Consider the following 57,671-nt stretch of genomic DNA (forward strand, 5'->3'; position numbering starts at 1 on the left):
TTAACAAACTTGCCGAACGACTGGAACAGCTCACCGATTAGCGGCAAACGGGACAAGAAACTCTCTTTGCCCAGATCATCAAACTGCGAGCTGCTCATGTTGGTAACCATGGCATGAAGGATATCTCCGGCGTCACCAGTATCCTTCGCCCTGACATCTGCCAGTACCCGATCAGAAAATGTGGTGATACTTTGTAACGCCTCTTTCCCGAACACCAAGGTAGAGACTGTATCAAACGGATTAAGCTGCTCGGCCAAATCAGCAGCCTGCTGCTGTTCCGTGCCACTTAACCGCAATTCGATTGCACTGGATAATTCTTGAGTCATAACATTCCTTAGTGACTATAGTTAGGGAAATAGTGCCAAAGTTGCTCGAAATGGCGACTAAAAGCCTGAACATGACGGCTATCATCAGTCAGTGTGATATCTTCGGAGTTATACTTCGAAGCACTACGCGTCCAGTTAAAACTGCCGTTAATCAAACGTTCTTCGTCAAACAAGGCAAATTTATGATGCATATGGTAGCTGGTATTATCGAGTTTTATCTCGATACCCTGACGGGCAAGATAGTCGATATCACTGCCAACATCGTTAATTTTGTCGTTATCAGTAATGATCCGTACCTTAACACCACGCTTATGGGTCGCTAAGATAGCCTCAGTCAGGTCATCATCGGCGATAGTAAATACACAGATATCAACCGATTTCGCAGCCCGTTTTAACTGATGGCGAATACCATTCACACAGCTATTGCCCGGTGAGAACCAAGACTCAGCCAACACCTCGCCATCACCACCGCGCGCCTTGTCCAGCTGCTTGATCACCTGCTCTAGCCACTTCAGCGCCTGCTGGGCATCACCAGACTCACGAATGATTTGCTGCACCAAGCTAAAGCTCTGGTTACGCAAATACGATAAGTCATCCGCCTTAAGTTCGGCCGTTGCCAGCTTATCGGCCAACGCACGGCGCTCCGTGTTATCTAGCTTGTAGTCTTCAAAACTCTCAATCAGCAGAGTCTGGATATCAAACTTCGTCACCGTTGGCCTCCTTGTTCGAACGATTCGATGAATGTTGCTCTTGCAGTAGCGACTGTGCCACTTTGGTGACACTCTGGTTCAACGCCACCATCTGCTGCACCATCTGTCCGGCGCGATCATCCGAGTCACCCATCTGCTGGCGGCGGTGGTAACCATCTTTAATACTCTGCCAGCGTTGTTGCTGCTCGTCGGTCATATCCCCACGAAGTTCCGCCAGCTTAAGCAGGTTCTCTTCTGTTCCGGCGGTTAACGTCTGGGCTTCACCCTGATAGTGATCCTGAAGCAGGGTTTGAAGTTCTTCATCGGTCATCACCGGCGAGATCTTTTCACCCAGCTTGTTCATGTTCCGGTAAGAACCCTGAAGCTTGAACGGTGGTTCTACCCGGTATTCATCCGCCATCGCAGCAGAAGCAATGTACTGCTGATTCACTTTCAGTACAGTTTGCTGCACTTTCAGTAGCTTATCGAGAGTGGCAACTATCTCGTTAGCCTCGGTCGACGAGTACGGATGGCTAAGATCACTCAGGGCAATGTTTTCCCCTCTCGCCATCTCGATCATGCTGTACAGATCATTCAAATCTCTTGTCGCCAGCGGCGCCAGTATCGAGTTTGAAGTCAGCGAGTTCTCAATAAAGGACAGCTCGAAGGCCGCTTTCTGATCAGAGAGCATGTCACCCAAGTTGTAGATATCGGCACGGTTAGCCAGCATATCAGGGATTTTGAAGACATCACCCGATTCGGTATACGGGTTACCGGCCATCACAACCGCAAACTTCTTGCCGCGCATATCGTAGGTTTTGGTTTCGCCTTTCCAGCTACCTTCTACGCGTCGTGTACCGTCACACAGCGAAATAAACTTCTGCAGGAACTCTGGGTTGGTGTGCTGAATATCATCGAGATACAGCAAAACATTGTTACCCATCTCGAATGCCAAGTTGATCTTCTCGACCTCACGAGCCGCATTCTGATCCGGCGCATCCTGAGGATCGAGCGAAGTGACCTCATGGCCAATTGAAGGGCCATTGATCTTCATAAATACCAGCCCGAGTTTATGGGCAACGTACTCGATCAGCGTTGTTTTACCGTAACCCGGTGGCGAGATCAGCAATAGCATCCCCATTAAATCGGTTCGCTTGTTGTCTCCCATTGCCCCCATCTGTTTTGCCAGGTTGTCGCCAATTAGCGGCAAGTAACTGTCACTGATCAGCTTGTTGCGGACAAATGACGTCAGAGGACGTGGCTTGAACTCGCCCAGACGAATAGTGTGCTTGGCCTGTTCCAGCAAGGCTGCACGCTGCTTCAGGTAGGCATCATATTGCGGAATGGTGTGGCTATCATGATGCTGACAGCGCTGAAGGAACTCATCCAAGGTAATCGTCAGTGTGCCTTCTTGCACTCGCTGATGCTCACCCAGCAAGTCAGTGACGTTGAGCTGCAATGAGAAATCGACCGGACTTAACATTACACGGCTATTATCGCGAATTGTTGCTAACGCCGCCGCCTCGGTGACAAATGCCTGCCCTTGGTTCTGGTGCTCACTATAGGCAGTTAACCACTGCAGATGATCGGCAAATTCCGATACATCGGATGATGATTCAGGTAACCAGCCCAAACTCCGGCGAAATGCCAGGTAGACATCACACAGCTCAATGGCATCACGGCTTACGTCAACCTGCAGCGAATCTTGCCCCAGCAGACGGGTGGCATAATCGGCACTGCGCTGAAGATAGCACGGCATATATTGCGGCAATTCTTTAATCAGTGCCTCTTTGAGGGCATCGAAAGCAGTCACTGATGAAAGGTGCTGTTTCATCAACAAGGCATTACGGGCCTGCTTGCGCCACTGCTCAATATCTTCGGCAGTCGTCTCCACCAGCCAGAGCAATGCATTGGCTCTTGAGGCCTGATCAAAACGCAGTAATCCTGCCTGCTCATAGCATGGCAGCACAGCCTGCAAAATCTTCTCGGCGTCATGGTCATGTACACCTTTGACGTAACCTTCACGGTAACGAGGCGCGGCATAGCTCTGGATAAGCTTGAGCAAGGTGTTGTCTTTGAGCGCCTTAAGCAGCTCTTCTACCGTCAGGTTTTCTTGCTGTTGCTGTGCTGACTTGAGTACGCTGTAGGCAAGATATTCTGCACGGTAGACATTGTCGGTCTCTGAAGCCACATCCAGTTTGGCCATCGACTGTAGATCCAGAAACTCCTGGTTGGTAACCGGTTCATAGTAGTCAGTACCAGAGATATGCAAGCTCAACGCGCTATCGTGTTCAACCAAACTAAGATCCAGTGCCTGTTGGTTGACGCTAAATCGATGCTTGCCAAGGCGCAGTACTTTCCCGCCCTGCTCGAAAATGTCCTGGTTATCGCGAAGTGAGCGAAGCGCCTGATCCTGTGCCGCCTTGAGGCGACTATCAATCGTATCGGCTTTAACACTATCACCAAGATCTCGAATAGACTGGGACAACTGGTGCAGCTTCTGAACCATGTTGTCTGTTGCAAAGAAGCTATTAAGTGCCGCGACATCTTCAAACCGGGCCACCCGCTTTTCGATGCTTTTGAACGTGACATCCGCCGCCTGATCCAGGTTCTGTACCCGGCGCTGCTGCGCAGTGATCAGCTGTTGCTTGTGGCCTTCCAGTGTTGACTGAATTTCATCGCGTTTAGCGTAGATTTCAGCCAAAAACTCATCAAAATCAGCAAATCGTGATTCCAGTTTTTCCAGCTGGCCAATCAGTTTCGCCAGCTGCTCATCGCACTGCTCTGGAGTTTGTGCCTGCTCCATTGCACTGTTGACGGACTGAGCCAACAGCTTGAACTGAGAGCTGAACTCGGCTTTCGCCTCGCCACCACGCAGCGCCTGATGTTTTTGCTTGAGGCGGGCCGACGTTGCATTCAGCTTAGCAGTCACTTCCGTTGTCAGGTCGAGGATCCGGGTAGACTGCGTCGGATCGTCGGTTTCGATATCAGCAACCTCTTCCGTTACCAATGCCAGATTATTGCGGACGCGATCGACACGCTCCTGCAATGCTGCCAGCTCAGTGGTTTTCTCGGAAGTTAACAGCTGATCATCAATTGAAGCGATATCTTGCTTATACGGAAGGTAGGCTTTTTCATCTTGTAGCAGATCCAGCAATACCTTGTTGAGATCCTGCCTGTGATGATCAAGCTGCTCCTGTAGCTCAACCACCTGATCTTCTGGCATATAACGGTGTTCCCGCAGTGCCATCACATTGCCCACTTCCGCCTTAAGCTGAGCGAGCAAGTCCAGCAGAGTATTGGCTTCATCGCGGGGCGCCAGTTTCAGGCTACCCACCAGCTCAGTCACTATTTCCTGCTGCCGGGCCATTGCGGTTTCAGCATGCTGCTGGAGCTGGCGGACTTTAGCAAACTCATCAATGATCAGATCAGCCGTCGCCATTAGCTGACTGACAGCATCCCCCAGCCCAATGGCCGTGGCATTGCTTAGCCAGTCATAGGTATCCAGAGTTGTCTGACAGGTTTTAAGCAGCGCTTCATAGGCTGTTTGGCTTACTTCTTCGCTTTGCGCCAGCTGACAGATAGACAGCAGCGACGAAAGCGCCCGGACTAACTCGGCGTTACCCAGGTTGACCAGGAACGGGTCTGCCCCTTCCCTGTTTGTCTGAGTGTAGTTTTCAATGTCGGTGAACGGCGTCTGCCAGATCCGCAGCGGGTGGATAGTCGAAGCCTCGGCATTCTCGGATACCCGGAACATCAGCATGCGACCATCGGGATACACACTATAACCATGGCTGTGCATCGGCGCGGAAAATGCCTTCTCAATCAGGTTATAGGTGTAGATAACGTAGGAGCCTTTCTCGACATCAAAGAAGAAATAGAGAATATCTTCGCCATTCGGCGAGGTGACCTGCTTGAAGAAATGCAGTTCTTGCCATGATTCCTCGAAGCTCTTGCTCTCACCGTTAGCCAGTACATAACCGTGAGAATATAAAATACCGTGATTTTCCGGCAGAGCCTTGGCACTGACACCGATGGCATCCGCCCTGACAACTTGCAGGTTCAGCGAGTTATAAATGAAATAGCGATACTCTTTTTCCCGATTCGGCAGCATTTTCAGCAAGATCAAATCGCCGAGTTCAGCATAGGCGATTTCGGCATCGGCGATGGTCTGATAGGCATCATCAACCGGTTCGTCGTAGATCCCCTGTCCTTCTTCGGTATTATTTTCGACCTTGATGGTCAGGTCGCCGCCAACACATTCGACAAACAGGCGATCTTTAATCGACACATGCGGGTGTTCGCCGCTGATGTGATCGTCGCGGGTTGTCATCACCCATTCAAAGTCATGCTGCTGGGCTGAAGCGAGTGCTCGCTGACCCTGAGCATCGAGATATCGCACCGAGTCCTTGCCGATTTCAAACCGGAACACTTTACGATCTTCCGCCCGCATCCCGATTTGGAACGCCAGATACAGAATATTTTCCTGACGGGAGATTTGCGACAGGCGAGCATCTTTGTAGTAGGTAAAGAGCTCGGTAAATTCGTGGCTGAACTGGGGATCGCTGAGGAATGAATCTTCCAACCCTACCGGGTCCATTCGGAATGTGCCGTCATTTTCAGACAGGGTATACAGGCCGAAGACATCATTCAGTGCAGGCGCTGTTTTGAGCCCCATGAATACCTGATAGCCGAACAGCAACTGGCCGTTTACCTGGGCCATATCGACCGGAATACTTCGGCTATCGGTCTGAACATTGGCTTTGCCGGTTAGCGAGAACTCACTGCCGCCAAAAGTTTCCTGACGCTTTTGGTTAAATGTCTGCGCCAGAGATTTTAATGCATCACCTTGTTGGGAGAGCCGGGATTTAAGAACCTCATAGGCCCCAGCCTCGCCAACTGCTTTATCAATTGCACTATCAGTCGTTGTTTCTGTCACTTTACTCAATCCTTGAACCCCCTCAGGCCTCAAGCCTCAAGCCTCAAGCCTCAAGCCTCAAGTCCTAGGGGGTTGCCTGTCAGTTAACTATCAAGCGAGCTATCTGTTTTAGCTGATAACTTTTCTTTCAGGGTCGATAGCAAGTCAGCCGGGCTGTTGGCCGAATTCAGCAGATTCGCAATGGCGATATTGCTGATATCGTTAGATTTGAGTTCAGTGTTTTCAAGAATATCTTTCAGATCCTGCGGCAGGCTGCGATTACCGTTCATGTACTCGCTGACTAGCGGCGACAAGACCTCAGACTCGCTGAAGCGATTATCCAGTGCAGCCGAATCGATCACCGTACGGCGAATCTGCTCCATACCTTCACCGCCGAACAGCTTAATATCCGCTGCTGCCAATGCCTGAGCCAGCGCTTTCGCACTTTCAGACGACACTTCCTGCTGGGCAGTAATGCGGGCAATTTCCAGATCTTTCTGCTGCTGAAGCTGCATCACCCACTTGTCGTGCTCACGCGTCTGGTCGTCATATTGACGAGCCGCCTCGAAGCGCGCGGTCTGGGCTTCGGCTTCTGCCAAACCTTTCGCACGCAGTGCTTCTGCTTCCGCCTCACCGGCAGATTGCAGTGCAAAGGCTTCGGCTTCACCTGTTTCCTTAATCGCTATAGCGCGTTCACGTTCAACTTCAACCTCAGCCATACCTGTGGCACTGATCTGCTCTTTCTCAGCCTGCGCCATACGCTCTTTCGCAGCCGCTTCACGATCCTGCTTAACAAATTCCGCTTCTGCCTGCTTGGTCTGTACGGCATACTCGGCTTCGGCAATGCGTGTCTTCACAGCCAGCTCATTTTCGGCATCACGGGTACGGATCTTAATTTCCGCTTCGTTTTCAATTAATAACTTGTCGGCTTGTTCTTTGGCTGCTTCTTTCTCGGCTTTCGCCGCCACCAGCAATTCAAGCTGCTTGGCTTCCGCTTCTGCCTCGGCTTCAACCATACGGACTTTCTTCTGACGATTAACCTGCTCGGTTGCACGCAAGTTCTCGGTCTCTTCTTCCTCACGGGCAATCTTACGCTCGATTTCAACACGCTGGGAACGGGTTTCCGCGACCGACTTCAAGGCTTCTTCGACGGTTGTTTCTTTGTCCATCTCTTTCTGCGCCACTTCGGTTGCAGTACGAACTTTTTCCGTTTCCACTGCGCGGCTCAACTCTTCTTGCTGAATGGCTACCTGACGCTGGTTGGCAATACGAGTCATCTCGACTTCCATCTCGACCGACTCTCTCCTCTTCGAGACTTCTTCTTCGGTCTCTAGCTGAGCCAGGCGAGTAATACGCTCGTACTCCTGACGCTTTTCTTCCGCCAGTGCCTGCTCTTGTGCCTTGATAATATCGACCTCACGCTGGGTGCGGGCAATACTTTCTTTTTCCTGCTTGTCGAGTTGCAGACGGTTAGCTTCTGCTTCGACATTTTTCTTCTTGATCGAGGTTTGCTCATCCTGACGGATCGCATTGGTTTCAGTGTTTTTCACCGAAGTAATCGAGGAGATCTTGCGGATCCCTTCAACATCCAAAATGTTGTTAGGATCGTGTGCTTCCAGCGCAGTTTGATCGACCTTGTCGATAACCACATCGTAAATCTTGAAGCCATCCATCTCGCTGCCGATCACCGTTACTACGGCATCACGGAACGCACGGCGGTTCGTCAGCAGTTCTTCGAATCCAAATTGCTTAACAGCTGTCTTCAATGCTTCGGAGAATTTCGGCTGGAAGTGTTCTTTCAGGCGCTCCGGGTTTGATGCACCGATGGTGGTAAATAGCTTGGCGACACGAATAATGTCATCTTCTTCGTGGTTAACACCAATATAGAAATCGACTTTTAAGTCAGCACGAATGTTGTCTTTACAATGCAGGCCTTCGTATTCTTCACCTTCCTGATCTTTGCGACCGCTGCGGACCACCGAAATCTTCTTACGGGTGATGTCCATATATTCCGCACGGTTAACGACCGGCCAGACGAACGTACCAGTCAGAGAGGCACGGGTACGATCAACGCCGTTGATGATCAGAGCTTCACCTTCGTTACGAACTTTACGATAGCGTGAGGTCAGGAATAGCAAGATCACCAATACAATTCCAATACCAGCAAGAATAAACATCATGCTTGGAGACAAAACCATCGGACAACTCCTTTGTAAACTTAATAAATAATATAAGCCGCTAGCCTGTTATTCAGGCTAACGGTGTAATGGGTAGGCTAGAAGCAAATAAAGGCAAGAAACTAAATCTTGGCGACCAGATATTTTTCCAGGCTCGGGTGTTTCGAGATGATGACGACTTCATCGCCGTAGTGAATATCACCCTCTCCCTCAATATAGGCATCTAACTGAATTTCATTTCCATCCTGGCGGATCACAACCTCACCATGCTCTGCAGAGATCTGGTTGCTGCGGACACTGGCTCTCATCCCTTCATAGTTAATTTTGGCGAATGCATTTTTGGCATTGAACACCGGCCCTAGAGGCTTAAGAGCAAACGCAGAGATATGAAGAGAAAGGTAATAGATAACAAAAAGTGCCGGCACAGTCACTGCGTAGAAAACAGCGCCAGAAAGCAGGCCAAACAGATATTGATTGAGGTAATACGTCAGCACCACCGCGAAGAAGCTACTGACTGTCAGTGCCACAGGTAGCGGAACCTGAGAAACAATCGGCGGCAGCATTAACTTGGCTGACCAGCCCGAATCCAAATCCACGCCATCTGCATCGCCGAGGCTGCCGTCAGACAAATCAAAGATCAGGTCGATGAGCATCAATCCGAAAAAGAGGCAGAAAGGAACAGAGAAGACAACTACGGGGTAGGACAACAGGGCATTAATGAACGCAGACATTAATAGACAAACCTCAACAGATACAGCCCAACTATCAAGACATAATATGCAACTCTCCATTCCCCAACAAGATGATTATGGCTGTGACAGGCATTTTTGCGGTTTAGCTCACAGCTCGCAAAGTTAAGTAAAAACAATAACTACCAATCGAAAAGTGATGAATATTTCACCACTCATTCTATAACGTTGACCATCTCCTACAGCCAAAGACTAAAACGCATAAAATTCACCCAGTCACAATAAGTACAAAAAACCACCAAACGATCACACTGCGGAAATATCGACCAATTTATTGACTCCAATTATTCTATTCATCTGAATTTGGAGGTAGAATCCAGCCCTTCTTTCTGAACAGCACTTTGATAATGATAGATTTCACCGTATTGCCGGTATACCTGACGGCAGTAGTCGCCCTATTACTTATGCCCGGACCGGATATGTTACTGATCGCCAGCTCTAGCCTGAGCTATGGCAAAAAAGTCGGCGTATTTGCAAGCCTCGGCAATGCCACCTCTGGTGTCGTTCTTACCGTTCTTGCCGCAATGGGCGTCTCGGCACTGATCGCCATGAACCCTATTGCCCTTCAGGCTCTTCGCCTGCTAGGTGGTGCCTACCTGCTTAAAATGGGCTGGGACTGCATGCGTACCAACCCGGCAGATGCCCCGGATGTCGAACATACTTCAGGCCTGGCGAAAACCCTTTACCGCCGTGCCGTGATCAGCAACCTGCTAAACCCAAAAGCTCTGATCTTCTTTGTCCTTTTCCTACCACAGTTTGTCTCGGGCCAGGTTTCGGCTTCCTCGGGCGAACAGATGCTGGTACTTGGACTGCTACTGAACGTGCTCGGTCTGCTGTTTAACCTGTTCCTGGTCACTATGGTCGGCAGCCTGGGACAGCCTTTGCTGAAAAACGAAAAATTCAGAACCAACCAGCACAAATTTATGGGGCTGGTGTTCTTTGTTCTGGCTATCTGGCTATTGGCGTCACAGTTACCGACAGCCTAACCAGAACCTGCTCTGACCTATATACAAAACACCTCGGCCAGATATCTGGTCGAGGTGTTTTTTTATCTATCTTTAGATATAAACAAGCACTGAGCTACATCTTGGGTGCCGTCCAACTGCATAGTCCCAACTGAACCTCATCAAAGCGAGCTACAAAACTCGAATCGAGCGGGCTGCATGCGTAATAACCGACGCTAACAGGCAACGAGGCGGGTGGCGGGGGATCCACCTGCCCCATTTCCTGAGTCGTTTCCCCCAGCAAATGAAGATGAAACACCCGCATCTGACTGTAGTGCTCGCCGTCAAACGAGGATTCAATCAGAAAGTCCGGTCCCCGACGGCTGAGCCTGAACCAGACTTCAGTGGTCGAGGCAATATCCGTTCCCGACCAGTCTGAATATCCAAAGTTGGTCACAACACTACTGAGCCTCGCCAGATGCGGATTTTCATGCTCGATCGATGCCTTAAACCAATTGTCCTTATTGAGGTAGATAACGAGCCCGGCCTGATCCTGCCGGGCTTTATAGTCAAAACGAACCCTTACTGACAGGGTGAAGTTTTCGTCAATGCTGGCCAGCAGCGCCGGGGCATTTTCGTTCTGAAAACCATAATAACTACGTTGCCAGAAGTCCGTTTCTGGCTCGGTGACGATTGTTAACTCGCCACCGTCCACCAAAAATTGTTTTGGCTGGTTAAGCCAAGTCATTGCTTCAGCATTCATTACCTAATCCCTGTCAACAATGCTCGTTGTTATTATCGGTTGATCAGCAGTACTCGGGTTTCATACGGTTGCAGAGCAAAGCAGTGTGTCGGTTTTTGCTCGGTAACACCGGCATAGTTGGACAACACGTACTCACCCTTTTCAAGCTCCAGGGCTTTGGGCAGGAAGCATTCAACCACTTCGCCATAATAGTTATTGATACAAACCAGTACCTGAGACTCGGATTCCCGCTTGTAGCAGAAGATGCTGTCGTGCTCCGGCATCATATCGGTGTAGTCACCGGTCGTAATAACGTCGATTTCCTTACGCAGCTCAATCAGGCGACGATAGAAATGGAATACCGAGTTGTCATCGACTACCGCTTTTTCTGCATTGATTTCAGGATAGTTAGCAGCCACTTCCAGCCAAGGTTGCCCCTTTGAGAAACCAGCATATTGACTGTCGTTCCACTGCATTGGCGTACGAGAATTATCACGAGACTTTTGGGCCAGAATAGCCAGCATATCCTGCTCGGTTACGCCATGTTCGTTCACCATGATGTCGTACATATTGGTGCTTTCGACATCACGATACTGTTCTATTGATGTATAGCCCGGGTTGGTCATGCCAATTTCTTCACCCTGATATACATATGGTGTGCCCTGCATCATATGGACAGACGCCGCCAGCATTTTTGCCGACTCGACACGGTATTGCTGATCATCACCGAGGCGGCTGACAACACGCGGCTGGTCGTGGTTACACCAGAACAGTGCTCCCCAGCCTTTGCCATTGAGGCCTTGCTGCCAGTGGTTAAAAATCTCTTTTAGCTGCAGGAAGTCAAACGGTGCCTTGGTCCATTTCTCGCCATTCGAGTAATCGACTTTGAGGTGGTGGAAGTTAAAGACCATCGACAGCTCTTTACTGTCCAGCGAAGAGTATTGCTGGCAATGCTCCAAAGTCGTGGATGACATTTCGCCAACGGTGACCGAACCGTATTTCTGGAACACGGCCTCGCTGATCTCCTGCAGGTATTCATGCACCCGAGGACCATCAGTGTAGAAACGGCGACCGTCGCCCAGACAGTCATTCGGAAAATCTTGTTGCTTGGAAATTAGGTTGATAACATCCAGGCGGAAACCATCAACACCCTTTTCGGCCCAGAAGCTAATCACATCTTTCACTTCCTGGCGCACTTTCGGGTTTTCCCAGTTCAGGTCAGCCTGCTCTTTGGCAAACAGGTGGAGGTAGTACTGGCCCGTTGCTTCATCAAGCTCCCAAGCATTACCGCCGAACTTGGACTGCCAGTTGGTTGGCGCTCCGCCATCAACCGGATCTTTCCAGATGTAGTAATCACGATAAGGGCTGTTCTTATCTCCCAGTGCCGACTGGAACCATGCATGCTCGGTCGAGGTATGGTTGACCACGATATCCATTACGATACGGATCCCACGCTGATGGGCTTGCTCTAGCAGCTGGTCGAAATCGGCCATGGTGCCAAAGTCAGAGTTGATGTTGTAATAATCGGAAATGTCGTAGCCGTTATCGATCATTGGCGAGCTGTAAACCGGCGTCAACCAAATCGCGTCGACACCCAATGTTTTCAGATAATCGAGCTTTGAGATAATCCCTTGAATATCACCCGTACCCTGACTTCCGCTGTCGCAAAAGCTCTTAGGATAGATTTGGTAAATAGTCGCCGTACGCCACCATTCAAATTGCTCTTTCATCGTGTCTAGCCTGAATGTTGAATTGAAGTTTGATGTGGCTGCCGATGAATACCGGCAGCCAGTTTTTATCGCTGTATTTTGTAGGTTTATCTACTTATTAAGCAGTTTGAGGAGATTGTTCGATTTCGCCTTTCGCCTGTGCACGCTTGTACATAATCAGAGTAAGAGCGATTGGTACAATAACTGCAACCAGCATGGCGACTAGGTATACCATCCAGTACTGAGGCTGGATTGACAAGATACCCGGCAGACCACCCACACCGATACCGTTCGCCATTACACCGGCGCTACCACAGATTGCAGCGGCAATCGCAGAACCAATCATGGCGCTAAGCATCGGGAACTTGTACTTAAGGTTAATACCGTACATCGCAGGCTCAGTAACACCCAGGTAGGCAGAGATTGCAGCCGGTACAGAGATTTCACGCTCGTTGTGTTTTTTGCTAATCCAGATGATACCCATAACAGCCGATGCCTGAGCAATGTTAGACAGTGCAATCAGAGGCCAGATTGGCGTACCGCCCATGTCTTGCATTAGCTGAAGGTCAATCGCATTGGTTGTGTGGTGAACACCGGTGATTACCAGCGGTGCGTACAGGAAGCCAAAGACCATGGCACCCAGAATCGCAAAGTCACCTGTCATTGCCACTTTCGCCGCGTAACCAACTGCATCACCCAGCATACGACCGAACGGACCGATGAATGCGTGAGCAAGGATCACTGACACAATGATAGAGACAAACGGTACAATAACCAGGTACAGGTACGCCGGAATAATCCGCTTGAGGTTGGTTTCAATAAACGCTAATGCGATACCTGCCAACATTGCCGGGATCACCTGAGCCTGATAGCCGACCTTTTCAATGACGAACAGGCCAAAGTCCCAACTTTCGGGTACTTGCTGTCCGATAAGATAGGCGTTCATCAGCTGCGGTGATACCAGAGTCACACCCAGTACGATACCCAGAATCGGTGTACCACCCAGTTTCTTCACTGTCGACCAACACACGCCAACCGGCAGGAAGAAGAAAATCGCTTCGCCAATCAGCCACAGGAAGGAGTGCACTGTCGCCCAGAATTGGCTAATTTCGGTCAGAGTCTGACCGTCAAACATCCGGATGTCGCCGATGACATTACGGAAACCGAGGATCAAACCACCGGTGATAATTGCTGGCAGCAACGGAACAAAAATTTCGGCAAGGTGTGAAATTCCTCGCTCCAGCAAACTCATATTCTGGCGGGCTGCCACTTTTGCCTCTTCCTTGCTGGCGCCGGCACTGCCCGTCATCTCAGTTAAAACTTTATATACCTCGTCTACTTCGGTACCGATCACTACCTGAAATTGACCCGCATTGGTGAAACACCCTTTCACCATTGGGATTTCTTCAATTTCTTTGACGTTAGCCTTGTCAGTATCGCTAAGAACAAAACGCAGTCGGGTCAGACAGTGACTAACGCTAGCAATGTTGTCACTGCCACCGATTAACTCCACCAGACGCTCGATTTGCTGTCGATTAATCTTACTCATGCCGATGTCCATGTTTATATTTGATAGGGAATGTCGTTATTGTTATCCCGCAATGGGAATGTTCCCACCGCTCGAGATAATAATGGCAAAGCCAACCCAAAAAGAAAATGGGAACATTCCCACAACGTGAATCAGTTCACACATTCAGGTTACTTATTAAACGCGCCCCACCTATAACACGATTGTAGGATAAGCGGGATCGTTTAGCTTTTCATCCTGGCTACAGGCTTGCCTCTTGGGTTAAATGGGTAATGGTTTGCTGCCCGGAAAGCTGCTTGATCAATAAGTTGGCCGATGCATAGCCGGCCTTAAAATAGCCCGGATCAATGCTGAAAGTATTGGGAAAAATAAATGAGAGGAGATCGGTGGCACCAACACCGGAGACTTGAATATCACTGCGACCCAGTTCCTGAAGCCGCTTGGCAACGCCCATGGCCAAGGTGTCACTGGCACAAACTATCGCCTGGGTCTCAGGCCCTATGACATCATCGGTCAGTTGATAGGCACTTTCATGGCTAAGCTGTCCGGTCTGGAAACATGGGACTATATCTGCCTCCTTACAACAGGCCTTATAGGCGTTCAAGCGCATCAGGCCGGTGGTCTTATCGCTCGGGTCGACCCCCATGTAGCTAATGTGCTGCTTGCCCTGCTGTATGAAGTGGTTCATGGCCAACTCGATGATGCCATGATTGTCGTAGCCGACCGACGAGATCCTATCGGTATCCACAGCAATAACGACGGCTTTGTGCTTGAGCGCCTCTATTGCCGACAAATCGCAATCGGAGAAACCAAACACTATCACCCCGTCGACATTACGCTTTTGCAAAACAGCAAGATGCTCGTTGGTTTTCTCGGCACTGAACTGGCTTTCCATGATCACGGCATCGTAGCCAGCCTGATAGATCACTTCCAGGATCCCGCTTACCGCTTTATTTTCCGACGGAGAGTCCAGACGCGAGAGAATGATCCCGACCACCTTGGCGCTGCCTCCCCGCATAGCCTGTGCAGACTTGGACGGTACATAGCCAGAATCCCGGATCACCTGCTCAACCTTTTCACGGGTTTCCGGTTTTACCTTTGGATCATTGGTGAGAACACGGGATACGGTTGATTTTCCGACCCCAGCCAATTTGGCAATATCAAGAATAGTGAGCTTCTGAGTCATAATTAATACAAGCTAATACAATCCCCTCTATTGTCACCGTCATACTTAGGATTTCAATCATTTTCGGCAGCATTATCTCAAAATCCTTCCGGATACCGGCAAATATTCCCTGCCAATTATCAAATCGCGAAAAAATGACAAAGTAGTGATTAATGACAAATACTTACAGTAAGCGGACATTCACTAAAACAAAATCGGATAAATTGCTCACTGTGATGGTATTTACTTGAATTCTTTATATTCCGTCCCCATATCTATTATGGAACTAAACATTAAAAGCTATAAATTGCTAAAAGTCGTGTTGGCCTGTTCTTTTGCTCCCCACTCTTTAATATGCCTACACGAGTAAAAGCATAAGGATGATTATGATTACTCACGTTGGCATTATCGATCAGGATCCCGTAAGACTGATAACCCCTTTACTCGACCACGGCATTCCCGCCGATAAGATGATTTTTATCGGCACCCTGGACCAGCAGGAACAATATAACCGACTGGCTTCGATTCTTGCGCCTCGAAATATTCAAGCCGAATTCTTTACCATCCCAGATTCCATCAACATCACCTGCATCCGCCGCCGCCTTAACGAACTAGCCGCCGAGCTAAAACAGCAACAGTCTGAAATTTGGTTTAACGCCAGCTGCGGACTTCGCCACCGCCTGTTATCGGCCTATGAAGTATTTCGTACCTACCACTGGCCAATCTATGTGATTGAACCTTTCAGTGACGAGATGTGCTGGCTATATCCAAATGACCGCGAGCAACAGCAGGTCGAAGACCGGATTCAGCTTACCGATTACCTGACCATTTTTGGTGCCCGTTGTGAACTGCCTGAGACCATGGTTCCAGAGGCGCTGAACGATCAACTGTGGGAACTGGGTCAACGCTGGGCCAGCTCAGCGCTGGAACTTGGACCAGGGCTTGCCACCCTTAACTACCTTGCGACCACCTGCCGTAAAGAACAGAAACTCGATGTCGCGCTAAGCGAAAAACAGCAAGGCTACAAAGAGCTTGGGATGCTGCTCTCCGATCTGGAAGATACGGGGCTTGCCACCTACAACAATGGCATCCTGACGTTCAAACACGAGGAAGCACGCCGCTTTGCCAATGGTGAGTGGCTGGAGAATCTGGTTCACAGCACCGTACGTGCTATCCAGAACGAGTTGCCGACCATTCAGGACCACTCTCTGGGTGTGCAGGTATACCGTAAGATTGGCGAACGCGAAGTCCGAAATGAGCTGGATGTGGCTACCGTGGTCAATAACAAGCTTCATATCATCGAGTGTAAGACCAAAGGGATGCGCGACGACGGCGATGACACGCTCTACAAGCTGGAATCTCTGCGTGACCTGCTTGGCGGCCTGCAGGCGCGTGCGATGCTGGTCAGCTTCCGTCCGCTGCGCCACCATGACCTGGTACGCGCCCAGGATCTGGGGCTGGCAATTATCGGTCCGGATCAGCTTGGTGATCTGCAAACCCACCTGCACAACTGGCTCAGAGATGCTGGTGGTCAAAGTCATAACGTGGCCTAAGCAACAACCCTTAGAACATGAGTAACGGGTACTTAGTGACCCGTTACTCTTCCCCCTTCGTAAATTTAATTCAAGCTACTTACCCTCAAGCGACTAAAAACTCCACCTAACCTGCCAGAACAATTGGGTGTTCGCTGTTTGCCCGAACAGGCTATCACTGCTGCCGTCAAAACGCTGGATCACAGTCAGCATCTGCCAGTCATCGGCCAATGAGTAGGTATTGCTTGCGCCGACGAAAAACGAGCCGTCATCGTAGTAGGTCCCCGAGAAAGTCAGCCTGCTCAGCGGCGAAATATCAAAACTGGCATCAGCATACCCGCTGAGCTTGGTAAAGCTCAGAGTTCGGGCCGTGAGCGGTAAGTTGAGAAACGCCAAGGCATTTCGCGGCTCCTGCGGATCAGAAATATGTAAAAGCGCTGCGCGCGTCATCCAATTATGTTTCCCGCCAAAGCTGTAATCGACCTCGATACTGGCAACAGAAGTGGATGTCAGGTTTTCCCCCCGCCATTCATCTCGAACCGGATCGAACCAACCAACTTCACCGCGAAACCCAGCCCCTTTGATGTCTCCGGCAAAACCTGCCCCAACCACATAGTCCAACCCCGATTTACCCACCAGCAGCTGCATATCCCATCCCTGCCGATTGAAAAAATAACGTCCGGCATAACTGTGCAACTCACTGTCCCGGCTCGGGCTGTAAACCAGATCAACCGAGCTGGCGAACCCCAGCTTGTGACTAACCATCACCGCATCGCTGCCGGAACGCTCTTCGTAATCAAAATCATAAATCGAATATGAGTTAAAAATATCGTTGGGATTCCACAGCGTTGCCATTCCCCAGTTAATCCGAAAACGACCGGTTTGCAGTTGCCAGTCCTGATGCTGCCAGGTGAGATAAAGTCGATCAAACTGCGTAGTACCGACCACGCCGCTCTTGTCGATCCAATTCGTCGTCAAGTCCATATAACCCGGATCCAAACCCACCAGCTGACCGAATCCCGGTATTTCTGCACTATCACCGAACAGCAGGCGATTACGCATCCCGACATTAAAACGCACATCCGGGTTAAAACGGTATTCAAAGTTAAACCGCTGGTGAATGAGATGATCGAGTCCGTTACTTTGGTCGTCGGGCAATACCGCCGTGGCCATGTATTTAACATAACCGTTTAAGCCCCAGTCCTGCTCCGGTTCCAGTCCCGGTATCCCTCCCGGCACTTGTGCCATCACCGAGATACTGGCGACGCTAGCAAGTATGCAAAGACTCTTCACTGGCGTCGATCCTCTTTAAGCTCCCCGTCTTCAAAAACAATCACCCGGCGTGCCCGTTTGATCACCCGAGGATCATGGGTCGAGAATATAAACGTCGTGCCTTCTTTCTCGTTTAGCTGCTGCATAATATCAAGCAGCTCAGCAGTACTCTGCGCATCGAGATTTGCTGTCGGTTCATCGGCCATCACAAAGCGTGGCCGTGGGGCTAATGCCCTTGCCACGGCTACACGTTGTTGCTGGCCACCGGACAACTTGGCAGGTATCTTGTGTTGCTGCTCAGCAAGGCCAACCTGCTCCAGTAGCTCTTCCGCTCGCTGACGGCACGCTTTTTCACTGTGTCCCTGCAACTGCATCACGAACTCGACATTTTCCAATGCAGTCAGGACCGGCAACAGACTGTAGTCCTGAAAAATAAAACCAATATGATCCCGTCGAAAGGCAATCAGCTCTTTCTCTTTCAGCTTGCAGATGTCACAGTCGTCTATCCGTACCTCGCCCGAGGTCGGGTTATCGATGCCACCCAACATGTTAAGCAAGGTCGTCTTGCCTGAGCCCGACGGCCCCATCACAGCAACAAATTCTCCCTGCTCGATGGACAAATCCAGGCTCTTTACGGCCTGTACCGGAAAGTCCGAATCAGGGTTATAGGTCTTACAAAGCTGGTTAGTCTGAATCGTCATGATCAATGTTTCTCCGCCATTGCATCAACAGGACGCTGTTTTAGAATCTGCCGCGCCGGATAAAGAGCGGCTAACAGGCTCGCCGCGACGACAGTAATGAAAATCATCTGGTAATCCGCCAGCGAGACTTGTGGATACAACGTGGTATCGACTCCGAACGCACCAAGGCCTTCGGCCACCTTTCCGAGCGGCACACCGGTATGCTGCAGCAACTGCATTAATCCGAGACTGCCTGCTATTCCCAACAGGGCTCCGCTAATACCCAGCCAGGTCGTTTCCAGCATGATCAACAAAAAGATATTGTGCTTTTGCATTCCGACCGCCATCAGCACCCCAAATTCCCGGGTACGCTCAAATACTGACATCAGCATGATGTTAATGATGCCGAAACTCAGGGCGAGAACGAAGATGCCCAACATGATTGCATTGCTGGTCCCCATCTGATTAATGATCGATGCCAGCATCGGCTGTACCTGCTTCCAGTCACGAACGGTATTTTGCGCTGATGTTTGCTTCTGCAATTCATCTCGCAGCGCAAATGCCGCCTGCTCATCATCCAGCAATACCGCAATTTCATGGCTGCCCTCGATACCAGCCAATGCGGTTAAATCACTACGCCTGACAAAGACATTGCCTTCATCGAATCCCGACGAGGGGGTTTTAAATATCCCGCGAACACGAAAAGCCGCACCGGTTACATCACCGCTGGCATTGGTAAATGTCAGCACGACCTTGGAACCAATACGCAGACGCAGTCGCTCGGCAGTTTTGATTGATACCAATACAGGATTGCGACCTTCAGACGACAACCACTCTCCTTGGCGAATATTGGCTGCCAATGGCGTTACCAAGGTTTCAGACGCCACATCGATACCATTGATCCTGACTCCTCGGGCGCTGCGTGCCGAGGCGACCATACCGTCAGCCACAAACCGGGCAGACAAGGCTTTGACCTGCGGCAACTGTTCAATCTTTGCGATAAGCTGGCGAGAGTCTGTAATAATTGAGTTGATATCCGGATTAGTAAGATAGCGGCTATTGTGAATCTGGATATGGCTGGTCTGCCAGGCGATGGCATTATCTATCATGCTGCCATACATGCCGGTCATGAACCCCATCATACTCACTACCCCCATCAGGCCGAAAACCATGGCGCTGAGCATGATGCCGGTACGTAATTTATTGCGCCAAAGGTTGCGCCAGGCCAATTTAACCAGCATGTCCACCTCCTTTTAGCGCACTGACCAAATCCAACCGATAGACACGCCACATCGGATAGAGCATACAGAGCAGCAACAGGCCCAATACTATGGTGATCTGATTGACGAACAACCAGGGCTCCAGCAACACCGGCAGCACAGGATCCCAGCCCATTTCCAGGATCATCTCTGCCGTCTCGCCTGTAAGTACTATCGGGTTATAGTAAAACCAGATCAAAAACGGCGCTGCGATCACCAAACCGATCACCACACCCAGCAAAGCAATAAATAAGGATTCAATGCCAATGAGTGCAATCAGCCGCTTTCGCAGCAATCCGGTCGCCAACATGACACCAAACTCTCGCTGACGCTCAAGCGTCATCATCAACAAGGTGGCAAACAAACCAAAACCCACCACCCCATAAAGTAGATACATCATGATAATGCCACCCGCCTTATCCATCAGGATTTGCTGGGCCATTTCGGGGGATAAATCTTGCCAGTCCCGCACATTGGCCTGTCCGGCATAGTCTTCCGCTAGTTCGGCAACGGTCTGAGGCAGTTCCGACAAGTAACGAGTATGCAGTACCCATGCAGTGATCTGCTGCTCAGTGCTATATAACGTCTTGGCGAGAGCCAACGGCATATACACCAGTTGGTTATCAAGCTGCGGCATCGGAAAATCCAGTATCCCCTTGACCGGATACAAGCCAGCTGCAGTCTGACCCCGGTATCCCTGTCCATAGAGAATGATCTCATCGCCTACCTGTAATTCCAGAAAACGGGCCAGTCCTTCGCCTATCAGCACCTGCTTATCATCGGTCGACAGAAACGCCCCTTCGCTGAGCTTTCCGGCAATATTCGAATAATCATCTTCAAGCTCGGGGAGTACCCCCATCACCATGACACCTTTGGACTTATCACCGGCAGCCGCCAAGGCAAAAGACTCTATTCTCGGCAAAATACGTTCGATATTCGGGTGGTTCTTTGCCGCTGCAATGAACTGGCCATTGGCTGGCAACAAATCATCAATGCTCTGGCTGTCTGAAAATTCCGGGTGCTGGATCTGGATCAATCCGGTATAGAAACGGGCAGCATTTTCAATGTTATTGGCATAGCTTCCCTCTTGCAGGCAGCGCATAAACAACGACAAAGCGAGCGCCAATGCCAGTGCCGATGCCGTCAGCACCGTTCGTCGCTTCTGCCGCCATAGATTACGCCACGCTAACTTCACTAACATACCGCCTCCTGGTTTGCGTTAGTCGCGCAGCGCTTTCATCTGACTTAGCGAGAAGAAGCTGTCTTTGACGACAAAGTTAAATTGCGCCTGATGAGTAATAATTTGAGTTTTATTTCCCGGTTTATCGGCTGGCAGCATTTCCATCCTGGATGCTAGCTGGCGCCCTCCGAGCATTTTCACATCATAGGTTTTCATGGTATTGACCAGCTCATCGAACTCATCGAAGAACTCAACCTTGCGCTGCAAGTAGGTAGATTGCGAGATCCACAATCGCACCTTGTTCCACACCACGGGCGCATTCGGCTTGGCAATAGCATCGATAACCCAGGTCTGGTCGCCATCAAACACTTCCTTGCCGACCATCTGGTGCCGGTAGTCCACCACAATGGAAGACTGGTTGATTAAATCATCATTGGTAAAATCCGATCCCATCCAGGACTGACTCAGCATTGATGGTGCAATTTTGACAACTCGCTCGATGCTAGGGATCCAGTTCCACATTTCCCGATGGCGCTTGAGCGAGGCACTGCCTTTGTCTTTGGCAGGTGCTGTTACCAGCACCAGCGACAGATCCATGCCCTTGCTCCAGGTTTTCATACTCATGGTGCGGGTCCAGGTCGGGCGAATGATCTTCATGGTCGCTTCGGTATAGCTTGAATCACCCCGCATTTGCAGATCAGATTTTCTGACGATTTCTGTTGCCGTCTCGGCTAACAAGGCTGATGAAAACAGGCTAACCATCATTGCGATAAAACAGGGAACAACACGCATCACTTATTCCTTAGCAAATTGTCTGTAACTCGCCTTACTGCTTAAACAGGCGCGTTTATTTAAACCAGGCTGCCAATGTCGCCTGATCGATGAGCTTTAATGAATCCACCGGCGCACCGAGAATACGCTCAACAGATTGCTGGGCTGCCTCAACTTTACTGATTGCCTTCTGCAGTGGCTGCTCATACTGCTCTTGATGCAACAGCAAATCAGTTACCGCTTCAGAAAAGGCATACAAGAGTGAAACCACCAGCTCGGCCACATCTTCTGGTGACTGGGTATCGAATACACCTTCATCTATACCTTGCTGGATAATTACGGCATAGTCGGCAACCAATAGCTTCGCGCTTCCCGCCATCAACTTATGTTTGAGGGTCAGGTTCTCATCCATGTTGATGATCCTGGCAAAGCTGAGCAGCCCGTCTTTTTGTTCAATCTTCCACTGGTTGGTCATTTCCAGCAGCTGATTCCACTTACTGATCGCATCGAGATCCGGTGACGTTACAAGATCGCCTACCAAAGCTTGATACTGCAGTTGCATGTCATCAACCAAGGCCTCCAGCACCGCCTGCTTGGAATCAAAGTAATGATAGAAAGCACCTTTTGATACACCGACAGCGTTAATCAGATCATTCACTGACGTACTCTCATACCCCTTGCTATAAAACAAGCTTTGCGCCGCAGCAATAAATTCGCTGCGCCTCTCGTCTGCCGCTTTTACCACTCTTGCCATAAGGCTCTTCTCAACACATTCTCAATGATATTTACAACCGACCGACCGTCGGTATGTGTATAAAATATATGCAGGTGGTTTTAGTTATGCAAGAAACATCGTTGTTATTTGACCGGTTTATAGTTGAACTGTGAGCTCAAATGCCAGGTGGCAAAGAAAAACAGCAATACGAGAGATAGCAGCCTTCTGAATTAGAGAAGTACTCTGTTAGCCAAAATGATGGTGACACTTTCAATGCGAAGACAAGAGTTGGAGGCATAAAAAAACCGACGCTTGAGCATCGGTTTAATGTGTTTAGTGGTAAACAAACTCGCTGGAATTTAATTCGAGAGCAAGGCGGAAGCGCGCAGTTGATAACTATCAATGAGCACTTCCAACACAGCTATCGTATTAAATAGCCAGTGATAGCTATTACTCGGCCAGCATGCGACGAGCGGCTTCAACTACCACTTTGATAGAACGCGCTTCTGTTTCTTTCAACGTCGCGTGATCTGGGATTTCTTTCTGAGTACGGTTGATGATAACACCAGCTACACAACCAGCACGTAGACCTGAGCTTGCACACATTGTTAGCAGTGTTGCTGACTCCATTTCGAAGTTCAGAACACCCATTTGCTGCCACTCATCCATTGAGCCCTGGAAACGGCGTACAACACGGCCTGAGAATGTGTCGTAACGCTCCTGACCTGGGTAGAACGTATCTGAAGATGCTGTTACACCTGTATGTACTGTTGCGCCGTCTGCATCACATGCTGCTTTCATTGCAGTTGCTACGTCAAAGTCTGCTACCGCTGGGAACTCCATTGGAGCGAAGTGAAGGCTTGCACCGTCCAGACGAACTGAACCAGTTGATACGATCATGTCACCAACATTGATGTGCGGCTGGATTGCACCAGTTGTACCTACACGCAGGAAGGTACGAACACCTAGCTGAGCCAGCTCTTCTACTGCGATAGAAGTCGATGGGCCACCGATACCTGTTGAACAAACAACAACAGACTTGCCGTCAAGCTTAGCGCGGTAAACTGTGTACTCACGTGCACTTGCCAGGAACTCAGGGTTATCCATTAGGTTAGCAATTTTTTCAACACGTGCTGGATCGCCTGGAATAATTGCTAGTTCTGCACCGTTAAGATCTTCTTTGTTAACACCTAGATGGAAAACTGCGTTGTCAGACATAATCATATCCTTTCTTATACTGTTACCGCGTGATAGGGAAGTTGAGGTCCGCGGCTCTTTATCAAAAAAAATTGTGTTTTGACAATACTCTAATCAGAGCATTCTCAAAACACATGTTAACGATAGCCGATAGAATGACATATTTTAGTGACAGGAGTCACAATGATTGAAATAGGCTCAATTTCATCTTTCACAACAAGGTGACCCAGATCACATAAAATCGTTTACCTATGCTTTCCATCACAAAAAAAAAGCACCACCTAGGTGGTGCTCTTAAGGCAGTTAATCGGTCTGGTGCACCTACAATTCGCCCTTCACTTTAAAGCGAAGCAGTCTGAGGGCATTCAGTGTGACAAGCGCTGTTGCACCGCTGTCGGCCAAAACTGCGACCCAAAGGCCTGTCATACCGAGTAAAGTGGTGACAAGGAATACTCCCTTTAGCCCAAGTGCTATCACGATATTTTGGTGGATATTGGCAAGTGTCGCCCGTGACAGAGCAATCATCACCGGAAGCTCCGATACCCGGTTATGGGTCAAGGCCGCATCTGCCGTTTCAAGCGCCACATCGGTACCGCCTCCCATCGCAATACCAATGGATGCCGTTTTCATTGCTGGCGCATCGTTAATGCCATCCCCTACCATCGCGACTTTCGCACTCTGGTTGGCAAGCTGCACTTCATTGACTTTGTCGGCAGGTAGCAAACCTGCACGGTAGTCGATGTCAATCTCAGCGGCAATGGCGGCAGCGGCTCGGGGGTTATCCCCCGTCAGCATAACGGTATGGATCCCCATCGCTTTTAAGTCTTTGATAGCTGTGTGGGTGTCATCCCTTAGGTTATCGCGCCAGGCGATCAGGCCAACCGGCGTTCCGTTCCGAACCGCAACCACCAAGGTTTTGCCTTCTCCTTCCAACTGCTCGGCCTCAACCTGCTGGGTCGAATTAAGGGTAACCGACTCAGGCAGCCTGTCAGCAGCAGCCAGCAGCAAGGTATCGCCATCAACATTTCCCTGGATCCCGCGTCCCGGCAGGGCCTCACGCTCACTGGCCTCGACAACCATCAGTCCACGCTGTTTCGCAGCATTAACAACCGCCTGAGCAAGCGGGTGCAAAGAGCCGGCTTCGACAGCCGCAGACTGACGCAGCAACCTGTCTTCATCACCGTCCCAGCTGACAATATCCGTCATCACCGGCTTACCCTGAGTCAGTGTTCCCGTCTTATCGAAGGCAACGGTCTCGATATGCCCCAGCTGCTCCAGCGCCGCTCCACCTTTAATCAGGGCACCACGACGGGCTGCCGCTGCCAAGCCAGAAGTAATCGCTGCCGGTATCGAGATAACCAAGGCACATGGGCAGGCAATCAGTAACAAAGTCAGTCCCTTGTATAGCCACTCATTCCATGGTTGAGCAAATAGCAGCGGCGGTATCACAATCACCAACGCGGCAAGCACAATCATGGCCGGTGTATACCAGCGGCTGAAACGATCTATAAAGCGCTCTAGCGGCGCTTTACGCGACTCGGCATCTTCAATCAGGTGCAAGATACGATCGATAGCGTTGTCGCCCTGCTCAGATGTGATCTTCAAGCGCACGACTTTATCTGTTACCAGAGAGCCCGCCATCACCTGTTCGCCAGGCTGTCGTTCGACAGGCACAGACTCGCCCGTTAATGCACTTTCATCAAAACTGGCTGTAATATCGACAACCTCGGCATCAGCCGGCAAACGGCCACCGGGAGCCACCTCAATCACATCGCTTTTTTTCAGATCTTCGGCAGCTACTTTTTCCTTGGTGCCATCCGTGCGTACCACTGTTGCTTTTTCCGGTACCAGATCCATCAGGGCTTTAACCCCGCTTCTGGCACGGGCTGAAGCATATCCTTCCAGTTGCTCACCAACTAGAAAAAGAAGCAAGACCATCGCAGCTTCCGCAGTCTCGCCAAGATAAAGAGCACCAATGGCAGCAACACTCATCAGGGTCTCGATGGAAAACGGCGAGCCACCTTTGCCAAGGACGATGGCTTTTTTGACAATAGGGACTAAGCCTAGCAAGGTGGTGAGCGTAAAGGCGATAAGCCCATAGGTTTCTGAGCTTTTATTGATGATGAAAGATATCAGCATCATCACCGCAATTGCGATGATGGGTAGATTCTGCTGCAGAAAACTTTTACTTTCTGCTTCACTGTCTTTGCTACGGGTCGAGATCAGCGGAAAACCCGTTTCTTTTGCTTTGGCTTCGATGGTGCCAGCCAAGCCGTCTGACTGACAGCTAACGACAAGCTTTTGGGTCGCAAACATAACTTTGGTAGTTTCAATACCGTCAATCCCAGATATCGCTTTTTCAAGCTTACTGGCACAGCTTGGACAGTCCATATTTTGGACTTTCCAGCTTAATGTGTTCGAATGGGTCGACTGAATTAATTCTGCTTCAAGTGCCTGTTCTTCTTCTGCTGACGTCGTGACACTACAACAACTGCTACCAGAGCAGCTATTCGACTCTTGTTCATGATGATGCTCATGATTTACAGGAGAATGGCTTACCGATAGCTCTGGCATTGTGGAAGGCGCAGCCAGAGACGCTGATGAGATAGATAAAGCCGGTTTCACAAGGTTGTCGGCAGAGGCATGAATGGCACGAACTGAAGATCTACCGGCAGCGGGTTCCTCATCTGCACCTGGCTCACTATTGCTGTCAGAGCTGGATGAGTCACAGCAGCTCGCCGCGACAGATGAACTGCAACAATCTTGTATTGCACCACTCTCTACCTGCACAGAGCCGGCACTGACTGCCGTCGGTTTCGCAGTATGGATATGTGGTTTCTTGTTATTGCATTGAGCACACATGTTTCTCTCCTCGGTATGCTTTATAGATTCAATACAATAACTATAAACCTTGGAGTCGAGTCTAAGGTCAAGACAAAACTTACGACTTGAAAGTGCTAATGAAGCGCTTGAACTGAACGAAAGCTAAGAGAAAAGCCGCTAAGCTTCTCAATTGATGATTTAGATACTAAAGAGAGGCGAGATTTTGCGAAAAAGAATCGAGTTCTGTGGTAGTCCCCACCGGCTCAATTCAGTAAATTAGCTTGAGTAATATTCGATAATATTTCAAACATTATTACGGCCACGACTAAACACAGGAAGAAAGCTGTCACTGTTTCCTGACTATTTTTGGGGTGTGCCGTTTGCCTGCTCTTGTCTACCGATTAGCTCTTCCTCCGGTTTAAGCTGCCTGGCCTGTTTTTCATGCAAGGCTTCAATCAGCTTGCGGTCCAGCTCAGCGAAATACAGATCCTCTTCGGCCTTGCCTTTGCGGCGCATGTTTTCAATGAAATCAACCATGATATCTGCCTCTCGTCATCCACTTATTTTAATAGTAGTTGATGAGCCGAAATGGATTCCTACGGAAACATACCAATTATTCTTAACTTGATCTTAAGCAGGTTCTCATGCGAGGCGGGGCTTTGAAATGTGATCAGAGGAACGCAGCAAGTAAAAAGCGAATGCAAGAACGTGTCCTTCTTGCATTCTGCTATACCCAAGCTACCTCAAGATGCAGGATTCAGAGTGAGACCAGCGAGCTCAGTTCAAGGAAAATGACGGTAGGAATGGCTTCTCCCTTTCAACGTTATTTGACACAGAAATGGGTTCGCTGGCTCACTCCCAAAGGGCGAGTTTACTTGGCTTCTATGCGTTGTTACCGATTATTAATTTAGAGCCACTAGATTTTCTAATCGGTGCCTAGCCTACAAGCCAAGTAATTCTCGCTGAAACGAGCATCTTGAGGTAGCTTGTGTATAAACAATTATTCTGCTTGAAAGCCGGAATTAGCGAAGGCGACGGAATACCACGCCGTTATCAAGAATATCGGTCCATGGCTGATAATCCAATCCCATATCAAACACATATTCAGTGATCAAGCTTCGTGCCGTCGTCAATAACGCATCGGCTTTCCAAGGCTTTTCAAAGTAGCTTTCTATCCGAGCACGGTTAATTGCAGCGATTGTGTCCTGATGGGTCGCCTGGCCTGTCAGCAGTACTTTCTTAGTCTGGGTAAAACGCGGATCCTGAGAAATATCAGTCAGCAGCTCCACGCCGGTTTTCCCCGGCATCACATGATCCGAGATCACCAAGGCAATAAACTCACCTTCTGCGTCCAACTCATCCATCAGCTCCAACGCTTCATCGGCCGACTCACAGTCTTCCACATGAAAAAAGTCATTCAGCGGCGCCAGATCTTTGAGTACCGCACTCAGTACTTCTCGTTGATCATCTACACAAATGATATTTAGTTTTTCCATAACCATCCCTTAGGCGATTGGCAATTTAATTCGAAATTTGGTTTTCTCCGGATCGCTCTTCAGTGCAATTGTGCCGCCATAGCTATGCACAATACGTAACACGATAGATAGACCCAGCCCCAAGCCAAATTGCAGACCTCCTTTTTTGGTGGTGAAATTTGGCTGAAAAACTTTCCTCCGTGTTGCCTCATCGATCATCGGGCCATTGTTACTGATGGTAATGAGCAACCGGTTTTTTGAATGTCGGGTGATAATCTCAATCTGTGGCTCCTGCGTATCTTCCATCGCATCACAGGCATTTTTGATGATATTCACCCATACCTGTACCAACTCAGTGGTACTGGCGGTAATTGTCGGCAGTACTGCCGGACGCAATACGACATTGACCCGCCGCAAGTTGCTTTGCAGCAGCGACAACGATTTATGGATCGTATCGTTAATGTCAATATCAGGCTGACGGGCATGATCGGTGCCGCCGAGCTGTTTCACGGAACGGACAATACTGGCCGCATGTTTTGACGCCAACCGCATATCATGCAGATCACGCCCCATATCCCAATACTGCAATGCCTCATCCAAGTTTTCCAACCAGAAATCCGGGATGTCGCCCTTAGGCTGTGCCCGCGCTAACTGGCGGGCCTGATCACGCTCAAGGCCATACTTCTCTTGCAGCTCCTTGGCTCTTTTCCTGGCCTCTGCTGAAGTTGACGACTGACCGGCACAGATTCCGAGGTCGATAAACGGGCTGACTTCGGGTTTGCTTTCGGCTAAAAACTGGCAAATAGCACTCTGTAGCCCCTCCGTCTTACTGCTCAGAACCCCAACCGCATTGTTGAGCTCATGGGCAATCCCTGCTGCCAACTGGCCTAGTGTCGTCATCTGCTCTGCCGCGTAGAGCTTCTGTAGCGCCTTCTCTTTCTCCAGCGCCTGTATCCCAGTGATCATCTGGCGCTGTGCCAACTCATGAACCATCACTGGCATGAACTGCTCACTGAAAGAGCCGTAGATTTCCGATTCCTTGGCCTCGGTATTAAGGTCAATCCAGGCAAGTTCACTATCTGTCTCGGCGATAACCGTGGTCGAAGCCACAAATGTCCGGGAGAAAAAGCTATGCACTCCAAAGAACATACCTTGTTCAACCCGAAACACTCGTGCTGTCAGTTCACTGTTTTCTTTGTTCAGGTAGCCACTAAGCTCGCCTTTCTTCACCCAGTACAATTTATCGTTATAACCGTCCTGCTTAAGTACCTGAGTACCAGCCTTGACGCTCACCGAGCGAGACGGTTCGCGAAAATAGGTATCAATAATACGCTGTAGGGCTTTCGGTTGATGCATCTGCTCTCCGGGGTAAAACAGGGCCCGCCCTGTTGTTCGGGCGGCCCAAGCTCCAGTTAAATGTGATCGATGAGGTGCAGTGCCCAAATCATCACGAAACTCAGTAACACACCCACAACACCAATAATCACACCAACCCGGGCCATCTGATTGCTCTGCACATGACCAGTGGCATGCGCCAGTGCGTTGGGCGGCGTACTGATAGGTAAGGACATACCGAGCGATGCCGCAAAGGTCACCACGAGAATCAAAGTGATCTCGCCGCCCAGCGGTACCAGCGACGTCATAGAGGTACCCAATGCCGCCATAATAGGCATCAACAAGTTAGCCGTCGCAGTATGAGACATAAAGTTGGCCATCAGCAGGCACAGTAATGCCGAGCCAGCCAATACAATGTATGGCGAGTAGCTATCGAACGGAATGCTATGAACCATCAGGCGAGCCAGGCCTGTCTGATCCAGCGCCAGACCCAGGGCAATACCGCCTGAAACCAGCCATAGCACATCCCAGGAAATTTTCTTCAGATCTTCTTTGTTGATGATGCCGGTCAGCGAGAACACGGCGACAGGAATAAGGGCCACGGTATAGGAGTTCATACCGTGGGCAGATCCCATCAGCCACAGAATAATTGTCAGGGCGAAAGTAATATAGACAGTTATCGCTTTTGGCGTTTTCAGGAACTTCCCTTTGATGGTGAGCTCAATTTTCTCCTGTTTGGCCGGATAGAGCGTATTGATAAGCCCCCAGGCAAACACCAGTAATACCGCAACAAAAGGGACACCAAAGAACATCCATTCACCAAAGGTGATCAGGTTTTCGCCCGTCAGGTACTTAAGGGCAATCGCATTCGGCGGCGTACCGATTGGGGTACCGATACCACCGATATTGGCCGCAACCGGAATACAAAGTGCAAACGCAATCTTGCCCGGATCCTTGGCACCAAACAGCGCGATCACCGGCGCCAGAATCGACAGCATCATAGCCGTGGTGGCGGTATTTGACATGAACATAGAGAAAATAGCGGTGATCAGCATCAAGCCAAACATCACGTACTTAGGCTGGGTACCAAACGGTTTCAGCAGCACCCGCGCTAAGTTGACATCCAGTCGGTACTTGGTTGCAGCCATGGCAAGAAAGAACCCCCCCAGAAACAGCATAATAATCGGGCTGGCAAAGGTGGCCATGATATCGCTGTAGTTCAGCAGCTCACCAAAATGAGACTGCCCTTCTCCGCCACGGAACAGATAAAGTCCCTTGTTCGACAGGAGCAGTAGCTCCAGTACGATGATCACCACCGAAGTGGCGTAAATCGGGATCGGCTCGAGTACCCAGCACAAAGCTGCCAGCAAAAAAATGGCGATAACACGCTGTTGGATAACGGTCAGACCTTCAACCGGAAATGCCGAGGCTGGCAGGATTAAAATCAGAAGCGGGATCAGGATAGGCACAATGTACCTGATATATTGGCGCATGATGTGGATATTCCCTTAAAACAATAAAATCTGCATCTCATGCCCACATCCATCCTTTAGGATATTCCGAGGATTCTAGTTATTCGGAAGAAACAACAACAGGCATAAGGATCTGCCGGCAAAAGGTGATTTGGGGCCGACAAACACATAACTCTTTGGTGGTAAGCATTGTGCTAGTAACGCTAAGGGATTTCTTCGAATCAGATCAATAAACAAGTGAAATGTAAATAATTTTAACGTTTATGAGGGGTCGGCCCACAACAGAAATCATGAGCCTAAATGTAGCGAATTTACGATTTTATGTCGGTCACCAACTGCTCGTCCAGTGCATCTTCCTGCCCCATGTAAGTCCGGGAAGAACAAAATGGTGTTAGCGGTATCTGAGGTTCCAACACTTCCAGTTCAACCTGTTTTTGCTCATGCTCGCATGCCATGATACTGACCTGCTTCATAACCAGTATCACACCCAACACGCCAAACACCACAGAACCCAGGGCCTGGCCAATTAATACGCCACCTGCACCACCTATATACCCACCAAGCATAACGAAAGGAATGGTTCCAATCGTCGCCTTCCCCATATTCAGCGCTGTCGACCAGGTCGGGCGATTGAGGTTATTAAAAGCAGCATTAGCAACAAACAAGGCACCATTGAAGATAAATGTGACAGCAACATACGAGCAGAAAATAGACAGCAACTCGGCAGCATCCCCCTGGAGGCTAAACAGGGCAATCAAGCTGTCCTGTGCCGACCATAAAACGACAGATACCAAGATGCAGTAAGCTGACACAAACAACATCGCATCGCGCAATGAGCGGATGATCCGATCCCAGCGCTCAGCCCCAAAGTTCTGACCAATAATCGGCCCTATCGCGCCAGATAACGAGAAGATCAATGCAAAGCTGACAGGCATGATACGCCCAATCACGGCATACCCTGCAACAAAGCTCTCACCAAACTGCGCAACATTACTGGTCACAATCGCGTTTCCGATCGGCGTGGCCGTATTGGTCAGAATTGCCGGGAAAGCAATAGCAGAAACTGGCAGCAACGACATGACAAATGATTTAAATTCTGGCCTGGCAACCAAATCATGACGCACGATCACTGCATGCAACGAGAATAGCAAGACCGCCAGCCGGGCAAAGACAGAGGCAATGGCAGCACCTTGCACGCCCATCGATAAGCCGAAGATAAATAGCGGATCGAGAATCGCATTGACTCCACCGCCAATCAGTGTCGCAACCATTGAGCGCCGCGCATCCCCGACGCCGCGTAGTGCAGCCCCTGCCGACATCGATATGGCAATCATCGGCGCACTGGGAAGCAGGATCGTCAGGTACTCTGTCGCCGCTTCGGCGACTCGCCCCTTGGCACCTATCATTGCCAGTAGCTGGGGCAGTTGCCACATCATCAGAGATACCAGAATGCAACTGATAATAAAGGCAAAAATCATGACATTGACTGTCATGCATCGCGCCTTGTTCTTATCTCCCGCCCCCAGCGCACGAGATACCAGAGCCCCCATGGCGATAGATGTTCCTATCGAGGCCGAGGTTGAGAAAAACACCAGGGTACCGGCAAATCCAATGGCAGCCGCCAGTTCAATCTCGCCCAGCAAGCTGATAAAAAACATATCCAGCAAATCGACAAGAAAGAGTGCCATCAGTCCGATTGCGCCGGTTCCCGACATGACAACGATGTGCTTCATCGGCAAGCCAGTGACAAACTTGGCATGAACATTCTCACTGGAATGCTTATCCTGGGGTGATTTGGCCACTACCGCTCCCTTCTTCTTTATTTTTTTGGTTTACAAACAAAAAGAAAAGGCGCATTAAGCGCCTTTTGGAAACTATACCCAAACTACCTCAAGATGCTCGTTTCAGCGAGAATTACTTGGCTTGTAGGCTAGGCACCGATTAGAAAATCTAGTGGCTCTAAATTAATAATCGGTAACAACGCATAGAAGCCAAGTAAACTCGCCCTTTGGGAGTGAGTCAGCGCGCCCATTTCTATGTCAAATAACGTTGAAAGGGGCTACCATTCCTACCGGTATTTTCCTTGAACTGAACACGCTGGCCTCACTCTGAATCCTGCATCTTGAGGTAGTTTGGGTATATATCAATACGTTTTATACCGGATGCTTGAAACAGTCAACAATCTGGTTACTGATGGCCGTCAGTACATCGCGGCGGGTAATAACCCCCATCAACCGTTTTGTCTCGGGGTCGATAACGGGATATATTTTAGGTTTCTGACCTGTCATAACTTCAGCCAATTCAATAATAGAATCTTCAGGCGACACGGTCAGTACATCTTGGCGCATACACTCACCAACGGTATGGGTATCTTGGCAATAATAACCAACTTTCAACAACTTATGAATCATATCCTGTTCAGATAGAAAGCCGACGACCTTTTTGGTCTCATTGATTACCGGGCCACCGATTTGTTTGGCTGTCAGTAACTTATCGAGAGCCTGAGACAATGACATATCGGGATCAAACGTTACCGGGCGCGCATTCATGTAATCTTTGACTTTTAACGACTCCATGCATCCCCCTAAATGAATTATTAATGCAAGAAAAACAGGAAGTTCATATTCTTCTACCTGTTGCGTTAAATTAAGTGTCGTTCATTTATCTGAAATTACTAAATAGAAATAAGTAATTTTATCAATAGATTTATTCTATCAAACAAAGCAACTAATTCGGCGCAACAAAAAACCCGCCTTTAAAAGCGGGTTCTTTAACTATGCAAATGCATAACTCTATTTATGAGCAATCAGGATTACATAAACAGCATCAGCAACATTGCCAGTGGCAATTGATCACCGGAGGCAAGAATGATCTTATCCCCTTCAATCTGCATTTGGAGCGAGTAGTAATCAGCCCCTTTCTCGACGATACCGCTTTGCTCCATCATCGATGCCTTTTCAAACAGGATCGGATCCTCGTCAACCAACTGAATCGGCAGGAGCAGGCTAATATCACCTGTCAACTTCTCTGAAATCTTCGCCATGTTTTCAGAGGCGCGAGCAATTCCCGGCGCAATAACCAGATTCAGATGACTCTTCACATCCCCTTTGGGAGTTACCAGACTTAGGTCTTCAATGGTAAATTTCAACCCTTTGGCCACCAGCAGATCCAGTGCAAGCGCGGCTTCTTTGGCTTGCTGTTCAGACATCTGCTCGTCAATTTCATCGGCCATATTGCCCAGCCGACTGATCGCCGGATAATTTAAATCAGAAAATGCCAGCTTAAAGTTAAAGTTGCGGTATTCCTGACCATCTAGCGACACGATTTTTTCAATCGTCATCCTGTTGGTATTGGTCAGTTGCTGCTCGCCCTGCTCTGAAGCCTGTTCAACCTGAGCCAGCACATTGTTCATCCCAAGCGCTACATTGTCGATTTCGACAGTTTTGTTGTTAACCAGATCTTTAAAGCTGACATGCTTGAGCGCAAAATCCTGGCTGCCTATCCAAAACTGGCCATCAAGTCGGCCTTTTCCGCCACCTTCAAGCCCTGTCATGACCATAGCTTCTTGCGCCGTCGTGGTGATTGTCGCATCGGGCAGTTGGTAGCGGAATTCGCCCGCCCCTTTTGCATCAACCGTCCCCTCCAGCACGAACGCCTTTATATCGGCTTTTGCCCCTTCTCCATTATCGAAATTCACCGGTTTCATCGTAATGTTGAAGTCTGTTTTGCGCGTCAATGCCGTTTTGGTAGTAAAGCTGATCGGTGAAACCCCTTCGCCCCACAATTTGTCGGCAATTGGCCGTAGCTCTTCATCAAGCACCAGTTCACTGGTTGAGGTAACGCCCATAAAGCCATGGCTGACCTTGTGCTGTACATACCAGACAGCTGGCAGGCCTTCCTCGTCAAACACCGGCTTCCAGTCATCTTTGATTTCAATGCGGGACACTGCATCTGAATTCAAATAGCCACGATCGTAGCTTTCACTGCTGATGGTCAGGTAGGGGTTTTCATACTTACCTACGGTATCTAAATAGATACGCTCACCAATCTGCCCGGTTGCAAATGGCCAGCACAATACAATAGCTACAGCACCGCCAACAGCACCAATTTTTCTCAACATTTTGTGTCCCAGTCTCTGAAGATGAAACGTTAAGTCTACCACAGCAAATCTGAATAATCGTTGCATCATAGTCAACGACTAATACTAAAGGTTTGTAAGCAGCATCTCAGTCTATTGCGGTCGCATCTTGTACACTTTAAGTACTAAAACTACAAATAGGGAATTGAGGGTGAATAATTTTGTCATTGTATGTCTGGATGACGATCCTGGTGTAGTCGAACGGCTAAACCGCGATTTAGCGGACTTCGCCACACTGTTTGATATTTGCAATGCCTACAGTATCGAAGAGGCAATTGATACCTTGCAGTTTATCGAACAAAGTGACCAGCGTGTCGCCATGGTGATCTGTGACAACGAACTCGGCAGTGACAACGGCGTCGATTTTCTGGTTCAGCTGGATCAATACCCGGTTGCCAGCCAGGCACGCTCGATACTGCTCAATGACAAACCGCAACTCGATGCCATCATGCAAGCGGTCAATGAAGGACGCCTGCACTACTGCCTGACCAAGCCCTGGAGCAAAAAAGAGCTTCATCAGGTTCTACTCAAAGAGCTGACGACTTTTGTCTTAAAGCATACCGAAGAAGACTGGCTGCGCTATAGTCAGGTACTGGATCACCGCCGTATCCTCAATGCCCACATAGAAAGGCAGATGTCGAGCTTTCGCTCCGGGTTTATTCAAAATACCAATGATATCGACGATGCCAGCCTTGCCCGTCAGGTAACAGATGCGCTTCATGAATTCTTTAACGGCAACGATGAAGACCGCGCCTGTCGCACCTACAGCGAAGGGCACTTGCTCACCAAGGAAGGCGAACCGAACAACTTTCTCTGGTTTATTACCCAGGGCGAGGTTGCGCTGTACAAAAAAGACGAGCATGGCTACAAACACGAAGTAGTACGCGTCGGTCCCGGTCATCTCGTCGGCGGCATGTCTTTCGTTACCGGGGAGCCTTCTTTCTCTACCGGGGTGACACTGGATACGACCAATGTCATCAAACTCGACCGCCAGCTGTTTAACAAGGTGATGAACTCGCGCAGCGAGCTGCTTCCGCTGTTCACCAATCTGTTGCTGCGTAACTTCAACCGTCGGCTTCAGGGCAGTATTCAAACCGAGATGCGTCTGCAGCAGACACTCAAGTCGCTTGACGAGGCCTACCACCAGTTGGTGGAAAAAGAAAAAATGGCAATGCTCGGCCAGCTGGTTGCAGGGGTTGCTCATGAGCTCAATAACCCTGTTTCTGCGATTTTGCGTGGCAGCGATACTCTCAAACAGACCATTTGCAAACTCACTGACTCGCAGCTCAGCCACGAAAATCAGACCCGGGGCAATTACATCCTTCAGCAGGCCATGCAATCTCGTCCGCTATCAACCTCCGAAACCCGTCAGCGTGCCAAGCAGCTTGAATCAGTACTGGACGATCGCCAGCTAGCCCGAAAAGCCGTACAGATGGGGGTTGATAGCCAGGAGTACCTCAGCGACTGGCTTCTGCCACAAAAGAACCAGCTCAAGCCAGTAATGGCCGAGTGGGATAACTATTATCAGATGGGTAACTTTCTTCGCTCGATCAACGTCTGCGCCCACCGCATCGCCGACCTGGTCAAAAGCCTGAAGAGCTATGCCCGCCAGGATGATGAAACCATACACACCGTCGACCTTCATGAAGGGCTGGAAGATACCCTGGTCATTTTTGAAAATCGGCTCAAGCGCCACCATGTCACCAAGGAGTATTCAGCGCTGCCTAAGCTTAATTGCCAGCCCATCGCCCTGCAGCAAGTGTGGACAAACTTGATCTCCAATGCCCTCGACGCTGTGGAGGAGCCCGGCGAGATACATATCTCGACCCGCTATACCCCAGATTCAGAGCAGAGAAGCGTTGATGTCGTCGTTGAAGACAACGGCAAAGGGATCCCACCCGAACAACAGGAGAGAGTTTTCGAACTGAACTACACCACCAAACGTGAGGGCAATTTTGGTTTGGGCATCGGATTGTCAGTATGCCAGCAAATCATCCACCAACATGACGGCACTATCAGAGTTGAGTCGGAAATCGGTGAATTTACCCGCATGATTGTGACGCTACCGCTCAACCAACCCAATTAATACCGGACAGGCAGTTATCAAGCTGCCCGCACGCTCACAGAAGCGAGTTTGAAAAGGAGGCCACATGAACAAATACCTCATCCTATGTGTTGACGATGAACGAGAAGTCCTCGACAGTGTGCTGCATGATCTCGGCAGCCTTGAAGAGCACTTTATAATTGAAGCAGCCGAGTCGGTTGACGAAGCCAAGGAAGTACTGGCCGATGCGATTGCCGATCATATCCCCCTTGCCTTAATCCTCTGCGACCATATTATGCCGGGTGAAACGGGAATTGATTTTCTGATCGAGCTCAAACAGCAGTCAGAAACAACCCGCTCACGGCGAGTACTCCTGACCGGACAGGCAGGGCTGGAAGAAACGGTCCAGGCAGTCAATCATGCCAGCCTAGACTATTACATTTCGAAACCGTGGGATGGCGACCAGCTTAAAGATGTCGTTATCGACCAACTCACTACATACATCATTGATAACGAAAAAGAATTAATGCCCTGGGCAAGGGTTCTGGATACCGGCAGAATCATGATAGCGCTCAGTGATAAGCGTATTTCACTGTCGGACATATAATTGTCATACAAACCTTTTCGGGGCAGCAGGAAAATGTTATGTTGATCACATAATTAGTTCCCCGAAGAGGTAACACATGAAAGTAGCAGTCTTTAGCACCAAGAAATATGATCAGAAATCCTTCGAGATCATCAACGACAATTATCAGCACGAGCTGGCATATTTTGACTTTCGACTCACTGTGCAGACAGCCAAGATGGCACAAGGCTTCGAGGCCGTCTGTGCCTTTGTCAACGATGATCTGAGTCAGCCTGTCCTTAATGAACTAGCCAATAATGGTATCCGCCTGATCGCCATGCGCTGTGCAGGTTTCGACAAAGTCGACCTGGAAGCTGCCAAGCAACTTGGCATTCAGGTGGTTCGGGTTCCGGCCTACTCACCGGAGGCTATCGCCGAACACACCCTGGGGCTGATGCTGAGCCTTAACCGCAGGATCCACCGTGCCTACCAACGTACCCGAGATGCCAACTTTTCGCTTGAAGGCCTGACCGGCTTCAACTTCCACGGCAAAACCGTAGGCGTCATCGGTACCGGCAAGATAGGTATTGCGACTATCCGTATTCTCAAAGGGTTGGGAATGAATATCCTGGCCTACGACCCTTACGAAAATCCGGTCGCCATTGAGTTAGGCGTTACCTACACCTCGCTGGATGAAATTTACCGCCAGTCTGATGTTATTACGCTTCACTGCCCGATGACCCAGGAAAACCACCACATGCTCAATGCCGACGCCTTTGCCAAAATGCGCGACGGCGTCATGATCGTCAACACCAGCCGTGGCGAACTACTAAATTCCAAAGATGCTATCGAGGCGCTCAAGAACAGTAAGATTGGATCACTAGGCATCGATGTTTATGAAAACGAAAAAGACTTGTTCTTCGAAGACAAGTCCAACGACGTTATCAAAGACGATGTATTCCGCCGCCTGTCAGCCTGCCACAATGTACTATTTACCGGCCATCAGGCTTTCTTGACCGAAGAGGCTCTCGGCAACATCGCTGACACAACCCTCAACAACATTACCCAATACGCGACTGGCAACACGTCTGGAAACGAGTTAATTCAATAAAAGTTTACTATACCCAAGCTACCTCAAAATGCAGGATTCAGAGTGAGACCAGCGTGCTCAGTTCAAGGAAAATGACGGTAGGAATGGATTCCCTTTCAACGTTATTTGACACAGAAATGGACGCGCTGGCTCACTCCCAAAGGGCGAGTTTACTTGGCTTCTATGCGTTGTTACCGATTATTAATTTAGAGCCACTAGATTTTCTAATCGGTGCCTAGCCTACAAGCCAAGTAATTCTCGCTGAAACGAGCATCTTGAGGTAGCTTGGGTAAGGGCTTGTCTTATTTTGCTGTCAAACAAAGTGAGATAAGCTCCTGATATTTTGTACAACATTCGCGTTCAAGATCACAATTTTTTTGTGATTATTGCTGCATTTTTACGCTGTTCTTTATCAAAAAAGTAACTTAATACCGTAAAAATCTATGATTGCCCTGCTTTGTCCATTAAAATGCTTCCATTACTTTAGGCTCCACGGACTAACTTTCATGCGTAAAACACTCCTTGCCACAGGTATTTTCCTGGCATCTATTTCTGCGGCTCATGCTGCCCAGACCACGATGAGTAACTTTAGTTACGATTACGCTGAAGCGCGTATTGGTATTAGCCCACTGACTTACGGTGCTGGTTTCAGCAAATCCATCCACCCGAACGCACACCTGACCGGCTCTGTTGATAGTGAATTTGACAGCGACTGGGACGTTGCGCTAGGTGTCGGTTTCCATGCGCCAGTCAATAACTGGGCTGATATCACCGGTGAAATCAAAGCTCGAAATGCCAAGAACGGCAGCGAATTTAACAGTTCTGGCGGCAAGCTAGGCATGGAAGTGAATATCGGTGTTCGTCAGTGGCTTGGTCCTCAGCTAGAAGTCGGCGGTCAGATTGGTCACCTGAACATTAGCGATCATGAGAAAACTATCGGCTCAGTGTATGGTCGATTCCATGCAACTGAACTGTTCTCTATTGGTGTTCAAGCTCGTTTCAACGAGGTTTATGACGACCAAATCATGCTGTCGACACGTTTCAAGTTCTAAGACTTGAACATATAGTTAAGATTTCAGCAGATAGCAGCCCCTTTCTCGGGGCTGTTTCTTTATTCATCATACTCATATATCCAAGCTACCTCATACTGCAGGAAGCTGGTTGTTGAGTGTTGTCTAGTCAACCAGGCTCCTTAACCAGTCAGCAAACGCGACGATTCTTGGCGACTGTGCCAGCTCTTTGCGACACACGATGTAATAGCTCAGCGGTGATGATACCGACATCGCAAAAGGCGCCACCAAACGCTCATCATCAAACTGATCGGCAATAAACGACTTGCGCCCCATTGCCACACCAATACCACGCTCAGCAGCTTGTAGGGCCAAATCCGCCCTGTCAAACGTGCACCCGGCCTCCGGCAATATGACACCATGTCGCTGTGCCCAATACTGCCATTCATCATTGCGCCCGGCACGGGCCCATGGGGCCGCATCATGAAGCAGCATACAGGTACTAAGTTTGTCAGGATTGCCATATAAATCATGGGCAATAGCGTAGTCGTGGCTGCACACCGGCAACATGCTTTCATCCATGAGCTTCGCGGAATGTAACCCAGCATATTTGCCGTGACCGAAATAAATAGCACAGTCAAATGTCTCAGTTTGAAAATCAATGAGTTCGTTGCGGGTTCGAAGGTGGAAACGCAGCGCCGGATACTTGTCTAAAAACTCTTTAAGCCTTGGCAGCAACCAGGTCTGGGCAAAGGTCGGTGGTACGGCTACATTGAAGTCACCGCTCAGTTCGAGTGTTTTGAGATCCCGGATTTCATGGGCTATATCCCCAAAATTGTGGGCGACCACCATTTTCAGACGCTTACCTTCCTCAGTCAGTGTCAGCTTTCTCGGCTGGCGAATAAATAACTGAACCCCGAGGCTGTCTTCGAGGTTTTTGATTTTATGGCTAACGGCACTTTGGGTCAGGCACAAAATTTCTGCAGCCCGGGTGAAACTCATTTGCTCGGCAGCAATCAGGAAACAATGCAACCCGGATAGCACCGGGCCAGTGAGCTTGGGTAGTCGCATAGGGGCTTACACTAAACAGGAGGTTACCGCTATCTTACAACAAAAAAAGCCACCAAAATACGGTGGCCAATACTACCCAGTCTGTATCTATTGCGTCTTATTCGACTTCGCGCAATAAACGTTCTTTCTGGTCATCCTTTAGCAAGGTCCAGTGACAACCATCAATGGCACCGGCAAACATCCAAAGCAGTTTCAGATCGAGATCCTTACCGTGCGAGGTGCGTACCTTACGGTAGACTTCTGCCGCCCCCAATGAGATAAAGCTACTGACATCCGGAATACCTGCTTTTTTCACCATACGCTCGAGCGTCAGGCGCATATTGGGCAAATCGCGCAGGCGCTTGCTCTGCTCTGAAGACTTGAACTCTTTCTCTCTTGTCGAGACTTTAATCGACTGCTGGACCAGTTCGTCACACTCGGCCCTGTCGTTCAAATATAGCTCCGTCACATCATAGTAATTAACCACAGCAGTTGTGCTGCGCTTTATGTGTTTGAACTTACTACAGTTAAAAGAAGTCAGCTTGGTATCTAGCGATTCACCCCCACGTAAAAAAATCGACTGTTCAGTCAATATTGCATACATGGCGCCCTTAATGAAAATACCCGTTCCGCCAAACATTGAACGTTTTTCATAATGGCCAAATTCGCGAAGATAATTAAATAAGTCATCCTTGATCGATCGCACAAGCTTCTCCCCCGATAAACGTTAATGGTCGTTTAATTTCAAGTAACTTATATCAAAATGCGTCAACAAATTGACAATGCCACATAAGATTATTTATTTCCACATATGAAACAACGAACACTTGGATTTGAGATTTGCAGCATATTATACGTCGCGAATTAAGTAAAAAGTGACAAAAATTGACCATATTTTTTGCGCCTGAACTCCCAAAATAGCCGACGTAATTCGCTTTCGCACTATCGTTATTCTTGTCAGTAAAGACTATGGTTATTAATAATAAGTGGAGGGTATATCATGGTAGACATAGCACTCTTTCCTTCATCCAGCCACATTCTTCCGAACGGAAGGCTTGAAATAACGGTTGCAGAAGAACGATATATTCGGATGGTCAAACAGTCTCTGGCAGACAAAAGAAGTTTTGCGCTATGTATGCTCAATGAGTCTGAAGAGCACGACGAGATAAAAAAGATACCGGCGATTGCCACCGAGGCTCATATCATTGACTTTAATGCGCTGGAAGGAGGGTTACTCAGTGTTATGGTCGAGGGCATTCAAACCGTTCGCTTATTAGCAATAAGAGTCGAGGAAGACGGCTTGTTACTGGCAGATTTTGAACCCTACCCGCACTGGACACCAGCCCCTATCGAAGCCTCGACATTATGCCTTTCAGAGAAGCTAAAACTCTTTTATGCCACCATGCCCGAAATTGGCTCCCTTTATCCGAAACCAGACTATAACGACCTCACCTGGGTCTGCCAGCGCTGGCTCGAAATCCTCCCGCTTGAAGTCCACTACAAACAGCTGTTGCTTACCCAGGAGAGTATTAAGCTCACGGTGCGTTTTCTACTTAAACTGCTCGACAACGACAACCTCCCAACAACAGAAATTGCATAAGTGTAACGTTTAGTAACGATTTAATTTTTTTTTAAGTTATACAGCTGTCTATCAGCAACGGCTCAAGATAGAATGAAGCCCTCGAGTTCAAGTTAGTAGTTGTAATGGCACACGTATCTTTTTTTTGGCTTAAACCAGAAAATGACAAAATCGTAAAAGGACTGGAATCTGAGTTCTGTTCTTTGGTAAAAGACGCCGTCAGGCAAAACCGTCTTACCCTTCCCCCCATTCCTGATGTTCTTGTGAAACTTCATGCCCTGTGCAACGAAGAAGATACCACTATCCGCGACGTGGCTGACTTGTTACTGGATGATCCCGGGATGGCCGCCTCCATTGTCAAGATCTCCAATACCATGATGTTTAACCGGCGCAATGTTATTTGTCACGACATTCAAACCGCAGTAAGCAGGCTCGGTATATTGAGAGTACGAGATATTATTACGGCGCAAGCCATTGAAGAGCTTAAGAGCAAAAGCAACTTCAGCCGAGGCTGCAACGACCTGCTGATGCAAAGTGCAATCCGCTCAAGACAGCTAGCAGCAACGATGGCTCTTGTTTCTCAGGGGCTCATTAACCACCCGGAAACACCGGCTGAGATTGAACAGGAGAAATCTCTGTTGGCCGGCCTGTTTGCTGATATTGGCCTGTTTAGCCTGGTATCCGAATATCAGAGCTATTTGGACAGTGGTAACTATCTCGATATTGATATTGCGAAATATGTGTTTGAACACTGCTGCCAGGAAGCCAGCCTCATTATTCTCAAGCACTGGGGCTTTGATGAAGATTACCTGGAGGTTGCCAGCAATACAGCCTCACCTTACCGGGGCCAGCGCCCGCAAACCAGCTATCTGGACATAGCCCGTATGGCTAATCACCTTCTGATGTTTAAAAGCAACGATGATGCCATTGATGAGCACCACGTTGAGCTCGATCTCGCTGGTGCCGAGGTGATGTACGAACTCACTAACCTGCCAGACGCTGAATTTAACTCCCAGATACGCAATGTGATCAAAAACAGCGGCTTCTAGCCGCTGTCCTTGCAAGGGAATTCGCCCTCTACTTTGCCAGCATGCTGTATTGACCCTGTCCAATTGATACTGATAAGCTACTTAACTCATCGAACAGTAGTAGCTTATTGATTTAACTAAACCTTCGGTAACAGCATGATGCAGTTGCCAGGCAGACAACACTCACCGCAAGGACTCACATGTTTTCAGGGATGCTCTATATCTTCCTGCCACTGGTGATCGGATACCTTATTCCGGTCGGCAAGGACTCCGTACTGACTTTCATCAACACACAAACCAGCCGCCTTGTATTGGTGATCCTTACGCTGATGGGACTGAGTCTCGCCGGGCTTGATAACCTGGGGCAAAACCTGAATCAGATCCTGACTTATACGGCAACCTTCTTTATTTCTATCAGTGCCTGTAACCTGCTTGCCTTGCCTGTTATCGACAAAATTTGGCCGACGGAAACCAGTCAGGATCACCGACAACTACCGTTCATGAAAATGATGATGGAATCGCTAAAATTGATACTCGTTGTTGCCGGCGGACTGGTGGTTGGCCTTTTAACTGGCATGGATCTCGAGTGGGTTGATAAGGCCAGCGAAGTTATTCTGTTGATCCTGCTGTTTCTAATCGGTATTCAGCTTCGTAATAGCGGGATGACCTTGCGTCAGATTCTGCTCAACAAAAAAGGGATCACCATTGCGCTGGTCATTGTCCTGACCTCGTTGCCCGGCGGGATCATTGCCGCAACTATCCTTGGTATTCCGGTGACCCATGGCCTGGCGATGGCATCAGGGTTTGGCTGGTATTCATTGGCAGGTATACTCATGGGAGACGGACTGGGGCCAATTTTTGGTGGTGCCGCCTTTCTCAACGAGCTGCTCAGAGAGCTCATTGCCCTGAGCCTCATCCCGGTCATGATCAGCCGCTATCCAAGTACAGCAATAGGCTATGCCGGCGCCACGGCGATGGACTTCACCCTGCCTGTTATCCAGAACAGTGGCGGGATCCGCTGTGTTCCGATTGCAATTGTCAGCGGATTTATCCTTAGCTTACTGGTACCGTTTCTGATGCTCTTCTTTCTGTCGCTGTAGTTGCCGGCCGGAAGCCAGGAAAAAAAGGGAAGCCGAAGCTTCCCTTGAACAGATACTACACCGATTATCAATTAGTGATTAGTGATTAGTGATTTCGGATCCACTCATCCATATCAGACTTCAGGTTATCAGACTTGGTACCGAAGATAGCCTGAACACCGCCACCTGCAATAACCACTCCGGCAGCACCCAGCTTCTTGAGCTGCTCCTGGTCAACTTTATCGACACTGGCTACCGACACACGTAAGCGCGTGATACAAGCATCAAGCCCAGTGATGTTATCCTTGCCACCAAAGGCCATGACAAGCTCTTTTGCAAGCTCTGAGCCTTCTGCTGTTGCGCTTGCGCCTTCTTCTTCGTCTTCACGTCCCGGCGTTTTGAGATCAAGCTTGGCAATCACAGTGCGGAAAACCACATAGTAGATAGCAGCATAGATTAGTCCCATGAACGGGAACAACCATAGCTTCTGAGAGTTCGCCGATAGCACCACAAAATCAATGAAGCCGTGCGAGAACGTTGTACCATGAACCATGCCCAGCATGTTGGTCATCACGAATGCAGATCCGGCTAGCAATGCATGGATCCCGTACAGAATAGGTGCAACGAACAGGAAGGAAAATTCAATCGGTTCTGTAATACCTGTCAGGAATGACGTCAGCGCCGCGGATATCATAATACCACCGACCTTGGCACGGTTTTCCGGTTTGGCGGAATGCCAGATTGCGATTGCGGCCGCTGGTAAACCATACATCTTAAACATATAGCCGCCCGCTAGCTGACCGAAACCGTTGCCAGCAAGACGCGAAGGCTCATCAGCAACCAGGTAGCAAGTCAGCACACCGTTTTGTGCTTCACCGGCAGCATTAACACAGCTACCCGCCTCGAAGAAAAACGGTACGTTCCAAACATGGTGTAAACCAAACGGAATTAGAGAACGCTCAACAACACCGTATATACCAAACGCCAACGTCGGGTTCTGGTGAGCAGCCCACTCAGAGAAAGCTTCAATACCGCCGCCAATTGGTTGCCAAATAACAGACAATAGAAGCGCCAAGGCAATAGCGCAAAAACCTGTCATGATCGGAACAAATCGCTTACCGGCAAAGAAACCTAGGTATTCAGGAAGTTGAATACGATAGAACCGATTGAAGGCCCATGCTGCTAAACCACCAACGAGAATACCGCCAAGCACACCGGTATCAAGTTTGTCGACTTCCATTACTCCAGCCATAACGCTTAATGTCGCAGCCAGAATGCCATAGCCAACAATTGCAGCCAGTCCAGCAACACCATCGTTATTTGTAAAGCCCAACGCGACGCCCACTGCAAACAACAGCGGCATCTGGCCGAATACAGAACCACCAGCCTGCTCCATGATTTGAGAGACTACTTCAGGCAACCAGCTAAAATTCGCTGCGCCAACCCCCAGTAATATACCGGCCACCGGCAAAACCGATACAGGCAGCATGAGCGCCTTACCGACTTTTTGCAGGTTAGCAAAAAGGTTCTTAAACATAGTGTGCTCCTGAGTGAGAATGTTTTAGTTAGTTATCAAGTCAGTGCAAGCGACCTACCCCGTAGTCATAATGCTAGCACCACTTTGCTTTTTTATTGCCTCACAAGTATAAAATGAGGCATTTTATAAAACTTGATACTTATCAATGATACCGCTCAGGAATGAAATATTATTCCAAAATATCGCCTAATAAATCATCAAACAATACATTTATCTTTTCGAAATAAAGTAAATAGCTGATATTTAGTAGTGATTCAGAAAGTAAACACTTGATGAGTGAAATTTATTTTCACAAATGAAATTAATTTTCTTTTTTTGAGGGGGATATATTCGCTGGATATATAAATACAGACATAACGATAAAAAAAGGAGCATTTGCTCCTTTTTACTTCAACGAATCATTCTGGTGTTTTGACTAACGCTTAGCCAGGGAGAAAAGCGTGAAGAAATTATCCGTAGTTACTTTCTCGACTTCTTCTGCAGAGACGCCTTTAAGCAGGGCAATATACTCGGCAACTTCACGTACATAGGCAGGCTGGTTTTGCTTACCACGATACGGGATGGGGGCCAGATAAGGGGAGTCTGTCTCGACCAGCAGACGATCCAGCGGCAGATTACTAACAACGTGCTTTAATTCGCTAGCTTTATTAAAGGTAACGATACCGGAGATCGAAACATAAAAGCCAAGTTCAATCGCTTCCTTGGCCATCTCCAGACTTTCAGTAAAGCAGTGCAACACGCCACCGCACTTTTCGGCCCCTTCTTCACGCAGGATCTGCATAGTATCCTCACGGGCCATTCGGGTATGGATGATCAGCGGCTTGTTGAGTTCTACCGCCAAACGGACATGCTGGCGAAAGATTTCTTGCTGCTGTTCGGCCAGTTCCGGTTGATAGTGGTAATCCAGGCCAGTTTCGCCGATAGCCACAACCCGCTCATGCTGAGCAAAGGTCTTCAACTGCTCAAAGTCAAAACCCGCCTCGATATCTAATGGGTGAACGCCACAGGAGGCAAATACGTTCTCATGCGGCTCAATCATTTCCATCATGGCCGGGAAACTCTTCAGGGTAACGCCAACAGACAAGAAGTACTCTACCCCCCGCGCCTTTGCCTTGGCTAACACATCATCAATCCCTGTATGAAGTTGCTCGTAGTCCAGTTTGTCCAGGTGACAATGTGAATCAACTAACACGACTCTTTCCTCAATTCTTATTTCTCTATTAATCAGCGATAAAACCGGTCAGCCATTCGACAACCAGTAGCTCTTCATTCAATCCGGTGTGCTTTTCCAGCTTTCGGTGCAGCTCGTTGGCTTTGCGTACCTGCGATAACAATACGGCCGGATTGATCTTCACGGCAACAGCCTGCACCTTATCAACGGACTCACTGTGCACCAGGTGCGAGCTGACACCCTGCTGAAGTTTAATACAATCAACAAGGAAGTAGCTAAGCCACTTGAGGCTTACAATACCCTCACTCGTACAAAGGGCGGCCACCTCATAGACACCGGTAAAAGGCGGCTGCAGAAAATCGCAAAACGCGTCCAGCAAGTTTCCATGGCGAATATCCTGGTCCTGCTCAATAAACTGCTGCGTAGCCAAAGGGGCTCCGCTGTTCAGACGCACCGACTCCAGCTTTACCGTCTGCATCATCTGCCGCTCGACCCAGCGCCGTGTTTCCTGCTCATCAGGCACGGCCAGTCGCCATTTGTTGCAACGGCTGTTGATTGTCGGCAACAGGCTGTCGAGCGATTGTGCCGTCAAAATAAACTGGCAACCCGATGGAGGTTCTTCCAATGTTTTCAGCAAAGCATTCGCCGCGGCCTCTCCCAGTGCATCAGCGTGGTCAATCATGATCACACGCTGACCCGCCAGCTGAGATGTTTCCACCGCCCAGCGGTTGCACTGACGAACAGCATCGACACCAATCTGTTTGCCTTCCTGCAAAGGCGCGACAACATGGAAATCAGGATGGGTTTTTGCAGCAAATAGCTGACAGCTATGGCAGACCCCACAGGGCTCGGTATCGCAGTTCTGACAAAGCACGGTCTGGGCTAACTGTTGCGCCAGCACCTCACGTCCGCTTCCCGTCGAGGCTAGCAATAAAATGGCATGATGTAGACGGCCCTGCCCCAGTAGCTGCTGCCAGTTTTGCCATAGGGTCTGTTGCCAAGGGTAAAGCATACTATTGCTGCTCCAGCCACGCTGTCAGCGCCAGGGAAATATCTGCCGTAACCTTCTCCAGTGGCTGACTGGCATCAATAATAACCACGCTCGGATCATTCTCGGACAATTCAAGGAAGCGCGCGCGCGCACGGTGGAAGAAATCGATATTCATCTGCTCGATACGATCCAGCTCACCCCGGCCGCGAGCACGCTCCAGCCCTAGTACAGGATCAATATCCATATAAATGGTGAAATCTGGACGGAAATCGCCCAGTACCGTATTGCGCAAATTCTCCATCAGATCGGTATCAAAGCCACGGCCTCCTCCCTGGTAAGCCTGAGAGGACATGTCATGGCGATCACCTACCACCCAGCGCCCTTCTGCCAGCGCCGGCTTTATCACGTTGTCAACCAACTGGATACGTGCCGCATACAGCAGCAACAACTCAGCCATGTCGGTCAAGGGTTCGTCAGGATGCCCTTCTTTGACCAAAGCCCGCATCTGCTCGGCAAGCGGTGTCCCGCCGGGTTCGCGCGTCAATTCAGGCGATGCGATCCCGTGCTTCGCCAATACAGCAGCAACCTGCTTGATAGCCGTACTTTTCCCCGCGCCTTCCAGGCCCTCAATTACAATAAATTTTCCAGTCATTATTTTTTCTTTAGTGTTCTTAGGTATGCACGCACAGCGCGATTATGCTCGCTTAGCGTTTTAGAAAACTTGTGGCCGCCTTTGCCATCGGCAACAAAGTAATAGTAATTGCTCTCTTGTGGCTTAACCGCAGCTAGCACCGAGGCCTTGCTTGGCATCGCTATCGGTGTCGGCGGCAAGCCAAAGATGGTGTAGGTATTATAAGGTGTCGGGGTACGAAGATCGCGCTTGCGGATATTCCCCTTGTACTTATCCCCCATACCGTAAATCACCGTCGGATCGGTCTGGAGACGCATATTCTTGTTGAGGCGGTTCATAAATACTGACGATACGACAGTACGCTCGTCATCAACGGCCGTTTCCTTTTCAATGATTGATGCCATGATCAAGGCTTCATACGGTGTTTTCAGCGGAATACTCTTGTCACGCGTCTCCCAGGCATCATCGAGCAAGCTGGTCATCTGGCGGTATGCACGCTTAAGCAATTCAAGATCGGTGGTGCCCGCAGTATAATGGTAAGTCTCCGGCAACAGGTACCCCTCGAGCTTGGACGTATCCGCACCAATCGCTTTGGCTATTTCGGCTTCGGACATACCGCCGGACTGATGGACAATCTCGGGAGCTGTGCTCAGTTGCCCAAGCCAGTCTGTAAACCTGTCGCCCTCGACCAAGGTAATCGCAAACTGATGTTCTTTGCCTGATGCAATTAATGCAAGCACATCCCTGAGCGTACCGCTGTCAGGTATCTTATATGTTCCGGTCTTAATTCGTGTTAACTCGGGCTCAATACGGTAAATCCACCGTGTCCATTGCGATGGCGGTACAATCTTCTTGTCAACGAGTTGGTTTAGCAGGCCGCGAAAACTGGTTCCCGGGCTGACCGTAATGAAAACTTCGCCGTCATGAGTTACCGGCTGCAGCAGTGATGTCTTCACCTGCTGATATGACCAGCCAAGCCCACCAGCAGCCATCACGCCCATCAGGACAACCGCTATTACCAACTTCTTTAACACGTGTACAACCTCTTGTTTAACGCTTTCAGCGCAGTACGCGCTGTAAATTGAATTCCGTTTATTTCTGTGACTGGCACTAACGCCATCAGGGCATTAGTAATAAAGACTTCATCGGCGCAAAGCAAGGCATCAAGTGGCTTTTTGACAAACTCTATACACAAGTCGCAATCAGCGGCCAATGCGATCACATGAGCACGCATCACACCGTGGACACCTGACATATTCAACTCCGGCGTATAAAGCGTCTGGCCCTTGCGCCAGAAAATGTTCGAGGCTGTTGCTTCCACTACATCACCGTTGACGTCCAGTGCGACGGCATCCAGCCAGCCGGCCTGCTCGGTTTCTTTTTTTAACATAACCTGCTCAAGACGGTTCAGATGTTTGAAACCCGCCAGCATCGGAGCCAAAGCCAGTCTCTGCCGACAAACGCCCAGCGCGATACCCTGTACCTGCCACTCACGATAGTGGGCAGGCCAGACAAAATCGGAAACAATAACCTGAGTCGCGCTGCAACCTGACGGGCTGTACCCCCGCCCACCCGCGCCGCGGCTTATCAGTACCTTTACTCCCCCTTTATCCGGGTAGTTTTTCGCTAGCCTATGTACCTGTTCAGTGAGTTGTAGCCAGTCCGGCTCTGCGATATCGAATGCTGCAACGTTCTTCTTCAGTCGCTGCAGGTGCAACGACCATAGCCTTGGCTTACCGTGCTCAACGAGAATGGTCGTAAAGCAGCCATCGCCATACTGCATAGCCCGATCGGTGATTGCTATGTCACTTTGCTCAACGCCGTTTACCAATATCATTCCGATATCTACCCAGTCTCAAATCACAGAAAAAGTCACAACTAAAAGTATCAAAAAAAAACGGCCCGGTGCAAAACACCGGGCCGTTCAATGATAACAGGTTATCGTTAGATTTTCTTAAATAGCAGCGAACCATTCGTACCGCCGAAGCCGAACGAGTTACACAGTGCGTATTCAAGATTAACCTGACGTGCTTCACCTGGAACATAATCCAGATCACAGCCTTCATCAGGGTTGTCCAGGTTGATCGTCGGTGGAACGACCTGATCGACCAATGTCATTGCTGTAATGATTGATTCGACAGAACCAGCAGCACCCAGTAGGTGGCCAGTCATCGACTTAGTCGACGAAACCAGAACTTTATCAGCCGCAGCACCCATAGCACGCTTAATACCAAGCGTTTCTGCTACGTCGCCAGCAGGTGTGGAAGTACCGTGTGCATTCACATAGCCGATTTCTTCAGCATTGATACCCGCATCACGGATCGCCGCTTCCATCGCCAGTGCACCACCAGAACCGTCTGCACTTGGTGAAGTCATGTGGTACGCATCACCACTCATACCAAAGCCGACTAGCTCTGCATAAATTTTCGCACCACGCGCTTTGGCGTGCTCGTATTCTTCAAGCACCATCATACCGGCACCGTCACCCAGAACGAAACCGTCGCGGTCTTTATCCCACGGACGAGAGGCTGCTTGAGGATCATCATTTCGGGTAGACAGTGCTTTCGCCGCAGCGAAGCCACCCATACCTAGCGGAGTTGATGCTTTTTCTGCACCACCAGCTAGCATTGCATCTGCATCGCCGTAAGCAATCATACGCGCAGCATGGCCAATATTATGAAGGCCAGTTGTACATGCCGTAGAAATAGCGATGTTCGGACCACGAAGACCATGCATAATAGACATGTGGCCTGCGATCATGTTTACAATCGTTGACGGAACAAAGAACGGGCTAATTTTGCGCGGACCTTTTTCCATCAGTGACAGATGGTTAGCTTCAATAAGACCTAGACCACCAATGCCAGAACCGATAGCCACACCAATACGTGGGGCGTTTTCTTCAGTCACTTCAATGCCAGAGTCTTTTAACGCCTGTACGCCTGCTGCAATGCCGTATTGAATGAACAAGTCCATTTTGCGGGCATCTTTTTTGGTCATGTATTCTTCACAGTTGAAGTCTTTGACCATGCCGGCAAAACGAGTAGCAAATGCGCTAGCATCAAAATGTTCGATATTGCTAATACCGCTGGTGCCGGCCAGTAGAGCTTTCCATGAAGACTCAACAGAATTGCCAACCGGTGATAGCATACCCATGCCAGTAACAACTACGCGACGCTTTGACACGATTAATTTCTCCGGGAATTGAGGATAAAACAGGGTTCGAAATAAAATCAGGCGGTCATGGTGACCGCCTGGAGGGAGTTCTTAATTACTCAGATGCGCCAACAACGTAGTCGATAGCAGCTTGAACTGTAGTAATTTTTTCAGCTTCTTCGTCTGGAATCTCAGTATCGAATTCTTCTTCAAGAGCCATTACTAGTTCAACAGTATCTAGAGAATCAGCACCTAGATCGTCAACGAAAGAAGCTTCGTTTTTAACTTCTGCTTCGTCTACGCCCAGTTGCTCAACAATGATTTTTTTTACGCGTTCTTCGATGTTGCTCATTAATCTATTTCCTTAAAACAAGAATTCGCTAATGCGATTTGCTGTAGTTTATTCATTACTGCAAAAGTTGCAATACTCAACACGCTGGTCAAACCACGATTTTCAGTGAAAACAAGATGAGTTTGACTTGTGTCATCAAGTTATGCAACTTTTTTGTTTAAATCATGTACATGCCGCCGTTAACATGCAGTGTTTCGCCGGTTACATAACCAGCATCTTCTGACGCCAAAAATGCGACCGCTGCCGCAATTTCACGCGGATCACCCAAACGACCTGCAGGAACACCTGCAAGTGTAGCAGCACGCTGGTCATCATTCAGGGCTTTAGTCATATCTGTTTCGATAAAACCAGGAGCAACCGCATTCACCGTAATGCCGCGTGACGCAACTTCGCGTGCCATCGACTTGGTAAATCCAATCAAACCTGCTTTTGCTGCTGCATAGTTAGTCTGACCGGCATTACCCATAGTACCAACAACAGAGCCGATGCTGATAATACGGCCGTGGCGTTTTTTCATCATCGCACGCAACACTGCCTTAGACAGACGGAAGATAGACGTCAGGTTGGTATCCATGATGTCCTGCCACTCGTCATCTTTCATGCGCATCAGCAAGTTATCACGGGTGATACCCGCGTTGTTGACCAAGATATCAACATCGCCGTACTGCGCTTTGATTTCTTTCAGTACAGCTTCGATTGACTCAGGAGACGTCACGTTCAGCGCCAGGCCTTTACCGTTGTCACCCAAATATGCACTGATGGCTTCCGCACCGCTTTCCGATGTCGCGGTACCAATTACTGTCGCACCACGTTCAACCAGAATTTCTGCGATAGCACGACCGATACCACGGCTCGCACCCGTTACCAGAGCAACTTTACCTTGCAGGCTCATTGTCATTCCTCTTCTATAAATAGTATGCAGCCCGCCTTTTCCTGTTAACGCCAACTCTGCACGAAGCAAATGGCACCCAGAAGCAGGCCACAATCTTACTTGGCAGCGTCCAGGCTAGCCGGATCATTGACTGCAGCACTGCCAAGTGCACGATTAATTCGTTTAGTCAGGCCGGTAAGTACCTTGCCCGGACCCATTTCAAACAGTTGCTCGATGCCTTCTTCAGCCATGCGCTCAACAGACTCTGTCCAGCGAACCGGGCCGTATAGCTGTTTAACCAATGCCTGCTTGATTGCCGCAGGATCAGTTTCTGTTGCCACATCGGCATTGTTAATCACCGGAATAGAAGGCGCAGAGAATTCAACACTTTCCAGCGCTACCGCTAGTTTGTCTGCAGCAGGCTTCATTAGTTCACAATGAGACGGTACAGAAACAGGCAGTGGCAGAGCACGCTTAGCGCCAGCTTCTTTACACAGTACATTGGCACGCTCAACCGCTTCTTTATTACCCGCGATAACTACCTGGCCCGGAGAGTTAAAGTTCACCGGAGAAACAACCTGGCCATCAGCCGCTTCTTCACACGCTTTGGCAATCGCGTCATTATCCAGACCGATAATTGCAGACATCGCACCAACACCGGCTGGTACGGCTTCCTGCATAAGCTGGCCGCGAAGCTCAACCAGTTTTACCGCTTCTTTAAAATCGATAACGCCAGCACATACTAGTGCTGAGTATTCACCCAGGCTGTGACCAGCAAGTACCACTGGTTGTTCACCGCCCTGCTCTTGCCATACACGCCAAATCGCAACAGATGCAGTCAGCAGTGCCGGCTGAGTGCGGTGTGTCTGGTTAAGATCTTCTGCAGGACCATTCTGAACTAGTGCCCATAGGTCATAGCCCAGCGCATCAGAGGCTTCGGCAAAAGTTTGCTTTACAACCTCAAACTGCTCAGCCAGTTCGGCTAGCATACCAACAGCCTGAGAGCCCTGTCCCGGGAATACAATCGCGAACTTAGACATTCGAGAATCCTTATTCGTTATTACTGATTATTCAGTGTATTGACGAGCTATCCGCTGTGAAAACAAGCTGCTAACCACAAGCCGAAACACGGCAATAAAGCAGAAAGCGAATAGCTACAAATTAATTAAAAGCGTATCTGCGGCTTAATCTAATTCTTCACTCGAATCAGAATTTCACCAATGCAGAGCCCCAGGTGAAACCACCACCGAAAGCTTCAAGCAACAAAGTCTGTCCACGCTGGATCCGACCGTCACGAACAGCTTCGTCTAGCGCCGTCGGAACCGTTGCCGCAGATGTGTTGCCATGGCGGTCAAGGGTTACCACCACCTGATCCATCGACATCGACAGCTTCTTCGCCGTTGCCGAGATAATACGCAGGTTCGCCTGGTGCGGTACCAACCAGTCTAGTTCCGACTTGTCCATGTTATTGGCTGCCAAGGTATCTTTTACCAAATTTGACAACTGGGTTACCGCGACCTTGAAGACTTCGTTACCGGCCATGTACAGCCATTTGTCATCGCTGAAGTCCTGGCCGTGATCCGGAATAGCAAGGCTTAACAATCCGCCAAAGTGACCGTCGGCATGCAGGTGAGTCGAGATAATACCCTGTTCCTCGCTTGCGCCTACCACCACGGCGCCAGCACCGTCGCCAAACAGAATGATCGTCGAACGATCATCCGGATCACACTTATGAGAAAGCGCATCAGAGCCGATAACCAAGACGTTCTTGGCCATACCGGTTTTAATATGTTGATCGGCAACGCTCAGGGCATAGACGAAACCTGAACACGCGGCTGCGATATCGAATGCCGGGCAACCTTTGATGTCCAGCATTCCCTGGACCTGGCAGGCCGCAGACGGAAATGAGTGACTCGCACTGGTAGTCGCTACGATAATAAGATCAATGTCATCTTTATCAATGCCCGCCATTTCGATGGCGTTTAAAGATGCCTGATATCCCATTATAGCTACAGTTTCATCTGCAGATGCAATTCGACGCTCACGAATACCGGTACGAGCTACGATCCATTCGTCTGTGGTATCAACCATTTGTTCTAAGTCGGCGTTAGAACGTACTTGTGCTGGCAGGTAGCTGCCGGTACCTAAAATTTTGCTATACATGAAGACTAATAATGCCTCTCGAGTAAGACTTCTTCCAAACGGTCACTGATTTTTGTCGGTATTTGCCGTTTGACCTCGTGCACCGCTTCACCAATTGCATTAGAAAAAGCGGCAACATCAGCACTTCCATGGCTTTTGACCACAATACCGCGCAATCCTAACAGACTTGCGCCATTGTACTGGTCGGGGTTCAACTGTTTAAGACTGATGAATAGGTCATTAAACAACCACTTGGCAACTAAACGCTTCAGTGGGTTAGTGCTTATGGCATTTTTAATGCTGTCAATGAATAGATTGGCGACCCCTTCGCTGGTCTTTAGACTCACGTTGCCGACAAAACCATCACACACGATAACATCGGCGCGGCCACTGTATAATTCGTTACCTTCAAGATAGCCGATATAGTTTATGTCTGGTGAGTTTGCCAACATTTCGGCGCAACGCTTGACTAAATCATTACCTTTAATCTCTTCCTCACCAATATTAAGCAACGCGACCCGAGGTGACACGTTGTTTTCCTGCTCGGCCAGCACAGCCCCCATTACGGCAAATTGAAACAAGGTATCTGCATCACAGGATACGTTTGCTCCCAAGTCCAGCAACCAGGTTTTATTGTCGGTGTTGGTCGGAATGGCGGTTACTAGCGCAGGGCGATCAACACCGGGTAGTTGTTTCAGGGTATAGCGCGAAAGGGCCATCAGGGCTCCGGTATTTCCGGCACTGACACAGGCATCGGCCTGGCCATCGGAAACACTATCTAGCGCCATACGCATCGACGTTCCCTGACTGCTGCGCAATGCTTGGGAAGGCCGGGTTTCATTGGCAATAACATGCTCGCAATGAACAATACTGAGTCGAGGGTGTTGAAGTTGGTTTAGAAGGGACAGTTGAGATGTGATCGCACTTTGATCACCAAAAAGAATAACTTTGAGCTCTGGGTATTGCAACAATGCCTGCACGGAGGCAGGCACTGTTACTTGAGGACCGAAATCCCCGCCCATTGCATCAAGTGCAACGGTTAGACCACTCAAGGTTCAACCTTATTTGTTGATAACCTTGCGGCCACGGTAGAAACCGTCAGCTGTTACGTGGTGACGTAGGTGAGTTTCACCACTTGCAGAATCTACAGATACAGCTGCAGTTGTTAGTGCATCGTGAGAACGACGCATGCCACGTGCTGCACGTGATTTTTTGCTCTTTTGTACGGCCATTAACCCTACTCCTGTTAAATTACTTACTTAGATTTTTCAATACTGCAAACGGATTCGGACGCTCATCAGCAACGGGGATCTCACCAAAAGTCATGTTTCCACTGGCTTTACAGTCAGCTTCATCATGCATAGCGACTTGAGGCAACTCCAGAATCAATTCGTCTTCGACGATTTGAATCAGGTTAATCTCACCGTTTTCGTCGACGTCAGCCGGCTCATAAGCTTCCGGAAACTCATCAGCTTCCTCTGGTTTGAGGAGCGGACTGTAACAGAATTCAACACTATATTGGTGTTTGAACTCTTCCTGGCATCGCTGACAGGTCAACATCACTTCAACATCTGCACTACCGCGCATAAATGCAAGGTGACGTTGGTCAAAGTCAAATGATAAGGTGACGTTTGCATCACGTGTTACGCTCTGTGTTGACTCGGCCAAACGCTCAAGCAAATCGGCTTTGATGATGCCATCATAGTCGAGTTTTTTCTGAGCTGCGCGAACCGGATCAACCGTTAGCGGCAATTTTACCTTTTGCATAGGGCGCGAATATTAGCCTTCTAATCAGTTTGAGTCAAAGGAAATGTGCGCGAATTAACAGCATTTAGCCAATTCACTTAGCTGCAATTAAACCTGCTTGCTCAATCGAGGACATTTCCACCTTTTTGTCTGTTATCTGCCTGACTCACAACAAGTTGACCCTCGTAATATAAGCGGTCAAATAACACACAAAAGATGACTAAAACACAACCAGCCCCATTACTAAACAGACACACCCTCAGTATGGCGCGAGTTTGAAATTAATGGCTGCATTTCTTACATTAGCCAGACTAACTGCAAAGATGGCCCATTTAAATTCGGCCGCTAGACTAACACAATCCCATATAATCTTGGTACAACTATGACTCAACCTTTGCTCCTGGCCTCCACCTCCCCTTTCAGAAAAGCCTTGCTAGAGAAGCTGCAATACCCGTTTGAGACGGCTAGCCCAGACACTGATGAAACGGCCCATCCCGATGAAACTGCCGAGCAGCTCGTGACCCGGCTGGCTGAAGCCAAAGCCAAAGCCTGCGCAGTTGACTACCCAGCCCATCTGATTATCGGCTCGGATCAGGTATGCGTCATCAACGGCCATATTGTCGGCAAACCGCATACATCCGATAACGCCTTCAGGCAGCTACAGGCTGCAAGTGGCCAAGTCGTCACCTTCTATACCGGCCTGTGTCTATATAATGCAGTAACTGGCGATAGCGACGTGATCTGCGAACCCTTTCATGTTCACTTCAGAACTTTGACCGAGCAGGAAATCCAAAACTATATCCAGCGAGAAAGTCCGTTGAACTGTGCCGGCAGCT

At 49.2% G+C, this 57,671-nt stretch carries 50 protein-coding genes (2 of these 50 running past the window's edge); 10 read left to right on the forward strand and 40 right to left on the reverse strand.

Going from position 1 to position 57,671, the window contains the following annotated elements; genetic code table 11:
* The 5 genes from EIZ48_RS08955 to EIZ48_RS08975 all read right to left on the reverse strand — a co-directional run.
* A protein-coding gene (locus tag EIZ48_RS08955; protein ID WP_160650254.1) for a toxic anion resistance protein crosses the window boundary here: on the reverse strand, window positions 1–326 show its 5' end (the start). The gene continues 751 nt to the left of window position 1, outside the view; only the first 326 of its 1,077 coding nucleotides appear in the window; its start codon is at window positions 324–326; the stop codon falls past the left edge of the window.
* Window positions 327–334: 8 nt separating this feature from the next.
* Window positions 335–1,036, reverse strand: a complete 702-nt coding sequence (locus EIZ48_RS08960; protein WP_160650256.1) for a phospholipase D-like domain-containing protein — start codon at window positions 1,034–1,036, stop codon at window positions 335–337.
* Window positions 1,023–5,954: a DNA repair ATPase gene (locus tag EIZ48_RS08965; RefSeq protein WP_338046909.1), complete on the reverse strand. Its 4,932-nt coding sequence runs from the start codon at window positions 5,952–5,954 to the stop codon at window positions 1,023–1,025. Before EIZ48_RS08965 ends, EIZ48_RS08960 begins: the two co-directional genes overlap by 14 nt.
* An 83-nt stretch (window positions 5,955–6,037) precedes the next feature.
* Complete coding sequence (locus EIZ48_RS08970; protein ID WP_160650258.1) at window positions 6,038–8,131, reverse strand: flotillin family protein; 2,094 nt, start codon at window positions 8,129–8,131, stop codon at window positions 6,038–6,040.
* Window positions 8,132–8,232: 101 nt separating this feature from the next.
* Window positions 8,233–8,841: a DUF1449 domain-containing protein gene (locus tag EIZ48_RS08975; protein WP_160650260.1), complete on the reverse strand. Its 609-nt coding sequence runs from the start codon at window positions 8,839–8,841 to the stop codon at window positions 8,233–8,235.
* Window positions 8,842–9,206: 365 nt separating this feature from the next.
* Between EIZ48_RS08975 and EIZ48_RS08980 the strand changes: the two genes are divergently transcribed.
* On the forward strand, window positions 9,207–9,845 hold the full coding sequence (locus EIZ48_RS08980) for a LysE family translocator (RefSeq protein WP_160650262.1): 639 nt from the start codon (window positions 9,207–9,209) through the stop codon (window positions 9,843–9,845).
* A 94-nt stretch (window positions 9,846–9,939) separates the two neighbouring features.
* Here EIZ48_RS08980 and EIZ48_RS08985 read toward each other — a convergent pair whose 3' ends face one another.
* From EIZ48_RS08985 to treR, 4 genes are all read right to left on the reverse strand, one after another.
* Entirely contained in the window at window positions 9,940–10,566 is a 627-nt protein-coding gene (locus tag EIZ48_RS08985) for a DUF1349 domain-containing protein (protein ID WP_160650263.1), read from the reverse strand.
* Window positions 10,567–10,598: 32 nt separating this feature from the next.
* A complete protein-coding gene (gene treC / locus EIZ48_RS08990; RefSeq protein WP_160650264.1) occupies window positions 10,599–12,275 on the reverse strand; it encodes an alpha,alpha-phosphotrehalase in 1,677 nt (558 codons plus the stop codon).
* Between the two features lie 97 nt (window positions 12,276–12,372).
* Window positions 12,373–13,803, reverse strand: coding sequence for a PTS trehalose transporter subunit IIBC (treB, locus tag EIZ48_RS08995; protein ID WP_160650266.1), 1,431 nt, complete (start codon window positions 13,801–13,803; stop codon window positions 12,373–12,375).
* A gap of 220 nt (window positions 13,804–14,023) precedes the next feature.
* Entirely contained in the window at window positions 14,024–14,968 is a 945-nt protein-coding gene (gene treR / locus EIZ48_RS09000) for a trehalose operon repressor TreR (RefSeq protein ID WP_160650268.1), read from the reverse strand.
* Between the two features lie 365 nt (window positions 14,969–15,333).
* Between treR and EIZ48_RS09005 the strand changes: the two genes are divergently transcribed.
* Window positions 15,334–16,500 carry a Card1-like endonuclease domain-containing protein gene (locus tag EIZ48_RS09005; RefSeq protein ID WP_160650270.1) on the forward strand — a complete coding sequence of 389 codons (1,167 nt, stop codon included), beginning with the start codon at window positions 15,334–15,336 and terminating at the stop codon, window positions 16,498–16,500.
* 93 nt (window positions 16,501–16,593) lie between these two features.
* Here the strand turns inward: EIZ48_RS09005 and EIZ48_RS09010 are convergent, their stop codons facing one another.
* The 15 genes from EIZ48_RS09010 to EIZ48_RS09075 all read right to left on the reverse strand — a co-directional run bounded on the left by EIZ48_RS09010 (window position 16,594) and on the right by EIZ48_RS09075 (window position 34,778).
* On the reverse strand, window positions 16,594–17,727 hold the full coding sequence (locus tag EIZ48_RS09010; protein ID WP_160650344.1) for a hypothetical protein: 1,134 nt from the start codon (window positions 17,725–17,727) through the stop codon (window positions 16,594–16,596).
* A gap of 41 nt (window positions 17,728–17,768) precedes the next feature.
* Window positions 17,769–18,452, reverse strand: coding sequence for an ABC transporter ATP-binding protein (locus EIZ48_RS09015; RefSeq protein ID WP_160650271.1), 684 nt, complete (start codon window positions 18,450–18,452; stop codon window positions 17,769–17,771).
* Between the two features lie 2 nt (window positions 18,453–18,454).
* On the reverse strand, window positions 18,455–19,672 hold the full coding sequence (locus tag EIZ48_RS09020; RefSeq protein ID WP_160650273.1) for an ABC transporter permease: 1,218 nt from the start codon (window positions 19,670–19,672) through the stop codon (window positions 18,455–18,457).
* Window positions 19,662–20,891 carry an ABC transporter permease gene (locus tag EIZ48_RS09025; protein WP_160650275.1) on the reverse strand — a complete coding sequence of 410 codons (1,230 nt, stop codon included), beginning with the start codon at window positions 20,889–20,891 and terminating at the stop codon, window positions 19,662–19,664. The genes EIZ48_RS09020 and EIZ48_RS09025 overlap by 11 nt, the downstream gene beginning before the upstream one ends.
* An 18-nt stretch (window positions 20,892–20,909) precedes the next feature.
* Window positions 20,910–21,662: an outer membrane lipoprotein-sorting protein gene (locus tag EIZ48_RS09030; RefSeq protein ID WP_160650277.1), complete on the reverse strand. Its 753-nt coding sequence runs from the start codon at window positions 21,660–21,662 to the stop codon at window positions 20,910–20,912.
* A 55-nt stretch (window positions 21,663–21,717) separates the two neighbouring features.
* Window positions 21,718–22,395: a TetR/AcrR family transcriptional regulator gene (locus tag EIZ48_RS09035; protein ID WP_160650279.1), complete on the reverse strand. Its 678-nt coding sequence runs from the start codon at window positions 22,393–22,395 to the stop codon at window positions 21,718–21,720.
* A 411-nt stretch (window positions 22,396–22,806) separates the two neighbouring features.
* A complete protein-coding gene (gene udp / locus EIZ48_RS09040; RefSeq protein WP_075765277.1) occupies window positions 22,807–23,574 on the reverse strand; it encodes a uridine phosphorylase in 768 nt (255 codons plus the stop codon).
* A gap of 300 nt (window positions 23,575–23,874) precedes the next feature.
* A complete protein-coding gene (locus tag EIZ48_RS09045; protein WP_160650281.1) occupies window positions 23,875–26,415 on the reverse strand; it encodes a zinc/cadmium/mercury/lead-transporting ATPase in 2,541 nt (846 codons plus the stop codon).
* 321 nt (window positions 26,416–26,736) lie between these two features.
* On the reverse strand, window positions 26,737–26,913 hold the full coding sequence (locus EIZ48_RS29060; protein ID WP_192928502.1) for a hypothetical protein: 177 nt from the start codon (window positions 26,911–26,913) through the stop codon (window positions 26,737–26,739).
* A gap of 485 nt (window positions 26,914–27,398) precedes the next feature.
* Window positions 27,399–27,872, reverse strand: a complete 474-nt coding sequence (locus EIZ48_RS09050; RefSeq protein WP_075765287.1) for a response regulator — start codon at window positions 27,870–27,872, stop codon at window positions 27,399–27,401.
* Window positions 27,873–27,881: 9 nt separating this feature from the next.
* Window positions 27,882–29,207: an ATP-binding protein gene (locus tag EIZ48_RS09055; RefSeq protein ID WP_160650282.1), complete on the reverse strand. Its 1,326-nt coding sequence runs from the start codon at window positions 29,205–29,207 to the stop codon at window positions 27,882–27,884.
* 56 nt (window positions 29,208–29,263) lie between these two features.
* Window positions 29,264–30,679, reverse strand: coding sequence for an SLC13 family permease (locus EIZ48_RS09060; RefSeq protein WP_160650284.1), 1,416 nt, complete (start codon window positions 30,677–30,679; stop codon window positions 29,264–29,266).
* Window positions 30,680–30,969: 290 nt separating this feature from the next.
* Window positions 30,970–32,391, reverse strand: a complete 1,422-nt coding sequence (locus EIZ48_RS09065; protein WP_160650346.1) for an MATE family efflux transporter — start codon at window positions 32,389–32,391, stop codon at window positions 30,970–30,972.
* Window positions 32,392–32,811: 420 nt separating this feature from the next.
* Window positions 32,812–33,234, reverse strand: coding sequence for a CBS domain-containing protein (locus tag EIZ48_RS09070; RefSeq protein ID WP_160650286.1), 423 nt, complete (start codon window positions 33,232–33,234; stop codon window positions 32,812–32,814).
* 236 nt (window positions 33,235–33,470) lie between these two features.
* Window positions 33,471–34,778: a DUF945 family protein gene (locus tag EIZ48_RS09075; protein WP_160650288.1), complete on the reverse strand. Its 1,308-nt coding sequence runs from the start codon at window positions 34,776–34,778 to the stop codon at window positions 33,471–33,473.
* A gap of 169 nt (window positions 34,779–34,947) precedes the next feature.
* On the opposite strand from EIZ48_RS09075, the gene EIZ48_RS09080 reads away from it, so the two are divergent.
* The 4 genes from EIZ48_RS09080 to EIZ48_RS09095 all read left to right on the forward strand — a co-directional run bounded on the left by EIZ48_RS09080 (window position 34,948) and on the right by EIZ48_RS09095 (window position 39,547).
* The gene (locus EIZ48_RS09080) at window positions 34,948–36,882 is read left to right on the forward strand and encodes an ATP-binding protein (protein WP_160650289.1); all 1,935 of its coding nucleotides are present in this window, start codon (window positions 34,948–34,950) and stop codon (window positions 36,880–36,882) included.
* A gap of 64 nt (window positions 36,883–36,946) precedes the next feature.
* Entirely contained in the window at window positions 36,947–37,447 is a 501-nt protein-coding gene (locus EIZ48_RS09085; protein ID WP_160650291.1) for a response regulator, read from the forward strand.
* A 76-nt stretch (window positions 37,448–37,523) separates the two neighbouring features.
* Window positions 37,524–38,516: a 2-hydroxyacid dehydrogenase gene (locus EIZ48_RS09090; RefSeq protein ID WP_160650293.1), complete on the forward strand. Its 993-nt coding sequence runs from the start codon at window positions 37,524–37,526 to the stop codon at window positions 38,514–38,516.
* 485 nt (window positions 38,517–39,001) lie between these two features.
* Window positions 39,002–39,547, forward strand: coding sequence for a hypothetical protein (locus tag EIZ48_RS09095; protein WP_160650295.1), 546 nt, complete (start codon window positions 39,002–39,004; stop codon window positions 39,545–39,547).
* Window positions 39,548–39,670: 123 nt separating this feature from the next.
* Here EIZ48_RS09095 and dsdC read toward each other — a convergent pair whose 3' ends face one another.
* Window positions 39,671–40,576: a DNA-binding transcriptional regulator DsdC gene (gene dsdC, locus EIZ48_RS09100; RefSeq protein ID WP_160650297.1), complete on the reverse strand. Its 906-nt coding sequence runs from the start codon at window positions 40,574–40,576 to the stop codon at window positions 39,671–39,673.
* A gap of 97 nt (window positions 40,577–40,673) precedes the next feature.
* Complete coding sequence (locus EIZ48_RS09105; protein ID WP_160650299.1) at window positions 40,674–41,261, reverse strand: TfoX/Sxy family DNA transformation protein; 588 nt, start codon at window positions 41,259–41,261, stop codon at window positions 40,674–40,676.
* A gap of 294 nt (window positions 41,262–41,555) precedes the next feature.
* Between EIZ48_RS09105 and EIZ48_RS09110 the strand changes: the two genes are divergently transcribed.
* The 3 genes from EIZ48_RS09110 (at window position 41,556) to EIZ48_RS09120 (ending at window position 44,262) form a co-directional block, all read left to right on the forward strand.
* Window positions 41,556–42,155 carry an LON peptidase substrate-binding domain-containing protein gene (locus EIZ48_RS09110; protein WP_160650300.1) on the forward strand — a complete coding sequence of 200 codons (600 nt, stop codon included), beginning with the start codon at window positions 41,556–41,558 and terminating at the stop codon, window positions 42,153–42,155.
* A gap of 104 nt (window positions 42,156–42,259) precedes the next feature.
* Window positions 42,260–43,183 carry an HDOD domain-containing protein gene (locus EIZ48_RS09115; protein WP_160650302.1) on the forward strand — a complete coding sequence of 308 codons (924 nt, stop codon included), beginning with the start codon at window positions 42,260–42,262 and terminating at the stop codon, window positions 43,181–43,183.
* Window positions 43,184–43,362: 179 nt separating this feature from the next.
* A complete protein-coding gene (locus tag EIZ48_RS09120) occupies window positions 43,363–44,262 on the forward strand; it encodes a LysO family transporter (RefSeq protein WP_160650304.1) in 900 nt (299 codons plus the stop codon).
* Between the two features lie 85 nt (window positions 44,263–44,347).
* Here the strand turns inward: EIZ48_RS09120 and ptsG are convergent, their stop codons facing one another.
* The 14 genes from ptsG to yceD all read right to left on the reverse strand — a co-directional run bounded on the left by ptsG (window position 44,348) and on the right by yceD (window position 56,856).
* On the reverse strand, window positions 44,348–45,778 hold the full coding sequence (gene ptsG / locus EIZ48_RS09125) for a PTS glucose transporter subunit IIBC (RefSeq protein ID WP_160650306.1): 1,431 nt from the start codon (window positions 45,776–45,778) through the stop codon (window positions 44,348–44,350).
* 415 nt (window positions 45,779–46,193) lie between these two features.
* Window positions 46,194–46,970: a YchF/TatD family DNA exonuclease gene (locus EIZ48_RS09130; RefSeq protein WP_160650308.1), complete on the reverse strand. Its 777-nt coding sequence runs from the start codon at window positions 46,968–46,970 to the stop codon at window positions 46,194–46,196.
* A 28-nt stretch (window positions 46,971–46,998) separates the two neighbouring features.
* Window positions 46,999–47,961 (reverse strand): DNA polymerase III subunit delta', encoded by a 963-nt coding sequence (gene holB / locus EIZ48_RS09135; RefSeq protein ID WP_160650310.1) that lies wholly within the window; start codon window positions 47,959–47,961, stop codon window positions 46,999–47,001.
* 1 nt (window position 47,962) lies between these two features.
* Window positions 47,963–48,592 (reverse strand): dTMP kinase, encoded by a 630-nt coding sequence (gene tmk / locus EIZ48_RS09140; protein WP_160650311.1) that lies wholly within the window; start codon window positions 48,590–48,592, stop codon window positions 47,963–47,965.
* Window positions 48,592–49,605: an endolytic transglycosylase MltG gene (mltG, locus tag EIZ48_RS09145; protein WP_160650313.1), complete on the reverse strand. Its 1,014-nt coding sequence runs from the start codon at window positions 49,603–49,605 to the stop codon at window positions 48,592–48,594. The genes tmk and mltG overlap by 1 nt, the downstream gene beginning before the upstream one ends.
* Window positions 49,599–50,408, reverse strand: a complete 810-nt coding sequence (gene pabC, locus EIZ48_RS09150) for an aminodeoxychorismate lyase (protein ID WP_160650315.1) — start codon at window positions 50,406–50,408, stop codon at window positions 49,599–49,601. The genes mltG and pabC overlap by 7 nt, the downstream gene beginning before the upstream one ends.
* Before the next feature lie 107 nt (window positions 50,409–50,515).
* A complete protein-coding gene (gene fabF, locus EIZ48_RS09155) occupies window positions 50,516–51,754 on the reverse strand; it encodes a beta-ketoacyl-ACP synthase II (RefSeq protein WP_160650317.1) in 1,239 nt (412 codons plus the stop codon).
* Between the two features lie 85 nt (window positions 51,755–51,839).
* On the reverse strand, window positions 51,840–52,076 hold the full coding sequence (gene acpP, locus EIZ48_RS09160; protein WP_007467184.1) for an acyl carrier protein: 237 nt from the start codon (window positions 52,074–52,076) through the stop codon (window positions 51,840–51,842).
* Between the two features lie 157 nt (window positions 52,077–52,233).
* Window positions 52,234–52,968 carry a 3-oxoacyl-ACP reductase FabG gene (gene fabG, locus EIZ48_RS09165; protein WP_075765331.1) on the reverse strand — a complete coding sequence of 245 codons (735 nt, stop codon included), beginning with the start codon at window positions 52,966–52,968 and terminating at the stop codon, window positions 52,234–52,236.
* Between the two features lie 95 nt (window positions 52,969–53,063).
* Window positions 53,064–53,987 (reverse strand): ACP S-malonyltransferase, encoded by a 924-nt coding sequence (gene fabD, locus EIZ48_RS09170; RefSeq protein ID WP_160650319.1) that lies wholly within the window; start codon window positions 53,985–53,987, stop codon window positions 53,064–53,066.
* Window positions 53,988–54,153: 166 nt separating this feature from the next.
* Entirely contained in the window at window positions 54,154–55,110 is a 957-nt protein-coding gene (locus tag EIZ48_RS09175) for a beta-ketoacyl-ACP synthase III (protein WP_160650321.1), read from the reverse strand.
* A 5-nt stretch (window positions 55,111–55,115) separates the two neighbouring features.
* Window positions 55,116–56,141, reverse strand: a complete 1,026-nt coding sequence (gene plsX, locus EIZ48_RS09180; RefSeq protein ID WP_160650323.1) for a phosphate acyltransferase PlsX — start codon at window positions 56,139–56,141, stop codon at window positions 55,116–55,118.
* A 9-nt stretch (window positions 56,142–56,150) separates the two neighbouring features.
* The gene (gene rpmF, locus EIZ48_RS09185) at window positions 56,151–56,321 is read right to left on the reverse strand and encodes a 50S ribosomal protein L32 (protein WP_006231206.1); all 171 of its coding nucleotides are present in this window, start codon (window positions 56,319–56,321) and stop codon (window positions 56,151–56,153) included.
* Between the two features lie 19 nt (window positions 56,322–56,340).
* Window positions 56,341–56,856, reverse strand: coding sequence for a 23S rRNA accumulation protein YceD (gene yceD, locus EIZ48_RS09190; RefSeq protein ID WP_160650325.1), 516 nt, complete (start codon window positions 56,854–56,856; stop codon window positions 56,341–56,343).
* 361 nt (window positions 56,857–57,217) lie between these two features.
* Between yceD and EIZ48_RS09195 the strand changes: the two genes are divergently transcribed.
* Window positions 57,218–57,671, forward strand: the 5' portion of a protein-coding gene (locus tag EIZ48_RS09195; RefSeq protein ID WP_160650327.1) for a Maf family protein. 128 nt of this gene lie beyond the right edge of the window; only the first 454 of its 582 coding nucleotides appear in the window; the start codon lies at window positions 57,218–57,220; its stop codon lies off the right edge, out of view.

This window comes from Photobacterium alginatilyticum (assembly GCF_009910675.1).
Taxonomy (GTDB): Bacteria; Pseudomonadota; Gammaproteobacteria; order Enterobacterales; family Vibrionaceae; genus Photobacterium; species Photobacterium alginatilyticum.

What these genes read in the sequence shown, in the direction of transcription:
- EIZ48_RS08970 (WP_160650258.1), bottom strand. Translation starts at nt 8,131, where the DNA reads ATGGTTTTGTCTCCAAGCATGATGTTTATTCTTGCTGGTATTGGAATT.
- EIZ48_RS08975 (WP_160650260.1), bottom strand. Translation starts at nt 8,841, where the DNA reads ATGTCTGCGTTCATTAATGCCCTGTTGTCCTACCCCGTAGTTGTCTTC.
- EIZ48_RS08980 (WP_160650262.1), top strand. Translation starts at nt 9,207, where the DNA reads ATGATAGATTTCACCGTATTGCCGGTATACCTGACGGCAGTAGTCGCC.
- EIZ48_RS08985 (WP_160650263.1), bottom strand. Translation starts at nt 10,566, where the DNA reads ATGAATGCTGAAGCAATGACTTGGCTTAACCAGCCAAAACAATTTTTG.
- treC (WP_160650264.1), bottom strand. Translation starts at nt 12,275, where the DNA reads ATGAAAGAGCAATTTGAATGGTGGCGTACGGCGACTATTTACCAAATC.
- treB (WP_160650266.1), bottom strand. Translation starts at nt 13,803, where the DNA reads ATGAGTAAGATTAATCGACAGCAAATCGAGCGTCTGGTGGAGTTAATC.
- treR (WP_160650268.1), bottom strand. Translation starts at nt 14,968, where the DNA reads ATGACTCAGAAGCTCACTATTCTTGATATTGCCAAATTGGCTGGGGTC.
- EIZ48_RS09005 (WP_160650270.1), top strand. Translation starts at nt 15,334, where the DNA reads ATGATTACTCACGTTGGCATTATCGATCAGGATCCCGTAAGACTGATA.
- EIZ48_RS09010 (WP_160650344.1), bottom strand. Translation starts at nt 17,727, where the DNA reads ATGGCACAAGTGCCGGGAGGGATACCGGGACTGGAACCGGAGCAGGAC.
- EIZ48_RS09015 (WP_160650271.1), bottom strand. Translation starts at nt 18,452, where the DNA reads ATGACGATTCAGACTAACCAGCTTTGTAAGACCTATAACCCTGATTCG.
- EIZ48_RS09020 (WP_160650273.1), bottom strand. Translation starts at nt 19,672, where the DNA reads ATGCTGGTTAAATTGGCCTGGCGCAACCTTTGGCGCAATAAATTACGT.
- EIZ48_RS09025 (WP_160650275.1), bottom strand. Translation starts at nt 20,891, where the DNA reads ATGTTAGTGAAGTTAGCGTGGCGTAATCTATGGCGGCAGAAGCGACGA.
- EIZ48_RS09030 (WP_160650277.1), bottom strand. Translation starts at nt 21,662, where the DNA reads ATGCGTGTTGTTCCCTGTTTTATCGCAATGATGGTTAGCCTGTTTTCA.
- EIZ48_RS09035 (WP_160650279.1), bottom strand. Translation starts at nt 22,395, where the DNA reads ATGGCAAGAGTGGTAAAAGCGGCAGACGAGAGGCGCAGCGAATTTATT.
- udp (WP_075765277.1), bottom strand. Translation starts at nt 23,574, where the DNA reads ATGTCTGACAACGCAGTTTTCCATCTAGGTGTTAACAAAGAAGATCTT.
- EIZ48_RS09045 (WP_160650281.1), bottom strand. Translation starts at nt 26,415, where the DNA reads ATGTGTGCTCAATGCAATAACAAGAAACCACATATCCATACTGCGAAA.
- EIZ48_RS29060 (WP_192928502.1), bottom strand. Translation starts at nt 26,913, where the DNA reads ATGGTTGATTTCATTGAAAACATGCGCCGCAAAGGCAAGGCCGAAGAG.
- EIZ48_RS09050 (WP_075765287.1), bottom strand. Translation starts at nt 27,872, where the DNA reads ATGGAAAAACTAAATATCATTTGTGTAGATGATCAACGAGAAGTACTG.
- EIZ48_RS09055 (WP_160650282.1), bottom strand. Translation starts at nt 29,207, where the DNA reads ATGCATCAACCGAAAGCCCTACAGCGTATTATTGATACCTATTTTCGC.
- EIZ48_RS09060 (WP_160650284.1), bottom strand. Translation starts at nt 30,679, where the DNA reads ATGCGCCAATATATCAGGTACATTGTGCCTATCCTGATCCCGCTTCTG.
- EIZ48_RS09065 (WP_160650346.1), bottom strand. Translation starts at nt 32,391, where the DNA reads ATGAAGCACATCGTTGTCATGTCGGGAACCGGCGCAATCGGACTGATG.
- EIZ48_RS09070 (WP_160650286.1), bottom strand. Translation starts at nt 33,234, where the DNA reads ATGGAGTCGTTAAAAGTCAAAGATTACATGAATGCGCGCCCGGTAACG.
- EIZ48_RS09075 (WP_160650288.1), bottom strand. Translation starts at nt 34,778, where the DNA reads ATGTTGAGAAAAATTGGTGCTGTTGGCGGTGCTGTAGCTATTGTATTG.
- EIZ48_RS09085 (WP_160650291.1), top strand. Translation starts at nt 36,947, where the DNA reads ATGAACAAATACCTCATCCTATGTGTTGACGATGAACGAGAAGTCCTC.
- EIZ48_RS09090 (WP_160650293.1), top strand. Translation starts at nt 37,524, where the DNA reads ATGAAAGTAGCAGTCTTTAGCACCAAGAAATATGATCAGAAATCCTTC.
- EIZ48_RS09095 (WP_160650295.1), top strand. Translation starts at nt 39,002, where the DNA reads ATGCGTAAAACACTCCTTGCCACAGGTATTTTCCTGGCATCTATTTCT.
- dsdC (WP_160650297.1), bottom strand. Translation starts at nt 40,576, where the DNA reads ATGCGACTACCCAAGCTCACTGGCCCGGTGCTATCCGGGTTGCATTGT.
- EIZ48_RS09110 (WP_160650300.1), top strand. Translation starts at nt 41,556, where the DNA reads ATGGTAGACATAGCACTCTTTCCTTCATCCAGCCACATTCTTCCGAAC.
- EIZ48_RS09115 (WP_160650302.1), top strand. Translation starts at nt 42,260, where the DNA reads ATGGCACACGTATCTTTTTTTTGGCTTAAACCAGAAAATGACAAAATC.
- EIZ48_RS09120 (WP_160650304.1), top strand. Translation starts at nt 43,363, where the DNA reads ATGTTTTCAGGGATGCTCTATATCTTCCTGCCACTGGTGATCGGATAC.
- ptsG (WP_160650306.1), bottom strand. Translation starts at nt 45,778, where the DNA reads ATGTTTAAGAACCTTTTTGCTAACCTGCAAAAAGTCGGTAAGGCGCTC.
- holB (WP_160650310.1), bottom strand. Translation starts at nt 47,961, where the DNA reads ATGCTTTACCCTTGGCAACAGACCCTATGGCAAAACTGGCAGCAGCTA.
- tmk (WP_160650311.1), bottom strand. Translation starts at nt 48,592, where the DNA reads ATGACTGGAAAATTTATTGTAATTGAGGGCCTGGAAGGCGCGGGGAAA.
- pabC (WP_160650315.1), bottom strand. Translation starts at nt 50,408, where the DNA reads ATGATATTGGTAAACGGCGTTGAGCAAAGTGACATAGCAATCACCGAT.
- acpP (WP_007467184.1), bottom strand. Translation starts at nt 52,076, where the DNA reads ATGAGCAACATCGAAGAACGCGTAAAAAAAATCATTGTTGAGCAACTG.
- fabG (WP_075765331.1), bottom strand. Translation starts at nt 52,968, where the DNA reads ATGAGCCTGCAAGGTAAAGTTGCTCTGGTAACGGGTGCGAGCCGTGGT.
- fabD (WP_160650319.1), bottom strand. Translation starts at nt 53,987, where the DNA reads ATGTCTAAGTTCGCGATTGTATTCCCGGGACAGGGCTCTCAGGCTGTT.
- EIZ48_RS09175 (WP_160650321.1), bottom strand. Translation starts at nt 55,110, where the DNA reads ATGTATAGCAAAATTTTAGGTACCGGCAGCTACCTGCCAGCACAAGTA.
- rpmF (WP_006231206.1), bottom strand. Translation starts at nt 56,321, where the DNA reads ATGGCCGTACAAAAGAGCAAAAAATCACGTGCAGCACGTGGCATGCGT.
- yceD (WP_160650325.1), bottom strand. Translation starts at nt 56,856, where the DNA reads ATGCAAAAGGTAAAATTGCCGCTAACGGTTGATCCGGTTCGCGCAGCT.